Raw genomic sequence first — 57671 nt, 5'->3', positions numbered from 1 at the left:
CAAATGTTTTGGATAGTGGTTGTCAATCACTTTTCCAACTTTATACTCTTCGACTATTTTTTTTATTTCTGGTAAATTTGTTGCTAAAATTGGTACTCTAGCTTGAATAAAGTCAAATAATTTATTCGGTAGAGCGTAGCGATAGCTTAATCCTAAATCTTCTTCCATACTCATTCCTACATCAGCTAAAGGTGTTATAGTTTTTAAAGTTTTTGGGGGAATATTTCCTAAAAAATGAATGCGATTAGTTAAGTCTAAATCTTTTACCAATTGTTCGTATTCAGTTTTTTTAGGCCCTTCGCCAGCAATCCAAAATTGACAATTATCAATGTGTTTGAACGCTTCAATCATTCTGTCAATTCCTCGACTCATGTTAATTGCGCCTTGATACAATAATATTTTATCGTTTGTTGGATTTTCGGGTAAGCGAAAGAAAATTAAATCTTGTTTATCGTTAAGTTTTGTTCGGTTGGGAACATTTCTAATCACAGCCGGATTAGCACCATATTCCTTGCGAAACCAATTGGCATATCCATCACTTACGGTATAAAAATACTTGATTTTTGGAACAAGAGAACGTTCTAAAGTTTTCCAAACTTTTTTTGTTTTAGGACGATTGTGTAATGATGGCAATTCTGAATAAATTTCGTGACTATCAAAAACTAAAGGAATTTTTTTGATTTTACTTACCAAATAAAAAGGAAGTAAGCTATCTAAATCATTCGCTAGTAAAATAGTTTGTTTATCCGCTTTTTTAAGTAAAGTGAAAAATAATTTGTAATTGAATTCAGCATACTTTTTCATTGTTGATTGATTCTTTTGTTCCATCAAAAATGTCTTGTACGGTTTATTCAATTTCGGTCTACCGTTTATAGTCGCGCCAATCAATTCTACATCGTATCCAAATTTTAACAAAGAATGGCAAACTTTATCTAATCTTTGATCCGTTTCAATATTATTTAGTACAGCAGATAGGATTTTCAATTTTATGGTTTTTGAAGATTATTTTCCAGGTTTGAAGATGATATAATACGCCTGAACTAAAAATAAAATCGCATTTGGAATAAGGACTGGCCAAGCCTCGATCATAGCAGCATAAATTACAAAACATACACAACCAATTGCATTGATAATGCGGATAATTGTAATCTTCGAAAAAAAGAATGCTAGTACAATAAAGACTGAAGCAAGATAGCCAAAAATATCAGCTATACCAATGTTAGATAAAAAATCCATAAAACGATAAATAAGAATGATAAAGTATAGGCAAAATTATGAAAAATAAGTCGATAACTTTGTGTAAATTTGCACAATGATAGAAACTTTATCAAAGATAAAACACAAAGATTCGCCAAACTTCTTTTTACTTGCTGGTCCATGTGCCATCGAAAGTGAAGATATGGCTTTGAGAATTGCTGAAAAAGTAGTAACAATTACTGATAAATTAGAGATTCCTTATGTTTTTAAAGGATCTTTCAAAAAAGCAAATCGTTCTCGTATTGATAGTTTTACAGGGATTGGAGATGAAAAAGCATTGAAAATTATTCAAAAAGTTGGAGAAACTTTTGATGTTCCAACAACTACAGATATTCACGAACCTTTTCATGCAGAAATGGCGGCGGCTTATGTAGATGTGCTACAAATTCCTGCTTTCTTGGTTCGTCAAACCGATTTAGTGGTTGCAGCTGCACAAACTGGAAAACATGTTACGTTGAAAAAAGGTCAATTTCTTTCGCCAGAAGCAATGAAATTTCCTGTAGAAAAAGTAACAGATTCTGGTAATAATAATGTAGCAATTATCGAGCGTGGAACAATGTTAGGTTACGGAGATTTAGTGGTAGATTATCGTGGAATTCCTGTGATGCAAAATTATGCACCAGTTATTTTAGATATCACACATTCTTTACAACAACCAAATCAGGCTTCAGGTGTAACAGGAGGAAAGCCAGAATTAATCGAAACGATTGCTAAAGCTGGAATTGCTGTTGGTGCTGATGGTATTTTTATCGAAACGCATCCAGATCCTAAAAATGCAAAAAGTGACGGTGCAAACATGTTACAATTAGATTTGTTAGAAGACTTATTAACTAAATTAGTTAGAGTTCGTCAGGCAATTCTATAAAAATAATTTTTAAAGAAAATTTATTAAATAATACTTAGTCAAGTTGATTAAGTATTTTTAATTTTTTTAGATAATGGATAATTTAATTCAGAAATATAATATTCCAGGACCTCGTTACACAAGTTATCCAACTGTTCCGTTTTGGGACAATGATGATTTTACTAAACAAGGTTGGATTGAAACTTTTCAACGATCTTTCGATGAAAGTAATGTAGAAGAAGGAATATCAATTTATATTCATTTACCTTATTGCGAGTCGTTGTGTACGTTTTGTGCATGTAACAAACGTATTACGAAACAACATTCGGTAGAAGTTCCGTATATTGATACAGTTTTGAAAGAATGGAGATTATATGTGGATTTATTTTCATCTCGACCAAAAATTAAAGAAATTCATTTAGGAGGAGGAACACCAACGTTTTTTTCTCCAGAAAATTTGAAGAAATTAATTGATGGTATTTTTGAATATGCGGATGTAGCTGAAGGACACGAATTTAGTTTAGAAGGTCATCCAAATAACACAACAAGAGAACATTTACAGGCTTTATACGATTTAGGTTTTAGACGTATTTCGTATGGTGTACAAGATTATGATCTGAAAGTTCAGGAAGCGATTAATCGTGTTCAACCTTTCGAGAATGTGAAAAGAGCAACAGAAGAAGCGCGTGAAATTGGTTTTACATCGATTTCTCACGATTTGATTTTTGGTCTTCCACATCAAACAATGGAAGGAATGATGGAAACAATTAATTTGACAAAAGAATTAAATCCAGATCGTATTTCGTTTTACAGTTATGCACATGTGCCGTGGATAAAAGGTGTGGGACAACGTGGTTTTCAGGAGGATGATTTGCCTTCACCAGAATTGAAACGTGCATTATATGAAGAAGGAAAGAAAATGTTTGAGGAAATGAACTATTTCGAAGTTGGAATGGATCATTTTGCCTTAGAACAAGATTCGATGTATCAATCGATGAAAAACCATACATTACATCGTAATTTTATGGGATATTCTTCTTCGAAAACACAATTAATGGTTGGTTTAGGAGTTTCTTCTATCAGCGATTCTTGGTACAGTTTTGCACAAAACGAGAAGACGGTAGAAGAGTACGAAAAATCAATCAATAACGGAGAGTTATCCGTTTTCAAAGGTCATATTTTATCAGAAGAAGATTTGATTATGCGTCGTCATATTCTAAATTTAATGTGTAATTTAGAAACTTCTTGGGCTGATGATAACATGAAATTTGATGATGTAGATCGTATCAAAACTATGTTACAAGATATGGTTGACGATAATTTGATTGAATTTGTAGAAAATGGTTTGATCGTAAAAGAAGAAGGACGTCCATACGTTCGAAATGTGTGTATGACATTCGATAAGAGAATGATAGATAACGAGCCAGAAACACGCATTTTCTCAATGACAATCTAATAAAATAGATAAATGTTTTAAACTTTATCAAAAAAAAGTATATATTTGAATATCTCAAACAATGAAAGAAATAGAAATTCACGGCAAAAAATTTATTCCGTACATCGCTTTTGAAGAAATAGAACACGCCATCAAAAATATGGCAAACGAAGTTTACGAAGAATACAAAGACGAAAGACCGATTTTTGTTGGTGTATTAAACGGAGTTGTAATGTTCTTCAGCGATTTCTTAAAACAATATCAAGGAGAATGTGAGATTTCGTTCTTGAAATTAAAATCTTACGAAGGAACAGAATCAACAGGGAAAATTACTATTGAGATGGATATTCCGATGAATGTTGAAGGACGTCACGTAATTATTTTAGAAGATATTGTAGATACAGGTAATACGTTAGTAGAGTTGCACCGAATCTTGAAAGAGAAAAAGGTAAAATCATTAAAAGTAGCAACTTTATTATTTAAGCCAGATGCTTACAAAAAAGATTTAAAAGTAGATTTAGTAGGAATTTCTATTCCTGATAAATTTGTAGTAGGTTATGGATTAGATTTTGACGGATTAGGAAGAAATTTACCAGATATTTATCAAATAAAACATTAAAACAAAATGCTAAACATTGTATTGTTCGGACCTCCTGGCAGTGGTAAAGGAACACAAGCTAAATTTTTAGAAGAAAAGTACCAAACTCCTCAAATTTCTACTGGAGACTTATTTCGTTTCAACCTTAAAAATGAAACAGAATTAGGCGCTCTTGTGAAATCTTACATGGACAAGGGACAATTAGTTCCAGATGAGGTAACAACAAATATGTTGGTTGATCATTTAGATAACAATCCAAATGCGCAAGGATACATTTTTGATGGATATCCACGTACAACATCTCAAGCAGAAGCTTTAGATAAAATCTTAGCAGATAAATACGAAAGCGAAGTTTCGATTACATTAGCATTAGTTGTGGATGACGAAATTTTGGTTCAACGTTTATTAGAACGCGGAAAAACTTCTGGTCGTGCTGATGATGTGGACGAAAAAATTATCCGTGATCGTATTACAGAATATTACGAGAAAACTGCAATTGTAGCAGAACACTACAAAGCGCAAGGAAAATGGGTTGAGATTGATGGAGTAGGTTCTATTGAAGATATTACCGAAAAATTGAACGCAGCAATTAAAGAAGTTTTATAAGAACAACTTTTACATAATACTAAAAATGCTCCTTTTAATTAAAGGAGCATTTTTTTATTATTATCATTTCTGAATGTAGCTTTTTGTGAAATGAAGAACCGACATCAGAATGACTTTTCTATTTTTCTTCAACCAAGCCTTTACAAATGTTTTTTACAATAGCAGGACCTTCATAAATAAAACCTGTATAAACTTGTAACAAACTTGCACCAGCTTCCAGTTTTTCTTTAGCATCTTCGGCTGTATGAATTCCGCCAACTCCAATGATAGGAAATGCTTTGTTCGATTTCTCAGAAAGATAACGAATCACTTCTGTTGAACGATTTTTAAGTGGTTTTCCCGAAACTCCACCAGTTTCTTTTACAATTTCTGGATCAGATTTTAATCCTTCTCTTGAAATGGTTGTATTTGTAGCAATCACTCCAGTAATTTTAGATTCTAATACAATATCTATAATATCGTCCAATTGAGAATCTGTTAAATCTGGTGCGATTTTAAGTAAAATTGGTTTCGGTTTTTCGTTTTGATTATTGTATTGTTGCAAATAATTAAGAATGTACAATAAAGGTTCTTTTTCTTGTAAATCGCGTAATCCAGGTGTGTTTGGAGAACTTACATTGACTACAAAATAATCAACATAATCAAACAATGCATTGAAACATTTGATGTAATCGTCAACAGCATCTTCATTTGGTGTCAATTTGTTTTTACCAATATTTCCGCCAATAATATAGTTTTCACGATTTTTTAGTTCTCTAATTTTCGAAACAGCAAAATCAACACCTTTGTTATTAAATCCCATTCGGTTGATAATCGCTTCATCTTCTACCAAACGAAACATACGTGGCGCATCATTCCCTGGTTGAGGTTTTGGTGTAACGGTTCCAATTTCGATGAAGCCAAATCCGAAGTGGTCCAATTCTTCAATATATTCAGCATTTTTATCAAAACCAGCAGCTAAACCAATTGGATTTTTGAATTTAATTCCAAAAACTTCTCGTTCTAAACTTGGATGATTGTATTGATAAAATTTATCTAATAATTTTCCAACTCCAGGAAATGCAGCATAATTTTTTAGATTTCGCGTAACAAAATGATGCGCATCTTCGGGCTGTAATTGGAATAAAATGTTTTTGAATTGTTTGTACATGTTGCAAAATTAATCAATCCTATTCATTATAAAAATATGTTTTGATTACTTATTTTTTGCGATTGATTGTATTGTGCCAATTGGCGAAATTTCAACAGTTTTTTGACCTTTTACAACATAGAAATAATAGAGACTATTCGTATTGACTAAATAAATTTCTTTTTTCTCACCAGAATTGAAAGTTAAGGTTTGCCCATATTTTTCGAATTTTAAATCTCCATTTTTTATTCGTTTTGACAGAAAATTACCACCACCAATTCCAAATCCTAAAAAGAAACAAATTAATAATGCAAAGAAATAATTGATTAGAGTTTTATCAATTATCTTTTCGAATTCTGTATGTGTTAATACTTTACTTTCATCAATTTTGAAATATTTTTTTAAAAATTTCTTAATAAATTTTTTCTCTGAATGTTTCAATGAATATTGTTTGAAACCATAAAGTAGAAAAATGAGAAGAATAAAAAAGATTAGTAAGAAAGAATGTGCGGTGATTTCGGCTATTGGACTAATTAAAATATCCATAATGCTCGAAAATTTCAGAATATTAATATCCAATTGATAGTAAAAAATGGATTCTTTAATAATCCCCATGATGACTAAATAAATATAACCAAAAGGAAGTAAACGTTGTAAATGTTCGTTATTCATACTATTGAATCTATTTTTGGCGCGATTTTATTTCTTTGTTAATCATAGAAAGCCTTATGACCAAAGGCATCAAAGTAGTTGAAGTTCTGCAAGCAACGGCAATTAATGCATAATTTTTTGATTTTATTGCTGAATATACCAAGAAGATAGAAATCAAAAACATCAAACATCCAAAAGTAATTACCATTGTTTTGGTTTGTTTTTGCTTTTTCAGAAGTTAGTCATCAGTATATTCGGACAAATTTTTTTAGTATTCATGATAGTGTGTTAATTAATTGAATAAATATAAATAAAAATCTGAGTCATTATAAATTATTCATTCAAAATAGATAATACAAGATTTTAATAAACAAATTAGAAATTGTACTTTTGCAGACTAATTAAAAGAGAAAAATTATGCAATCAAATTTTGTTGACTACGTAAAAATAAATTGTAGAGCCGGACATGGAGGTGCGGGTTCAGCAAGTTTGCATCGCGAAAAATATATTGACAAAGGTGGACCAGATGGTGGAGATGGTGGACGTGGAGGAAATATCACGCTTCTTGGAAACTCAAATCTTTGGACCTTGTTAGAATTTCGATTCAAAAGACATTTCCGTGCGCAAAACGGTGGACGTGGAGGTAAATCTCGTTCTACTGGTGCTGACGGTGAAGATATTATTTTGGAAGTTCCGATCGGAACAATTGCCAAAGATGACGAAGGAAATATTATTGGCGAAGTAACAGAAAATGGGCAAGAATTAATTATTGCGCAAGGAGGAAAAGGGGGGCTAGGAAACTGGCATTTCCGTTCTGCAACGCGTCAAACGCCTCGTTATGCACAGCCAGGTTTGGATGGTGACGAGCGTCAAGTTACATTGGAGTTGAAAATTTTGGCAGATGTTGGTTTAGTTGGTTTTCCAAATGCAGGAAAATCTACTTTATTATCAGCTGTTTCGGCTGCTAAACCAAAAATTGCAGATTACGCATTTACAACGTTAACACCTAACTTGGGAATTGTAGAATACCGTAATCATCAGTCATTTATTATGGCAGATATTCCTGGAATTATCGAAGGTGCGGCAGAAGGAAAAGGTCTTGGACATCGTTTCTTGCGTCATATTGAGCGTAATTCTAACTTATTATTTTTAATTCCTGCCGATACAGAAGATTATAAAAAAGAATATGAAATTCTGTTGAATGAATTGAAAAAATTCAATCCTGAATTGTTAGATAAAGAACGAATTTTAGCTATTTCTAAGTCAGATATGTTAGATGATGAATTGGAAGCTGAGATTAAAGCACAATTACCAACTGATATTGATACGATATTTATTTCGTCTGTTTCTGGAAAAGGAATCACAGAATTGAAAGATTTATTGTGGAAAAAACTACACGAATAACTAATTATTAAAGATAAAGACAAATGTTTAGAAATTTTGGAGACATCATGGGAATGATGGGAAAAATCAATTCATTTAAAGATAAATTTTCTGATTTGAAAAATGAATTAGATGGAGAAATTTTTACAACGACTTCTAACGATGGAAAAGTAAAAATTACAATGTCTAAATTAGCAACAATAAAAGATATTGAACTTGCTGAAGGAATGGAAAAAGAAGAAATTGAAGATTTGTTAGTGATGACGTTAAACAAAGCGTTGGAACAAGTAAAAACAGAAGCAATTGACAGAGCGAAAAAAACAGCTCAAGAAAATTTACCAAACATTCCTGGAATGCCTTTCTAAGAAGAATTTGAAAAAATAAAACCCCCTGAAAATTAATTTTCAGGGGTTTTTGTTTGATAATTTGGTTCAATATTTTTATCATCTTTCTCATCCAAAGATTCAAGATATTCTGCTTTCAAACGTTCTTGTTCTTGGTAAATATCCCATAAACGCTCGGCTTGTGGATCATAATAATTTTCTTGATCCCATTTCGGAACTTCTTTTTGTGGACCAATATTTCTAAACAAATAAGCAAAAAATGCACCCGAAATAAATCCACTTAAATGTCCTTCCCAAGAAATAGAATTACTACTTGTATCTGTTTTTAATTGTGGTAAAATTTCTTGAGGAACCATTCCCCAAATCATTCCGCCGTATAATAAAATAATGATTAATGAAATCGCCATTAAACCGCGTTCTTTTCTAATAATTCCACTGAAAAATATGAACGAAGCCAATAAATAAACGATAGAACTTGCTCCGATATGGCAACTTACATTATCATCTAAAAAAGGAGGATTTCCAATCATCCAAAGAATAATTCCTGATAAAATCCAACCAAAAAAAATAACATAATAAGCTAATCTATCGTACATCAATAGTGCGATAAAGCTAAGAAATGCTAACGGAAAGGTATTACTGATAATGTGTTTCCAACCCGAATGAAATAAAGGTGAGAGCAGAATTCCTTTCAATCCTACGAAAGTTCTCGGAATAACGCCGTAACAACCGTTTAAATTGTATCCGTTTTGTTGGAACAAAAAGATAATCCACATTGGTATAAGCAGTAGCAGAGGAATTATAATAGTTTTCTTCGGAAAAGGATAACTCATAAAATTGGTTTTGAAAACATCATTCAATCTTTATTCCTTTCCAGAAAATCTGCCAATTTTGGTCAAATTAAGTTTAATAGCGTTTTATTAATTCTCTCGCAAGCAATTTCCAATCTGTCCATTTCACGCCTAATTGATGATTTTGAACAGCAATTTTATGTTGGTAATTCAAATGCTTAATCACTTCCTTATAAGCTTTTATCAAATTAAAATTCGGATCATAAATATGAGTTGCTTCAGAATTTGCACCATTAATTTCAAGTATGACAAAATTTCCGTTCTGAAAATCTTCTAAACTTTTTGCTTTCAAATCGATACGACCATAATAAAAACCATCAATTTTTTGTGCGATTTGATCTATAGTTTCTTCTAATTTAGACGTTTTTAGAGAAGATCCATCTAAAAAAGTTGTTCCTCGACTATGATTTCCTATTGGTTCAACCAATAATTTTTCATCTTTTTGAAGAACTGAATTTAGTTCGTTTTGTAAACGTTTAAACAAATAATCTTTTCGGTAAAAAGCTCTTAAATTTTGTTCGATTAATTCTTTCAAAGTTGATTTTCCATCACCCGTAAACGTCAAAAAATCTTTTGCTGTTATCGACAGTATTTTACCATTTTTTTCTTTTGGTAATCTAACATAGAAAACACCAAACTCAAAGTTTGATTGAATATATTCTTGTAAAATTAAATCTCGATTATTTTGCTCTAAATAATTTTTCCAATCAATTTCATTTCTGATTAATTCTACACCAATTCCACGTTCACCAAGATTTGGTTTTGCAATAAAGGGAAAATTAAACGGAATTTCTTGTGTTGTAAATTCATCAAAAAAAATGGTTTTTGGCTTATAATTTTTATCAATTTGATTGAGTAAATCAATTTTAGAATAATCAATAAATCCGCCCCATTTCATTGTAGGATTTGCCGAGCAAAAGTAAGCTGGAGCGCCTGTTTGAAAGATTTTATAAATGTACCAAGGTGTCAATGGCGCATAAAATAACCAGAATGGCCAAAATTCGTATCGTGTCCATTTTGTTATTTTCGGATTCATTTTTCTTGATTTTGAAAAGCAATTGTAGAAGATGCAATTCCAAAATTTTGTGGAATTTTAATCGTTGAAAAATGAGTTTCGATCGCAATTTTAATCAACGCAAAATGATGAATGCTATGATCAAAACAATACATTAATTCGCGATAATTTGTGGTATTAATTGTGAAATTCTCTCCGTAATAATTCTGTTTTAGCTGAATTGTTTTTTCTAAATCTAAACGTTCTATTTGTGATTTTAGATGATTCAGCGTATTCAAACTTTCAACAACCGAATTTTCTAAAGCACGATTTCGCTCTCTATCATCATAACAAATACAATTGTTTTTTTGCGCTTGTAAAAAGCACGAATAAAACTCGATAATATGACGAAAATGTTGACCAACAGAAGCACCAGAAATGATTTCTAATTCCTTTTGAAAAGACAGATCGTCAAATTGCAAAAGAATCGATTTCATTTCATCAAAGGAATGCGCTATAGTTTTCTGAATACTCATAATTCTTTGCAAAGATAAATTTTTACATTTGAACTAAATTGAAAAATGAGATGTGTATAATCAGTTTTTACAGAAATGAGGATGAATTTGTGTTGACGCACAACCGAGATGAGGAAATAAATCGTTCTTCTTCTAAAGAGATTGTGGAGCAAAAGCGTTTTGATAAAACTTATTTTTCGCCTGTAGATGAGCGCGCAAATGGAACTTGGATTTTTTATTCGGAACAATATGTTGCGTGTATTTTGAATGGAGGAATCGAAAAACCAATGCATTTCAAAGAAAAATACAGAGAAAGTAGAGGAATTATCTTATTAGATTTATTGAAATATAATTCTGTAAATGAGTTTATTAATTCGGAAAATTTGTCAGGAATCGCACCTTTTACAATTTTTGTTTTTGAAAGACTAACTAAAAATGCTTACCTTTTGTTTTGGAATGAAAATAAACTGAGCGTAAAAGATATTTCGCAAGAAAAAATTGTGACATGGTGTTCGTCGACATTGTACAGTCCTGAAAGAAGAAATGAAATTGATGAAATTTTTAATCAAAATAATGATTTAAAATCCGAAGAAATTTTAGAACTTCACGATGATTTGAAAATGAAAAAAGGTGATTTGTACGATTTTTTAGCAACGACATCTATCTCTCAAATTATTATGAATTCTTTAAGAATTGATATGAAATATTGTCAGCTATTTTGAAATTAATAGACAATAATTCGTTATTTTAAGGAATCATCAAATCATTTCGGACATAGGCATAATTTATGCTATAGTCTATCAGAATAATTATATTTGTTAAAGACAGCTTAAATAATAAAATGAACGATAATTTCTCACAACAAGTAAAAGACGTTATTTCTTATAGTAAGGAAGAAGCGTTGAGATTAGGCCACGACCAAATAGGAACGGAACACCTTCTGTTGGGGATTATTCGCGACGGTGAAGGGAAAGCCATTTCTGTCTTAGAAGCATTGAATGTCGATTTAGACGAAATGCGTCAAAAAATAGAAAACCTAAACCCAGCAAAAGAAACTCCAGGTAATAATATAAAAAATTTGAGTTTGACAAAACAAGCTGAAAGAGCGTTGAAAACAACATTCTTAGAAGCAAAATTGTTTAAAAGTCCGACTGTAAATACAATTCACTTATTATTGTGTATTCTTCGTAATGAAAACGATCCGATTACAAAATTGATGAATAAGTTGGATATTGATTACAATACAGTAAAGGAGGAATTCAAATTTCAATTTCAAGATGAGGAAATTCAATCTCCTCGTGCAGAAAATCCATCTTTTGATGGAGGTGATTCTGATAACGATTTTGAGCGTGCATCTACAAGTAAACCTACTTCGAAAAGTAAAACACCAGTTTTAGATAATTTCGGACGAGATTTGACAGCGATTGCGCAAGAAGGAAAATTAGATCCTGTAGTTGGACGCGAAAAAGAAATAGAACGTGTTTCGCAAATTCTTTCTCGTCGTAAAAAGAACAATCCATTGTTAATTGGAGAGCCAGGTGTTGGTAAATCTGCAATTGCAGAAGGTTTAGCGTTAAGAATTGTACAACGTAAAGTTTCGCGCGTATTGTTCAACAAACGTGTGGTAACATTAGATTTAGCATCATTAGTTGCTGGAACTAAATATCGTGGACAATTTGAAGAGCGTATGAAAGCAATCATGAATGAATTAGAGAAAAATGATGATATTATTCTTTTCATTGATGAGTTACATACAATTGTTGGAGCAGGAGGAGCTACGGGTTCTTTAGACGCTTCTAACATGTTCAAACCTGCTTTGGCGCGTGGTGAATTACAATGTATTGGAGCAACAACGTTGGACGAATATCGTCAATATATTGAAAAAGATGGTGCATTAGTTCGTCGTTTTCAAAATGTGATGGTTGAACCAACAACTCCAGAAGAAACATTACAGATTTTACATAATATCAAAGATAAGTATGAAGCGCATCATAATGTAAATTATACAGATGAAGCGTTGCAAGCTTGTGTAAATTTGACAACACGTTATATTACAGATCGTTTCTTGCCAGATAAAGCGATTGATGCTTTAGATGAAGCGGGTTCTCGCGTGCATATCAAGAATATAAAAGTTCCTCAAGAAATTTTAGATCTTGAAGCAAAATTAGAAGAAGTTCGCGAAGAGAAAACGAAAGTTGTAAAATCTCAAAAATACGAAGAAGCTGCTCGTTTACGTGATTCAGAGAAACAAATAGAAAGTGATTTGAAACGTGAGCAAGCAAAATGGGTACAAGAATCGAAAGAGAATCGTGAAACAGTTACAGAAGAAAATGTAGCGGAAGTTGTTTCGTTGATGTCTGGCGTTCCTGTACATCGTGTAGCTGAAAAAGAATTGAAAAAATTGGCTCAGATGAATGAGTTAATGAAAGGAAAAGTAATTGGTCAAGATGAAGCGGTAACGAAAGTTGTAAAAGCAATTCAACGTAATCGTGCAGGATTGAAAGATCCGAACAAACCAATTGGTTCATTCATTTTTTTAGGAACTACGGGTGTTGGTAAAACACAATTAGCGAAAGTTTTGGCGAAAGAAATCTTTGATTCGAATGATGCGTTAATTCGTATCGATATGTCAGAATACATGGAGAAATTTGCCGTTTCTCGCTTAGTTGGAGCACCTCCGGGCTACGTTGGTTACGAAGAAGGTGGACAATTGACAGAAGCAGTTCGTCGTAAACCATATGCGGTAATTTTGTTAGATGAGATTGAGAAAGCGCATCCAGATGTATTCAATATCTTGTTACAAATTTTGGATGATGGTCATGTAACAGATAGTTTAGGTCGTAAAGTTGATTTCCGTAATACGATTATCATTTTAACGTCTAACATTGGTACAAGACAATTGAAAGAGTTTGGAGATGGTGTTGGATTTGGAACTTCATCTAAGAAAGATTCTGCTGATGAACGCGCAAAATCAACAATTGAAACAGCTTTAAAACGTGCTTTCGCGCCAGAATTTTTGAATCGTATTGATGATATTATTTTCTTTAATTCATTGACAAAAGAAGACATCATGAAAATCATCGATATTGAATTAGCAAGTTTAATCGAGCGTTTAATAGCTTTGAATTATCATATTGAATTAACAGAGGAAGCGAAGAATTTTATCGCAGACAAAGGATTTGATAAAGATTATGGAGCTCGTCCGTTGAAACGTGCTATTCAGAAATACATCGAAGATCCAATGGCAGAAGAAATTATCAATGCTGTAATTAGTGAAGGAGATGAATTAACTCTTGATTTAAATGAAGCAAAAGATGGTGTTAAAATTTCTGTAAAAGGAAAAACGAAAGAAGAAAAATCAGAATAATTTCTAAGTTTCTATAATAGAAAGGCTTGAACATTTTTGTTCAAGCCTTTTTTATTTCGGTAACTTTTGCCGTACATTTGCGCTCAGCAAGCCACTTTGTCGCTTCATGTATGTGAAGAGGAAAGTCCGGGCTCCAAAGAGTAAGCATAGCGGGTAACGCCCGTCCGTCGAGAGGCGAGGACAAGTGCAACAGAAAGTATGTACAGTTCGGCTGTAGTGAAACCAGGTAAACTCTATGCGGAGCAATGCCATGTATACCAGCAGTTAAGAGCTACTCGTTCGTTGCTGGGGGGTAGGCAGATTGATATTTTAGGTAACTAAAATACTAGATAAATGACAAAGCATCTTGATTTATTAAGGTGACAGAACCCGGCTTATCGGCTTGCTTTTTTCTATTTTTTGAAGTAAAGACTAAATAATTCTGAAGTATTAGAACAGTTGTTCTTTTTCAAAATATTTCTTCGATGCGTGTCAATAGTATGTTTACTTAAATCTATAGCGTTTGCTATATCCTGACTTGTGTAGCCTTTAATCAGAAATTCGATAATCTCCGTTTCTTTTTTTGTAAGTTGTAAAGATGAATTTGTTTTTGAATTAAGAAGATTATTCAATCCATCTTTGATGTTGTAAATATGCATAATAGGCTTTCCTCCAACCTTTATTTGTGTGATGTCAGTCGCTAAACAAAAAACTCGATTTGGTAAAAAATTTTTACTTAATTCGTAAAAGAAATGTTGCAAATGAATTTGATGAATTTCTCCTTTTTTATCTATCACACGAAAATCATAAGTAAATTTATAATTCATTCTTTCTTCAGGGACAATTTCCATACTAAAATTTGCAATTCGTTGCTGAATATCAATCACATGTTGCAAATCATCGGGATGTACCATTTGAACACATAATTCAGCTGTATATTCGTCAGGAAGATAACCCAAAATATCTTCGCATTGAGGAGAAACATATTCGAATGTTGCAGAATTAGGATTGATGAAATACATAAAAGATTCACCAAGAGCAAGACTTCTTAAAGTTTGTAAATAATCATTAATCGATTGAAAACTCTCATTTTTTTCGTTTAAGGTTCTACGATCTGTATTTTCACTCCATAGTTTTTTTACAATACTTGCATATTCAGTAATAGATTTTTGATTTGCTTTTTTCATATGCTTACAAGTAAAAGTTAATAAAATACCATTAAATGAGTATTTTTTAAGTTAGTAATATAAACTAATTTTGCAAAATATATATAGGATTAAAGCAGTTTTGCTTTTTCAACCAACCTATTTTATATTTAACCTATAAAAAAAGGAGCTAAATTTTTTAGCTCCTTTTTAATATTATGATGGAATTAAAGTAAAGATTTTACTTTCTCGATTACAGCAGTAGAATCGATTCCATATTTTTTCATTAAATCTGAAGGTGTTCCAGATTCACCGAATTTATCATTAACCGCAACAAAAGCTTGTTTTGTTGGTAATTTTTGAGCTAAAACTCTTGCAACAGATTCACCTAAACCACCTAAAATATTATGTTCTTCAGCTGTTACAATTTTTCCTGTTTTCTTTACAGAGTTTAAGATAATTTCTTCATCCAATGGTTTGATTGTATGAATATTGATCACCTCACAAGAAATTCCTTCTTTTTCTAACTCAGCAGCAGCAACCAAAGATTCCCAAACTAAGTGACCTGTCGCAACAATTGTTACATCAGAACCTTCGTTCATTAAGATACCTTTACCAATTTCAAATTTTTGGTCAGCTGGTGTGAAAACTGGAACAGCAGGACGACCGAAACGTAAGTAAACAGGACCTTCATATTCAGCTGCAGCAATTGTAGCCGCTTTAGTTTGATTGTAATCACAAGGATTGATAACCACCATTCCTGGTAACATTTTCATCAAACCAATATCTTCTAATGTTTGATGAGTTGCACCATCTTCTCCTAACGTTAAACCAGCGTGCGATGCAGCGATTTTTACATTTTTGTTAGAGTAAGCGATAGATTGACGAATTTGATCGTACACACGAGCTGTAGAAAATTCAGCGAAAGTTCCTGTGAAAGGAATTTTACCTCCAATTGTCAAACCTGCAGCAATTCCCATCATGTTTGCTTCAGCAATACCAATTTGGAAAAAACGCTCTGGGTTTTCTTTGATAAATTGATCCATTTTCAATGAACCAATCAAGTCAGCACACAATGCAACAACGTTAGGATTTGTTCTTCCTAACTCTGTCAATCCATCTCCGAATCCACTACGTGTATCTTTTTTTTCTGTGTATGTTAAGTCTATCATTGTTTTTGTTTTTTGTATTCGTTTTTGTATTTTTCTACTTCTGTTTTTTCATCAAATTGATAAATAAAATCATTTGGCGAAACATTAATTTCTTCTTCCTCTTCGGCGCTCTTTTTTATCCAATTTTCTAAGATTTCAACATTTTCTAACACAATATTATGTCCAACTCGATAAATCAAGCCTTTCAAATTTAGTTCAGAATTGATAAACGGAACGGTGTTGATGTTAGAATTTGTATCGATGCAAATTTCTGTACCATTGTCGTTGTCATTATCTTTTCTGAAAATGTTATACACTTCACATTGTTTATTTAGAATCGTTTCTTTTTGACCAGTTCTATTCGCAACATAACTATTTCCGATTGCGGAATTTGTTAAACTTGGATTATTAGTCGCTAAAAAAGAATTTCCTAATAAATCTTTTGTGCCTTCGAAATCAATTTTAAAAACCTTCGGATTTTCTTCTTCGCTGTAAACAGAATACATATTGTCGTTTACTTTTAATGAAGCGAAGTTTCCCATCGGTGTTCGCGTAATCATCAAATGTGCTTTGTAATCTTTGGTTGATAAAATGTCCAAAAAATCTGAATAGAAATCACTTTTGATACGATATTGAATAACGTTTTCGAATTTATACGATTGCATTTGAGCGAAAGTTAAACATGTAAAAAGCGTTAATATAAAACTGATTGATTTTTTCATTATCGAATTGATTTGATAAGTATTAATCCAAAGAATTCAAGAAAGTAGTTAACTTATCTTTGTCTTCTTTTTTCAGTTTATCATATTTGTTATTGATTTCTAAAACACTTTTTCTTATTGCATCAATTGTTCCCGAAAGAGCAACACTTCCGCTTTGATAAATGTACATATCGCACACTTGTCCTGCGTAATTGTAAACCAAATTTCCTAAATCTTTATCTGTAAAAGTCGGAATTTTAGCTTTCAAATTTTTGCAATGTTCTGGTGCAACTTTCATGAAATCTTGAATGTCTGGATTGTCGATTGCCAAATCGATTTTGCTAATATCTGTCGTTTTGTAAGCAGATGTATAAGGATCATAATATTCGGCTAAACTAACTTCTGTTGCAGCAACAGCAGAATCTACTGCTACAGCCGCTTCATCATAATCTGTTGAAACTTCTGTTAATTTAAACTTTTTAGCATCATCGAAATACGTTTTGAAAAGGTTATTTAATTCTTTTACTTCGCTTTTGTTTGCTAATTTATTCTTTTTGAATTGTTTTACCAATTGATTTGTAGAACCTTGCGCAGTTGCCAAAGCTTTAGAACGCTCTATATCAGGATTTCCATCATAATCACTATCATTATAAATCAAGCTATAATTTAATGAAGCAACAGTTCCAAAAAGACTATTTACGTTATCACTTTCTGATGTTTGATAATTGTAATAATTAATAATAGGATCCTCGTAACGATTGTCTGGTGAATAAGCTACTGCTTCGGCTGCATAAGCCGTATCTACAGACGACATCATGTTATCGTATTCTTGTTTCTTTTTTGCCAATTCGTTAGTAAAACTTTCGATTTCTTTTTTCTCATCAAAAGTTACTTTTACGTTAGAATTTGCAATATTTTGAATCGTTAATCCATTAAAATCTCCTGCGTCATATCTAATTAAAAGCCCTTTCAATTTTGTTTGAGGAAACATAATCGCAACGTTATTAATTGCATTTTTTTCATCAACACATAATGTAGAAGATTTTGTTTCGAAATCTGTTTTAGATGTTAATTCGTATTCATTACACTTATATCCATTGATCGTTGTAGATGAATTTAGATTTTTAACTGAAATAAATTTCTCGAACAAGTTATCTGAATAAGTTTTTAAACTATCATCCGATATACCTTCGTAATAATAAGGGGCTTTTATCGATAATTGATTTTCTAATGAATTGGCATATACTTCGAAAAACTTGCTGTTGTTGATAAAGAAAGCATCTTTATTAAAGCTTCCTGAAGTATAAGGACCTCCTTCCGAAGTTCCTAAAACAGCGTCTTTAGAAATATAGGTTACAAAAAATAAATCTTTTTGACCATCTAAATAAGTCTGATATTCTTCTGGTAAATTGATTTTATACGATACTTTTTTGTCAAAAGAATATGTTTTTTCCTGCCCAAAGGCTGTTAAAGAACAAAGCGTAAGTATAGAATAAAATAACGTTTTCATAGTATTTTGATTGTGTTGAAATTATTAATAATCTGTCAATTCAGTTTCAGGATTTTGCTCTAATGCAGAAGCTAATTGCTCGTCGTTAGGCGCTTTTCCGTGCCAAGAGTGGCTTCCCATCATGTAATCAACTCCATTACCCATTTCTGTGTGTAATAAAATTGAAACTGGTTTTCCGTTTCCTGTTAATGTTTTAGCTTCTTCTAAAATAGCAATTACTTTTTCTAAGTTATTTCCATCTTTTTCTTCTAAAACAATCCATCCAAAAGCTTCTAATTTAGCTTTCAAATCTCCTAATGGTAAAACGTGGTCTGTATCACCATCAATTTGACGACCATTGTAGTCAATCGTTGCAATTACATTATCCACTTTTTTACCAGCAGCATACATAAAAGCTTCCCAGACTTGACCTTCTTGTAATTCACCGTCACCATGTAATGTGTAAACTAATTTATCGTCGTTGTTTAATTTTTTTGCTTGAGCAGCACCTAAAGCAACTGATAAACCTTGTCCTAAAGATCCAGAAGCGATACGAATTCCAGGTAAACCTTCGTGTGTTGTTGGGTGACCTTGTAAACGAGAATCTAATTTTCTGAATGTAGCTAATTCGCTAACAGGGAAGAATCCTGAACGAGCTAATGTGCTGTAGAAAACTGGTGAAATGTGACCGTTTGATAAGAAGAATAAATCTTCTCCTTTTCCGTCCATAGAGAAGTCTGTAGAGTAAGTCATGATTTTACCGTATAATGCAGCAAAATATTCTGCACAACCTAATGATCCACCTGGGTGTCCACTATTTACGGCATGTACCATTCTCAAAATATCTCTCCTTGTTTGTTGTACTTGTGTTTGAAGTTCTTGAAGTGTCATTGTTTGTTTATAAAAATTTGAACAAAAATAATTCTTTTTTGTAGGGCAAAAAAATCGTAGAACATAAATCACTACAATTGGGGAGAATAATCGGTAATAATAGCTAACCTACTTATGAGACTATAAAAACCAGCGCTGAAGTTTATAAAGAAGAAGCTTGAAGTTAGTTAATAAGAAGGCAAGAGTTTTACAACGTTTATTTATCTTTTTGTAATCTTCTAATTGTAAAGGGTACAGAGAGATGTTTTTTAATAAAAAAGACGAAGCAAAACTTCGTCTTTTTTATTTATTCTTCTTCCACATGCCATTCGCCACGATGAGGTATCAAAGCGTCACGGACTTGTATCATTTCAGATTCTACCACCACCAAATAAGCAACTGCATATTCTGGTTCAACCTCTACAAATTCAGAAAATGTACTTTGTAACTTTTCTTTTTCTGCATATTGTTTCAAGTGAATTGCATGATGTTTTGCAGTTGGTATAGCATCGGGACCATAAAAATCCCAGATTAATTTTAATTTCTTTTCCATTTTTAATTTAATTCTTTTTGACGATTAGAACTTACTAACCACAAACCGATAAAGGTTAATAAACCATTCAAAATGATTAATTCAACACCAATTTTGTAATCAGTAAAATTAATCACTAATTCGTTGATGATATACGTAAAAATAGGTGCTAAAATAGCAACTGTAATAATTGAATATTTTCTGTAAATGTTACGTTTCGTTAAAATTCCGAAAGCAAACAATCCTAATAAAGGTCCGTAAGTATAACCTGCAATTTCCATCACAAGATAAACAATTGATTTGTTGTTAATCATTTTGAAAACCATAATCAAGATAAAGAAAACTACCGTGAAAATTAAGTGAACACGAATACGAATCTTTTTCTTTTCTTTTTCTGATTTTTCTTTGTCTTCGTTGATGTTTAATAAATCGACGCAATATGAACTTGTAACCGCCGTTAAAGCTCCGTCGGCAGAAGGAAATAAAGCAGAAATTAATCCGATAATAAAAATTACAGAAATAATCATTGGGAAATGATGTCCTAACAGCGAAAGTGCTGGAAACATATCATCACCCATAATATTTTGTCCGCCTTGTTCCATAAAGAAACCATCAGCAGTATAAAAACCACCTTCACTCATTGCGTATAAATAAAGCAATCCACCCAAAAATAAGAACGCTAAATTCACAATCAATAATGTTCCAGCGAACGTCAACATATTCTTTTTTGAGTTTTGAAGATTATCAACAGAAATATTTTTTTGCATCATTTCTTGGTCAAGACCAGTCATCGCAATTGTGATAAACATTCCGCCCAAAATTGTTTTTAAGAAATAAGTTTTCGAATTTGGATCAAGATTAATGAAATGGGTATAGTTTTTGGCTTGCATCCTATCGTAAGCTTCACCAACAGATAAATTAAGATGCGAAAGGATAAACCAAATACAAGCAATCAAGCTAATGATCATAAATGATGTTTGCAAGGTGTCGGTTACGACAATTGTTTTTACTCCACCTTCGAACGTGTATAATAATATCATCAATAATAAGACAAATGTTGTTGCCCAAAATGGTACGCCTAAATTGTCTAATAAAAATATTTGTAACACATTTACAACTAAATATAAACGTGCTGTTGCGCCAATTCCACGAGAAATAATAAAGAAAACCGATCCCATTTTATGTGCTTCAACATTGAAACGTTTTCCTAAATAGGTGTAAATTGAGGTTAGATTCATTCGGTAATAGAGTGGAAGTAATACCCCCGCGACGATAAAATAACCAAGAAAAAATCCGATAACCATCATATAATATTCGAATCCTCCATAAATATATTCGGAACCAGTTAATTTTCCGACCGTACCCGGAACCGAAATAAAAGTAACGCCACTAAGGCTTGTCCCAATCATTCCGAAAGCCACCAACCACCATTTACTTTTTTTGTTTCCGTTAAAAAAAGATTGATTGTCAGAATTTCGACTGGTGAAGTAAGAGATCACTAAAAGTCCTACAAAGTATACGATAACACAAAGTAGTAAAATTGTTGAGTTCATAATTTATTTAGTAAATAAGCCCAAATTTAATATTTTTGAGTGAATGATGATAGATTAATTTTCCGAAGATAAAATTGTAAATTTGTTGTCTATAATTTTTTGAACGAATGAATTACCCAAGCAAGGTTTTAGAGCGAGCTGTAGAAGAGATGTCAAATTTGCCAGGAATAGGAAAGAGAACAGCTTTGCGACTTGTTTTACATATGTTAAATCGTCCCAAATCTCAAACGACGGCTTTATCCGAAGCGCTTTCTCATTTGGTAGATGATGTTAAATATTGTCAACATTGTCATACAATTTCTGATGATGAGGTTTGTGATATTTGCAACAACTCATTGAGAGAAGAAACTATAATTTGTGTCGTGGAAGATGTGCGTGATGTGATGGCGATTGAAAACACAGGACAATTTAAAGGACAATATCACGTTTTAGGAGGAAAGATTTCTCCAATGGAAGGCATTGGACCTGGTCAATTGAATATTCAAACTTTGGTAGATCGTGTTCAAAATGAAAATGTAAAGGAAATAATCTTTGCTTTAAGTTCTACAATGGAAGGAGATACAACTGTTTTTTACTTGTATCGACAATTAAAGAATGCCGAAATTATTTTTTCGACCATTGCACGAGGTCTTGGTGTAGGAGATGAGTTAGAATATGCAGACGAAGCGACGTTGGTTCGTTCTATACAACATCGAATCCCATATTCAGAAAATAAATTTTAAAATGAAATTATCGATAATTATTGTTAGTTATAATGCGCCAAAACATTTAGAGCTTTGTCTTGATTCGTGTCAGGAAGCTTTAAAAAATGTAGATGGCGAAATAATTGTAATTGATAATGATTCATCGGAAATTGATTTTATATTCCTAAAAAAAACTTTTCCTACTGTAAATTTTTTACTTCAGAATGAAAATCTTGGTTTTGCAAAAGCGAATAATATTGGGGTTGAGAATGCTTTGGGAGAATATATTCTGATTCTTAATCCAGATACAATTATTCCAGAGAATTTATTCGAATCTTTGATTGAATTTCATCAGTCAAAAGAAAAAATAGGTTTTGTGGGAGTACGAATGATAGATACAAACGGAAATTTTCATCCAGAATCAAAACGTAATATTCCGACAGCTAAAAATTCATTTTCTAAGTTGTATAGTCGATTTAATCATTCAAAGAAAAATAATTATTACAAATTAGAAGTTGATGAATTTGAAATTGCTCCTTGCGAAATTTTAGTTGGTGCTTTTATGTTCACCACGAAGAAAATCTATCAGGAAATTGGAGGATTTGATCCACGTTATTTTATGTATGGAGAAGATATAGATTTGTCTTTTAGTGCAGAATTGGCTGGTTATAAAAATTATTATAAAGGAGATATAACGGTTTTACATTACAAGGGAGAAAGTACGAAAAAAGATAAAAAATATTATAAACATTTTTTTGAAGCCATGATGATTTTCTTAGCAAAATATTATCAAAAAAATTGGTTGCATTATCAACTTTTACGTTCGGGAATTTTGATTAAATATTTAATTCAATTATTTAAATTTTCTTTACATTCACCTAATAATACGTCTAAAATAGAAGTAAATGCAGAAGAATTATTTTGGATAAATATAAATACGGATTTAAAATCTTTATCAAATAATGAAATTGTAATTGATACAGTTTTTTTTACTTATCAAGAGATATTATCAATCATTTCTGAAAACAACTCTTCTTCACGTTCATTTTATATTCGCCCTAAAAATAAAAATTATGTAATAGGCGATGATAAGCAGATTATAAATCTATAAAAACAAAAAAAGCTGAATCTTAATGACCAGCTTTTACAGTATCTTTTTTCTCAACTTTCGGAGTTTCTGCCGTTTTTGTAGAATCTTTCACTTCTTCGTGTTTTTCTTCAACAGCTTCCTCATGTTTTTCGTGACCTTCGTGAGCAGCTTCAGATTTGTGGTGCATTTCTTCTGCAGTAGCTGGTTCGTGAACAACTGGAAGAACTCCGTGATTTACACTTGCTTTAGAGTTACAAGAAGTAGCGAATGCTGCAACAGCTACTAAAAGAATTAATTTTTTCATGTCTTACAAATTTATTGTATGGGTATATTATTATAATTGTTTTGACAAAATTAGTTAAAAACATTGAGTTCAACTAACTGATTTATTTCAATTGTGCAATTTTCTGAATTCCACCTTTTGTTTTATCTCCAACCTTTACATTAATCTCAGTATCAAGTGGTAAAAAGATATCAACACGCGATCCGAACTTGATGAAGCCATATTCTTTACCAGCAACAGCGTCGTCATTCTCTTTACTGTAACAAACAATTCTTCGTGCAACTGCACCTGCAATTTGTCTGAAAAGAACTTTTGTATGATCTGCATTTTCTACAACAACAGTTGTTCTTTCATTCAATTCTGATGATTTTGGATGAAACGCAACCAAAAATTTTCCTGGATGATATTTCGAATAAATCACTTTTCCATTCACGGGATAACGCGTTACATGTACGTTAAGAGGCGTCATGAAAATTGATAATTGAATACATTTTTGATTCAAAAATTCACTTTCAAATACTTCTTCTAATACAACAACTTTTCCATCAACTGGTGCGATAACGCAGTTTTCTGACGAATCTGATTCACGAATTGGGTTTCTGAAAAACCAAACGATAAATCCGTAAAGTATCCATAATGGTAAGGCAAAGTAAAAACCATATACAGGAAAAAAGTAATGTAATACTCCTGTAGCGATTGCAAATAAAATTAAGCAACCTATCAAAATTGCTGTTCCTTCTCTGTGAAGTTTCATAAAGTATATACTAATAAATAATATAAATAAACAAATGGTATGACAAATATAAAACTATCTAATCGATCTAAAAAACCGCCATGTCCTGGAATAAGGTTAGAGCTGTCTTTTACATTAAAAAATCGTTTTAATTTAGATTCTGTCAAATCTCCCAATGGACCTAATGCTGCAACGATCAAACCAATAATCATCCAGTTTCCGTGCAAGTTCTCTCCAAAATATTTCTGAATTAAGAATCCAGCGATAATGGTGAAAATAATTCCTCCAAAAAAACCTTCCCACGTTTTTGCTCCCGAAATTTTAGGTGCTAATTTATGTTTTCCAATTAAGTTTCCTGTTAAATATGCAAATGTATCACTGCTCCAAAGTAATAAGAAAACGAAAAACACTTCGTAATGCATCACTTTTTCACCTAAATTATAATCAAAACTAGGTAAAGTTAATGCTAAGGCAAATGGTGCGATAACGTATGTTAAACCTAAAGTAGCTTTTCCAAAATCGTTCAATAATTCATTGGTTGATTTGAAAATAATATAAATACTAAAAACAAATAAAACTGGAATGATGAAGTACAAACTTTTTAAATGAAAATAGTAATGATTTGAAGTTTCGAAAGCTTCTAAAAATTCTTTTCCATAATATCCAAAAACAACTAAGGCAGCTAAAAGTGCTCCTAATTGATAAAGTTTATTGGTAAGATTAGTGATTTTAAAAAACTCGTACAAACAAAAAAGTCCAAAAACCATCATCAAAACAATCAAACCTTTTGGATTTATCGTTGTCCCGAAAAATATAATAAGTGCGTAAATAAGTCCAGAGAAAGCTCTAATTGCTAAATTTTTCATAGCTAATCTTCAACCAATAACAAATAAATATTCTTCGCGTTGTCTACGTTGGGAAATTTGTGCATATTTTTTCCTCGAATCGAAGTTATTTTAGATGGAAGGTTGTCTTTTTTTAATGTTCGTAATTTCTGTAATGCCACACTCACATTTTCCACTAATTGTGACGGGCGTGCATAGATAATAAAATTTGACGGAAAATCAGCAATATTTCTACCATAAGTTTGATGCGCCGATAACATAATACTTCCATCAAAAGCAATCAGAAATTCGCAACTAAGAAAACTAAGCGTATAACGAGAATCGCATGGATTTTCGACAAAAGGAATATTGACTGAATTAAGAACCTGTTGTAAATTTGGATCAGGACAAATTAATTCGGTTACATTTTCGTAATTGACAATCTCTTTAAGGTTTTTAGAAGCCTCCTCTATATTATCACAAAATAAAAAATGTCCACCACCTACATTAAAGTTTGTAGCAAATACTTCATCCATAGAAATCTTTTGGTCAGCATAATTCGGATGAAATAAATCAATGTGATTATCATCTGAATTCTCTGCTGATTTTTCAGTAGCTTTTTTAAGTAGGTTTTTAATTGCTTTCCACATGAAAACTCATGATTTTATATGAAATTAATCAATTACAGCCTAAAGGTAATAATTTTTAACAATATAATAAGAAGTAAAAAAAAAATCGTCCAAATAGGACGATTTTTTCTATTATTTTGAATGAATTTGATTAAATATCATTTCCAGATTCTGGTTGAACAACTTGCTCTGAACCAGCTTCTATAGCTTCTTCTTGTTTTTCTTCGATTTGATCTAATTCGTTTACAAATTTTCTTGGTCCGAAAATTTCTTCCAAATCTTCTCTAAAGATCACCTCTTTCTCAATTAATTTTTGAGCTAAAACATCTAATTGATCGCGATGTTCACGTAAAATATCTTTTGCTCTATCATATTGAGCTTCGATCATTGTTTTTACCTCTTTATCAATTACCTGAGCAGTTTGTTCTGAATAAGGCTTGCTGAAACCATACTCATTTTGTCCAGATGAATCGTAATAAGAAACATTACCAACTTCTTTGTTCAATCCGTAAATACTAACCATTGCAGAAGCTTGTTTTGTAACTTTTTCCAAATCACTTAATGCACCAGTAGAAATATTATTGAAAACAACTTCCTCAGCAGCACGACCACCCATTGTCATACACATTTCGTCTAACAATTGTTCTGTCGTTGTAATTTGTCTTTCTTCTGGCAAATACCAAGCGGCACCTAACGAACGTCCACGAGGAACTATAGTTACTTTAACCAATGGAGCAGCGTGTTCTGTTAACCAACCAATTGTAGCGTGACCAGCTTCATGATAAGCGATACGTTTTTTCTCAGAAGGTTTAATCACTTTACTTTTCTTCTCTAATCCACCAATAATACGGTCAACAGCGTCTAAAAAGTCTTGTTTTTCTACAACGTCTTTGTTTTTACGAGCAGCAACTAAAGCTGCTTCGTTACAAACATTGAATATATCTGCACCAGAGAAACCTGGAGTTTGTTTTGCTAAAAATTCGATTTCAACATCTTCACCTAATTTTAATGGACGTAAGTGAACTGCGAAGATTTCTTTACGTTCGTTTAATTCAGGTAAATCAACGTGAATAATACGGTCAAAACGACCTGGACGCATCAATGCTTTATCCAATACATCAGCACGGTTTGTTGCAGCAATCACAATTACGTTAGATTCTGTTCCGAAACCATCCATCTCTGTTAATAATTGATTTAATGTATTTTCGCGTTCATCATTAGAGCCTGTAAAGTTTGATTTTCCACGTGCGCGACCAATTGCATCAATCTCATCAATAAAGATAATTGAAGGAGATTTTTCTTTTGCATTTTTGAATAAGTCACGTACACGAGATGCACCAACCCCCACAAACATTTCTACGAAATCTGATCCTGATAATGAGAAGAAAGGAACTTTTGCTTCTCCAGCAACAGCTTTTGCTAATAAGGTTTTACCTGTACCTGGAGGTCCTACTAATAAGGCTCCTTTTGGGATACGTCCACCTAATTTTGTAAATTTTTCTGGATGTTTCAAGAATTCAACGATTTCTTCGATTTCTTCTTTTGCACCTTCTAAACCTGCAACATCTTTGAAAGTTGTTTTGATATGATCATCACCTTCAAATAATTTCGCTTTCGATTTTCCGACAGAGAAAATTCCTCCGCCACCTCCAGCAGATCCGCCTCCGCCCATTCGTCTAAATAGTAAGAAGTAGATTAATCCGAAGAAAATTAATGAAATAAAAAGATTCATAAACAAACTTCCAAAACCATTTGATATTTGTGTGTTAAGAACGGCAGTTTTATTTGGACTCTTTTCTACGTTAGCATAAAAATCTTTTTCAAAATTTCCTGCATCAGCAACATTGAAAATAAAGTTTGGAGTACCTGTAGCAAAAGGATTTAAAGTTTCGTTTGATTTTTTAAACTTTTTAAATTCTTCAGTATTCAGAGCTGCGTCCGTTAAATATACACTTACACGTCCTGATTCTTTTTCTAGATTGGCTTCTTTTACGTAACCTTTTTCTACATAAGAAAGGAAAGTCGTACGGTCTATATTTTTAGTAGTTCCGCCGGCACCTCCAATGTTATCAGAAAATAATAGAAAGGCAATCAGCAATAATCCAATAATGGCATATATCCATGTAGGATTAAACCCCGAAGGTTTAAAATTATTTTTTTTCAATTTTTTTTGGTTTCAGTTATGATTAATATTCCATTTCGATACGCGTCTCTACAGCATCACCCCAAAGACTTTCGATATCGTAATATTCTCTGTATTCTTTTTGGAAAATATGGACAATAACATTTGTGTAGTCCAACAAAACCCATTGATTGTTTTGTGTTCCTTCTACATGAAAAGGTCTTTCTGACATTTCTGTTTTTACAGTTCTTTCAATCGAACCTGCTAAAGCATTAACTTGTGTATTCGAGTTTCCGGTACAAATAACGAAGTATTGACAAAATGCATTTTCAATTTCGCGTAAATCTAGAATTGTAATTTCTTCTCCTTTAACATTTGTAATTCCGTCAACAATGCTATCTAGCAAGTCTTTTGTATATTGAGTATCTATCATCTTTTATTTTGTAATTCGCAAATTTAGTGAATCCTTATTAAAGTTTAAACTTTTTAAAATAACTTTAACCACTCTATAAAAATAGTAAAAAAAATGTATTTAATTAGTTTTGATTCTTTGCCTAATACGAATGAGTTCTTGGTGGATTTGTCCAAAAAAGATGCCAATAGTTGGACTGTCATACATGCTAAAAATCAAACAAAAGGAAAAGGTTACGCAGGAAATGAGTGGAAAGTTGTCGCTGGAGAAAATTTAACCTTTAGTTTTTTGCTGAAAACGGATTATAGTTTTCAAGAATTAATTTATTTTAATGAATGGATTTCGAATGTTATTTGTCTATTTTTAAAACAATTTCATCCAAAATCTAACGTAAAATGGCCAAATGATATCATTTTAAATGATAAAAAGGTTTGTGGAATATTAATCGAAAATCATCGTTCCAATGGAATTATGAATTCTGTAATCGGAATAGGAATTAATGTCAATCAAGCTGATTTTAATCACTTACCAAAAGCAACATCTATTCGAAAAGTAACTGACAAAGAATATGACATCGAGGAAATTTTGGCAGATTTAATACATTATTTCGAAAATGAATATTCAATTTTAGAAGAGAAAAATTTTGAACAAATTCATCAAACTTATTTAGATAATCTGTTTAGAAAAGATGAAATTTCGCATTTTAGATTGGATGGAGTAGAAGTGGACGGAATTATTAGAGATGTAAATGAAGCGGGAAATTTACTGATAGAAATCAATCAAGAATTGAGAGAATTTAAGCACAAAGAAATCGAACTTCTTTTTTAATCCTATAGAAAAGGCTATTTTTGTTTAATGGAAGAATTTGTAGTTTTAGTTGATCAGGACGATCAAAAATTAGGATTGATGGAGAAACAACAGGCTCATGTAGCTGGTTTGTTGCATCGTGCATTTTCTGTTTTTGTATTCAATTCCAAAGGAGAATTAATGATTCAGCAACGAGCTGCGAGCAAATACCATTCGCCAACGTTGTGGACGAATACATGTTGTAGTCATCCGCGCGATAACGAAACTTACGAACAAGCGGCGCACAGACGTTTGGAAGAAGAAATGGGATTTGATTGCGAATTAGAATATAAATTTAATTTCATTTACAAAGCGCATTTAGAAAATGATTTGATCGAGCATGAATTAGACCATGTTTTTATCGGAACATTTGATGATGAACCAAAGCTAAATCCTGATGAAGTGATGGCCTATCGTTGGGTAGAATTGGATGATTTGAAAAAAGATATGGAAAAAAATCCTCAGAATTATACAGCTTGGTTCAAAATAATTTTTGAACATTACGTTTCGTATATCGAAGAATAAAAATTTATACAGATGAAAGTTACTGTCAACAGAAAAGCACATTTTAATGCTGCGCACCGATTGTTTAACAAGAATTGGAGCGACGAACAAAATTTTGAAGTTTTCGGAAAATGTTCTTATCCAAACTATCACGGGCATAATTACGAAATTATTGTGGCGGTGAAAGGCGAAGTTGATCCAGAAACTGGTTTTGTGATGAATTTGGACGAATTACGAAAAATTATTGCGATTGAAGTTGAAGATTATTTGGATCATAAAAATCTGAATGTTGATATTGAAGAATTTAAAACTATCAATCCAACTGCCGAAAATATTGTGATTTTGATTTGGAATAAAATTAGAGCAAAATTAGCGACCGATTTAGAATTGAAAGTAACCTTATACGAAACTCCACGTAATTTTGTAGAATACGCAGGCGAATGAAATTAGGCGATCACATTCCAACCTTTTCGTTGGAGGATAACAAAGGAAATTGGTTTAATTCGGACGAATTTTTATACAAAAAATATTTTGTTTTATTCTTTTATCCGATGGATTTTACGCCAATGTGTACAAAAGAAGTATGTCAATTTCGTGATGTAAATGCAGATTTCAATGCTTTAGACGCTGTGATTGTCGGAATAAATGGACAATCAACTTCTTCTCACGAGAAGTTTTATACAAAACATCAATTAAACTTTCCGTTGCTTTCTGATAAAGGAGCAAAGTTGTCGAAGTTGTTGGGAATCAAAAAGAAATTTGGCTTAATCACACCGCGAGAAACTTTTGTATTCAATAAACAAGGAAAATTAATTAAACACATTGTTTCAAATGTAGCCGAAACGCACATTGAAGAAGCAATGCAAGCAATAAAAAAAGACCAAGGAAATTAGTTTTCTTGGTCTTTTTGTTTGTATAACATTTTTCTTATGACAACTCGATAAATAAAAAAGATAACCGTTCCAATTGCCGAATAAACCAACATTGTTTGCACATCGCTTTTATCGAACAAATATTTTAGTCCAAATAACACGAAAAAGAAAATGATACTATAAATGATATTTTGTTTCATGTGGTAAAAGTAGGAATTAATTTATTTGTTATAAAGATTCTATGAATCATTCTGAATTTGTTTCAGAGTTTCATTTTAAAACTTCACCTCACCAACCTTAATTAATTTCTTAGAAGTTGCCAATTGATTTGGATTTGTTCCTGGTTCGTCTTGCGGAACTTTTTTTCCTTTTTTACGATAGAAATCTATCCAAAAATCATCAATAATTCCAGTTTCTTTGTTTTTGAAATTCATGGGAATCAATTCAAAAATAGTATCATCACGAAAAGCTCTTTCCACAAAATCTGAACAATATAATTCGTCATCATTCAAAATGTATAACCAATTATAAGGTTTTCCGAGCATTGTTTTAGCTTTTTCAATTGCATGAGGAATTGTATATTGATATTCATTTTTGAGACGATAAATGACAATTTTATTATTCTTTTCGGTTTGAGAAATGTAAAAATGATGAATTTCCTCTCGTTGCGATCCGCCCATTGGAGCAGCATGTAGAACAAAAATAGAATCATCAGTTTTTTCGATTAAACCAACATGATCAAAATTGGTTTCGTCATTTATTTTTGTCACTCTATTTATCGCGCCCGAAAGTTCTTCTGTTTGCGCACCAACAAAAATCAAATCTCCATTTTGGATATTTTGTAATGAAATTGAATGTTTTTCTTTTAATATTTTTGCTTTTGTACAACTATTCATTGTCAATGTAAATAGAAGTAAAAAGATAGGAAATAAAACGAATATTTTTTTCATTCGGAATGAATTATTACTTTTAATCTACGAATTAACCAAAAAGATGGATTTTAAAAAAATTTTGACCATATCAATTGTCGTTTTATTGATTTTAGTTGGTGCTGCAATTATTATTGGAAGCAACAAAGATCGACGCGTTTTCTTTATTGAGAGCTTTAATAAACCAATTGAAAATGTTATTAATTCTCGTTTGGATACAGATTATTCGTACGAAATTGTAAAAGTAAAAGGTAAAACAAACGATACCATTTTGATTATTCCTTGCGAAGGTTGTCAACCATTGAAATTATCAGGAAAAATAAACGAAAAGTTTATGAACAAATTTGGTAAAGGAAAATCGGTTATGCGTTTCGAGCCGTATAAAGCGACGGAAGGGAATTTAAAAATTATTCATAAAATTAGATAATCTTCTATTAAAGAAATTTTCCTAACAATTAATTCCTTATTTTTGGGAGAATTATAAACTTATCAAAGCAAACAAACAATGAAAGTAACTGCATTAAACCAAAAGCACAAAGATTTAGGTGCGAAAATGGTTCCTTTTGCTGGATATGAAATGCCAGTGCAATACGCAGGTGTTAACCAAGAACATTTTGCTGTTCGAGAAAAAGTTGGCGTTTTTGATGTTTCTCACATGGGACAATTTTTTGTAAAAGGAGAAAAAGCAACAGACTTATTACAACACTTATTGACGAATGATGTAACGAAAGTTACTATTGGTCAAGCTCAATATAATGCAATGCCAAACGAAAAAGGAGGAATTGTAGATGATTTAATCATTTATAAAATCTCTGATGATGAGTGGATGGCAGTTGTAAATGCATCTAACATCGATAAAGATTGGGAATGGATGAACAAACACAATACGTTTGGTGCAGAATTAACAAACAAATCTGATGAGATGTCTTTGTTAGCAATCCAAGGACCAAAAGCAATTGAAGCGATGCAAGCATTGACAGATGTTAATTTAGCTGAAATTCCGTTCTATCATTTCGCAATTGGTACGTTTGCAGGTATGGAAAATGTGATTATTTCTGCAACTGGTTATACTGGTTCAGGAGGTTTCGAGATTTATTTCGCGAATGAGCAAGCAAACGAAATGTGGGACAAAGTAATGGAAGCTGGAAAATCTTTCGATATTGAGCCTTGCGGTTTAGCTTCTCGTGATACGTTGCGTTTAGAGAAAGGTTACTGTTTATACGGAAATGATATCAACGATGACACAACTCCATTAGAAGCTGGTCTTGCTTGGGTAACGAAATTGGATACAAACTTTATTTCTTCTGATATTTTGAAAGCTCAAAAAGAAGCTGGAGTTGAGAAGAAATTAGTTGGTTTCAAAATGATCGAAAGAGGAATTCCTCGCCACGATTATAAAGTTGTAGATGACAACGAGAATACAATCGGTATTGTGACTTCAGGAACGCAGTCTCCAATGTTGAAACAAGGAATTGGTTTAGCATATGTTCATACAGATTTTGCTAAAGTTGGAACAACAATTAGAATTCAAATTCGTGATAAAAATGTATTAGCAGAAGTTGTAAAAACTCCTTTTGTTTAAAACAATATAAAGTCAAAATACAAAAAAGCTTTCGAGGATTTCGAAAGCTTTTTTTATGAATTCATATTAATTGATACATTTATTGATGTCTTTTTTAGATAAAATTAATAAAATAGATTATTAACTACGAATATTATAAAATTGTTAATATTTCTTAAAAAAAACATAACTTAGATTTGCTTAAATATGATATATGTTATATTTTTGAGATAATAATATTACTGATCAGTAATACAATTAACACTAATTATGATTTTAAGACCTCTATTAGAGGTCTTTTTTATTTTTTAAAACTTTTGAGAATCAGCACTTGGTCCATAACTCGAAGGTAAATCTATTCCAAGTAAGCGATAAAAAACTCCCAATTGAGCGCGGTGATGTGTAATTTGATTTAAAGCATGACGAATTGCTTCATATTTTGTAAAATCTGCAAAAACAGTTTCTCCTTCTGTAACTTGCCATCTTTTTGATAAATGATCTTCGTTCACATTCTCTAACGCCGCTTTTCCTAATTCATAATCATCATCCAATTTTTGTTGTAAATCTTCAATAGAGGTAAATTTTGTCGGTTTGTAATCCCCTGCTGCAAAATCTAATTTATCAGTTGTTAAGATCAAAGCTGGCCAAGCAAATATTTCAACCACATGATTTGTTAAAGTTGTAATATCCATACTTTTTTCATGAGGTTTGTATGTCGTTTTATCCTCAGGAAATCTTGCAATAAATTCTTTGGTAATTTGATACTCGTTTTGCAATTCTTTTGCTAATAATTCTACTATTTTCATGTTGTTTTGATTTGTAGTTAAAAGGTACAAATTTTTGAAATAATTCATAAAAAAACTGCTTTACAATTTAGTAAAACAGTTTATATTTTTAGATATCGTCTGTGTATAAATCAATAATTGGACGAGGCTTTTTTCGCTTGATTTGAGTTAGCCAATAGACAAAAATTCCTATTCCATTTCCAAAAATAATAATCGTAATCCAGACCAAACGATCATCACTTTTTATCAAATTTGGATTCTTTAAAGCATGCACAATAAAGTAAACAAAAGAAATCACACCAGTGAAAAAACTCATCAATACCAAAAAGATAAAAATGATAAGATTTCCTAATAAGGCACTCAATAGTGATTTAGAACTTCCTAAATGTCCTAGCTGCGCATCGAGCGTGCTAAACATCGAATAAAAAATTCCAAAATAACTTAACAAGCCAAGTATAAATAAAGTGATAGGAACAATTGCCAAAGTAGCTTGTAACTTTGGATTGTTCAAAAGAGACGTTAAATCTCTGTCAATTAGTAGATTTTTCATCATTCGAAAAATAATCTTTTATTTTTTTTGCTTTAGATTTTCCTATACAATCGGTTAATTCTAACAAAGATGCATTTTTTATTCGTTCGACCGATTTAAATTTTGTTAATAATTCTTTAATTGTTTGCGGACCGACACCTTCTATTTCTTCCAAAACCGAATTATAAGCGTTTTTACTTCGACGATTTCGGTGACGCGTAATTCCAAATCGATGCGATTCATCTCGCACATGTTGAAGCACTTTTAAGGTTTCAGAATTTTTGTCCAAATATAACGGATAAGGATCGTCTGGATAATAAATTTCTTCCAAACGTTTCGCAATTCCAATCACGGAAACTTTTCCACGTAACCCTAAACGATCAATCGATTTTAGAGCAGAACTTAATTGTCCTTTTCCACCATCAATCAAAATTAATTGAGGCAAAGATTCTCCTTCAGCCAAAACTCTTGAATATCGTCTTTCAATCACTTCTTCCATAGTTGCAAAATCATTTGGCCCTTCTACAGTTTTAACATTGAAAATACGATAATCTTTTTTGCTTGGTTTTCCATTTTTGAACACCACACAAGCCGAAACAGGATTCGTTCCTTGAATGTTAGAGTTATCAAAACCTTCTATATGTCGAGGTTCTGCAGGTAAACGTAAATCAATTTTCATCTGATTCATGATACGATTTGTATGACGATCAGGATCGACGATTTTAGTTTGTTTAAGCTGTTCTAAACGATAAATTCGAGTATTTTTTAATGATAAATCGACAATATGTTTTTTATCGCCAATTTTTGGAACTGTAATTTTTCTGAACGGAATTTCTAAACTCAATTCAAACGGAACATAAATTTCTTTCGAAGTTAAATTAAATCGATCTGAAAAATCAATAATTGCGCGCTCCAATAAATCTTCGTCCGTTTCATCCAATTTCTTTTTCCATTCCTCTGTATGCGACTGTATAATAGCACCGTGATAAATTTTCATGAAATTGACATACGCATATTCTTCGTCTGACGTAATCGAAAAAACATCAACATTGGTAATCGTTGGCGAAACAATTGTAGATCGAGATTGATAATTCTGCAACGCTTCAATTTTTTCTTTAATCATTTGCGCTTTTTCAAACTTCAAATCCGATGCATATTTCGTCATTTGATTGACCAAATATTGTTTTGCTTCGTTAAATTCTCCTTTGATAATATTACGAATTGCCGAAATTTGTTCGTTGTATTCTTCTTCGGTTTGATAAGCTTCACAAGGACCAAGACAATTGCCAATATGATATTCTAAACAAACTTTGAATTTATGATTTTCAATATTTTTCTCGCTCAAATCGTACGAACATGTTCTTAGTTGATACAATTCTTTGATCAAACCTAACAAAACTTTCATCGCTTTTCCGTTAGAATATGGTCCAAAATATTCCGAACCATCTTTGATTACATTGCGAGTCGAAAAAATTCGCGGAAATCGTTCATTTTTGATACAAATCCAAGGATAGGTTTTGTCATCTCTTAACAGGATATTATATCGCGGTTGATGTTCTTTAATCAAATTATTTTCCAACAACAACGCGTCATATTCAGAATTTACGTTGATGGTTTCGATGTTATCAATATTACTCACCAAAACACGCAAACGTTTTGAATCGTGTTGTTTATTGAAATACGAATTCACGCGACGCTTCAAGTTTTTCGCTTTGCCAATGTATAACAAATCTCCTTTTTTGTTATAATACTGATAAACACCAGGCGTTTCGGGTAAACTCGCTAATTTTAATTTTACATTTTCATTCATCAAAATACCTCTACAACATTTATTTTTTGCTGTTCATCATCAATATAAATCAAGATTTTGGTCTGAATATTATAACCTAAATTTCTAAAAAAATCTGTATATCTATTCACTTGAAAATGATGATCTAAATCGGGTTGACCAGTTTTATAATCGATAATCGAACAATTATTTTCTGCATCAATTACTACACGATCTGCTCTGAAAATTTGTCCATTTTCATCAATAAAATCGCGTTCATTCAAAACCGTTAAACCTTCAGCAAAATATGGAACTAATTTAGCATCTTGTAATAAATTTTGCAAGGTTTTTTGCAGATGTTCTACATTTTCGACTGAAATTGTACCACGCTGTTTTTCACTTTCGATGATTTTTGGTAAATCATTTTGTGTAACAATTTGCGATAAAATGTTATGAACTGTATTTCCAAATTCGGTGAATTTTAACTTTTCTTGCGCTTTTTCTGAATTGGTGTTAATCACTAAACGCGTATTCCAATCCGAAGAATAAATTTTTAACTCAGCTGAAGAGTTTTCTATGATTTTAGGGGTTGAAATTCGTTCTGGAGAACCTTTCAAAATAACTTCATCCTCAGAAAAACCTTTACTGAAAACAAATTCGTGCAAGTAGTTTGCAATATTTTTTGATTTCGAAGATTCTTTTGGTTTTAGCGCTATCATATACAATTGCTCTTTTGCGCGCGTTGTTGCAACATAAAGCGTATTAATTTCATCCAATTGAACCAAATTCTCTTCTTCGTCAATCTTCGATTTTATCGCTTCATTTTTGATTGATTTTAATTCATTATTAATTCCAACATAAAATGTTTCGAACGGATTTTCCTCATCTTTTTGTAATGGAATCCAAATTTTAGAATTCTTACTTTGCCAATCCAAAAATGGCAAAATTACAACTGGAAATTCTAATCCTTTTGACTTGTGGATCGTCATAATCTGAATTGCATCGACACCTTTTGGTGTTTTGATACTCGCTTTATCTTTGATTGTTGACCAAAACTCAAGAAATGAATTAAGATCAGATTCATTTTTTGATGAATATTCTAAAATAACATCCAAAAAGCTCAAAATATAAGCTGGTGAACGCTCTTGTAAATGTAAAGTTCGAATCGCTTTTTCGGTGAAATCGTATAATGAAAGGTTTTGATCTTGAATAAAATCTAAATCAATTCCAAGTGATTTGGTTAATTTTAAAAACTTTGGCAAATCACCTTTTAAGGCTTTTTCAACTGCGATTGTTAAATCATCTGTTTTGAATAATTCTAATTCATAAGCCACCATCAAAAAACGAATTTTTGATTGTTCGTCTTGTGGATTTGATGTGATTTTGAACAAATATTCAATCAATTGAATTTCGAAAGAATTTTTTAACAATAAAGCTTCATTTGAAATCACAACCAAGTTATTTTCGGTCAAATATTTCGCTAACAAAATCCCTTGCGCATTACTACGAACCAAAATCGCAATATCTTTTAATGAAAAACCATTTGCTCGACAATCTTCAATTGTTTTAAGAACTAATTCTAAATTTTGTTCTTTAAATAAATCTTTCGAACGACCTTCTTGCTCAATGAAATTTATTTTGACAAAACCATCTTTTTGATGATTAGTTAATTGTTTATTTCCAATCTCGTACAAATATTGAAAACTCGGCAAATTGAGTTGTGGCGCGATAAACGAATACAATTCATTGTTAAATTGAATAATATTTTCGTGACTTCGCCAGTTTTTTTCTAATTCTTCAACTTTAATATTTTCTTCCTCTTTTCGATCGATTAAATCAATCATTTGTGCAGGATTTCCACCTCGCCAACGATAAATAGACTGTTTTGCATCGCCAACCAACATAATCGTGTCAGATTGCGCACGCGCATTTTCGACCAACGGATTCAGATTATTCCATTGTAACGTCGATGTATCCTGAAATTCATCAATAAAATAATGATTGTAGCGCGAACCAATTCGTTCGTAAATAAAATTGGCTGGCTGTTGTTGCAGATTTTTACTGATAATGGTATTAAATTCGTTAATCAATAAAACATTTGAATCTTTTTTGATCGAATCCAATGATTTTTCAACTTCATTAATCAACGAAATTGAGGATATATTTTTTTGAATTGAGGTTAACAAAAGTAAGTGATCATTGATGTTCGCAGCTTTTTCGAACAAATCTTTCACTTGAGGAAAAATAGATTCTGCTATTACATCTTTCACTTTCGAAAGATAACCTTCTTCCAAAATATCTTTTGTATTCGCATCGGTTGGTAAAATCAAACCAAAACCATCAAAGTTTTTTAATTTCTGGAAAAAAGCAGCAATTCCTCGACTTTTTCCTGGTAATTCATTTACCGAAATTCCATTGTTTGCAAGCAATTCGAAAAACTCATTTCCGATTGTAATCAAACCATCTTTCAAAGTTTTTATATCATCAAAAATAACTTTTCGGTAACGAATAAATTCGTCTAACGAAATGTTTTTTAATTTTTCTAAATCTTGTAAATGTCTATCATTAGAAATGTCCGAAGTGTCTGAAGAAAGCGTTTTTCGAATATCCCACGATTTATTTGCGTCCATATTATCCAATGCAATTTTGATCATTGTTTGCGTTAGTTTTTCGTCTTCCCCAATTTTTGAATACAACAAATCAACAGATTCATTAATGATTTCATTCGTATTCATTTCGACATCAAAATTCATTGATAAACCCAAATCTTGTGCAAAAGATTTCATCAATCGAAGATTAAATTTATCAATCGTAGAAATCGAAAATTTGGAATAATTATGAAGAATCGCAATCAGAATATTGTATGCTTTTGTCTTAATGATTTCAGGCTTCAAATTCAGTTCTGAAGCTAATTCTAGAATATAGCCATCTTCTTTTGGATTAGGGTTTTTGGCAATTTCTTCTAAAGTTTCGATGATACGTTCCTTCATTTCGCCGGCCGCTTTATTGGTAAATGTAATGGCTAAAATATGCTCGAAATGATAATCGCTTTCATTCGTCAATAACAACGAAAGAAATTCCTTTACCAATGTGTAAGTTTTACCTGCTCCAGCGGAAGCATTGTAAATTTTGAAATCGCCTGCTTGTAACAAATTCTGAATTTTTAGGAAAGTTAAACAATCTTCTCAAAAATAGAAAATCAGAATGCCAAAACATGACGTACTAAAAAAGGAAACCTGAACGAGTTTCCCTTTTTTTTGAATATGTTATAAATACTATGAAATTTTTATTATTTCTTAATTTCTTTTTTTAATTCTTTTTGCCTTTTTTCAATCTCTTTTAGCATTTGTTTAGTATTTTTTTCTTGTAATTCTAGTTCTTTCTTTTTCTCCTCAAGATGTTTACTCATTTCTTTTGGATCTTCAGAATAAAATGTTTTTACAGTAAAAGTACCTAATTTTTGTATTTCGGGATTTTTGGGATCAACTTTAAATTTCGTTACTTCTCTTGCAGAATGCGGTTCTACTGTAATTGCCCACGGATTTTTAGTATCCGTTTTTACAGCTGCAATATCATAATCTCTTGCTTGCGCATTTTTTACTTGTTTTTCTATTTCTGTATTATCAACTACTTTATTTTTTGAAAAACTTAAACTATAACTATTATCAATTCCTTTTGATTTTAATTGATTCTCTAAATAAACTCTATCAATTTCAGAACTAATAATTTTGTGCTCAACACCATTTTTATCTGTATAAATAGAGTAACCATTTTTCAACGTAATATTATTTTTTACTGTTGGCATTTTAGCTGTTTTTACTTTTTTATCGATATTCGGAATGTCTTTTTCAGAATTGAAAATTTTGATGATGCTTGAATCTTTTTTGATAACTTCAATAAAATCTTCACCTCCGCTTTTTCTTACAAAAACTTTTTCGATATCTTTTGGATCAATTTTTTGCAAAACTTTTCCGTCCGTTCCATATAAAATTGTAGGAACCATATTTTTCTTCAAAACAATATCTTTTATTTTGATAGAATCATTCAGAATGATATCTCCTGCGTCATTCAAGATAATTTTGTTTTGCGGATTACTTTTCAAAATCATTTTTAACTCATCTTTCGTAATCACTTTTTCTATTGGAGTTGTTGTTTTAGCTTGATCTGTTTTGAGAAGCGAATCTCTCAAAGTAGTTGCTTGTCCAAGAAGAATTTCGGCTTGCGATTGAACAGGTTTTTCCAACGCTTGTTCCACTTTTTGAGCTTTTATCTCAACTTCTTGCGCAAACGATTTTTGACTAAAAAGTACAAAAGCACTCAATATAAAAGGCAACGAAGCAAAAGATAGAATTTTCACTTTTCGTTTTGATGTATTTTTTGTCATCATAAGCAGGCGTTTTTTAGTTAGAATAAAATTGAAATTACTTGCCATCATCGATGGATTTTGCGTTGCAATACAATCCAAAATTTGATGTTGGTAAGTTTTTAAATCTGAGTTTCTTTTCAATACATATTCATCTGCCAAAAACTCGTGATTTAGTTTGATTGATTTTTTATAGAAATAAATAAACGGATTGAACCAAAAAAGAATTTGAAAAATTTCAATTAACAAAATGTCCAAACTATGTTTCTGAATGCAATGCGCTTTTTCGTGATCAATTAAATTTTGATGTAAACTTTTTAGTTGCTTTTTCGGAATAAAAATATATTTCCAAAAACTATACGGCTGATTCGAATCTAAATCAAGAATATATGTAATTTCTTGATCTTTGATTTTTTCCTCAGTCTTAATTTTGAACATCAATTCGTACAAATTGTAGATAAATCTTACAAGAAATATTACGCCAACCAAAATGTAAATAACAGTCAAAATATCACCAAAATTAATTCCTTTTTCTTGTTGCAACAATTCAGGGTTTTGCATTAGAAAAGCCAATAATTCGGGCGAAATATTTGTTTCTGTCGCTGTGATAGGCAAATCAATTTTGTACAAAGGCGCGATTAACGAAAATATCAACGAAAACAACAGATAAAAACGATTGATTTTATACATGCTTTCGCGTTCCAAAAAAAGTTTATAAAACGAATATAAAAATCCGGAACAAAGAATAAATTTTATAAAAAAAGCAACCATAGTTTATTTCTTTTTGCGATCTATTTCGTTGTCAATTATATCACGTAATTTTTCTAATTCTTCGACCGACATATTGTTCGATTTTGCAAAAAATGAAGCAAATTGTGTTGCCGAATTATTAAAGAAGTTCGAAATCATTCCTTTTACTTCTTTCGAAAAATAATCATCTTTTTTCACCAAAGCATAATATCGACGCGAGTTTCCCATTTGTTCGTAATCAATATAGCCTTTGTCATGCATCCTTTTTAATAAGGTTGAAATTGTAGTATTTGCAGGTTTTGGATTGTCATACGAATCGATAATATCTTTCGCAAAAACTTGTTTTCCGCTCCAGATAACTTCCATTACTTCCTCTTCTCTTCTTGATAATTTAACTTTCATATCTACAACTGTATTTTTATTACTACAAATATAGAATTTAATTTGACAAGGCAAAATTGTTTTACAAGTAATCACAAAAAAAAGGAGCTAAAAGCTCCTTTGTATATTTTGATTTGAAATAAATTACATTTCAGCTAATTTATACGCTATACCAACACTAAAGTATGTGTTAGTAATTTTGTAATTGTCATTTATTGTTTGTGAATAATAATCATTAATATTTGATAATCCTTTTGTAAAACGAGCATTGATTTCTAATTCATCTGTAATTTTATATGCTGCACCAAAATTTAATCCGAAATCAAATGTTTTGAAATTATCTACAAATTTTTCTTTTTCATTAATTTTTCCTTCTTCAGTTTTCTTTTTAGCAGAAACTAAGAAACCTAATTGTGGACCAAATTCAACATTTAATCCATCCATAATTTCATAACGTCCCATCAATGGAATATTAATATTATGTGTAATTAATTTAGCTTTTGAGTTATCATTTGTTTTCAATCCAGCTCCTTGTTTAGAATATAATAACTCTGGTTGAAAACTAATTTGATCTGTTATTTTGTAGTTTGCATAACCACCAATATAAAAGTCAGTTCTAAATTTAGTTCCTAAACCATTTCCCTGACTATCAGAGTAAATTTTTCTAGAATCACCAGATAAAGTCGGGAAGTTAAGACCTCCTTTTACTCCTAAATCAATTTGCGCATTTGCTGCACTTAATCCACCGAAAAGTGCTATTCCTAAAATAAGTTTCTTCATTTTTTTATTACTTAAGTCTGAGTTATAATAATTAATTCAAAAGTAAAGTTTTATTCATACAGAAGATTGATTTACACTTTAAAAAAATCAATAATACTTTTCTGATTCACAATTTCTGTGCCTTATTTGTTAAAAATTGATAAAATTTTAAGATTTACAAATATCATCTAAATATTCTAAAATAATTTTAGTTGCATTTGGTGAATCTTGAACAAAATCTCCAGCTTTTTTTCCACTTTCTTTTCGGAAATTTTCATCGTTCATCAAACGATTCATAATTGTATCAAATTCATGTCGATTAGCAATAGAAAATCCTCCGCCAACTTCTATCAAATCCACAGCTTCCTGAAATTTCTTGTATTTAGGACCAAAAACGACAGGATTTCCAAATGTTACAGCTTCTAACGTGTTATGAATTCCTGCACCAAAACCTCCGCCAATATAGGTAATATCTGCATAAGAATAGACTTTTGATAAAATACCAATTGTATTTAGAATAAATATTTTCGAATCGATTAACTCTTGATTGGATGTTTTTTCTAAATCAGAAAATTTAACAGCTTTTTGATTGATTTTATTCAGAAAAGAATTGATTTCAGCATCATTCAAATTATGTGGTGCAAAAACAATTTTCCAATCATTATTTAATTTTTGGTTGATTAAATTCACAAATAATTCTTCATCTTTTGGCCAAGAACTTCCAACAACAATTAATTTCGAATTTTGTTTAAAATCATTCATAAAATCCAATTCATTATCTTGATGAATGATCTGTTTGACACGATCAAATCGCGTATCGCCTGCAATTGTATTTTGTGTGATATTGATTGAATCCAGTAAATCTTTTGATTTTTGATTTTGAACAAAGAAATGATTTATCAAACTTAATTTTTTCGCAAACCAATTATTTCCGTCTTTTTTGAAAAAATTTTGACTCTCTCTAAAGATTGACGAAACCACTATTGTAGGAATGTTTTGCTGATGTAATTCGATAATCAAATTAAACCAATATTCGTATTTCACCAAAATCAAAATTTCTGGATGAAGCACTTTTATTAACTTTTCTGCATTTGATTTTGTGTCCAAAGGCAAATAAAAAATAACGTCTGCGCCTTGATAATTCTTTCTAATTTCATAACCAGAAGGAGAGAAAAATGAAACAGCAATTTTATGTGTTGGATAGTTTTCTTTCAATGCTTCGATCACTGGTCTACCTTGTTCAAATTCGCCTAAAGATGAACAATGTACCCACAAAACTTTATCGGTTTCTGAAATTTTAGAAGCTATTTTTTCTTCCCAATTTTTTCTTCCATCTACCCAAAGTTTTGCTTTTTCGTTAAAATTCGAAGCCAATTTTAGCGCCATTCCGTACGCTTTAATTGATGTGTTATAAAATCCTTGCACAATGTTGCAAAGTTAAAAATTTAGAATGAGCTTTTTTTGTACATTTGTTGTAATAATAACGACTTTTTAAAGTTGTAGATTTTGAAAGATTCATTAAGTTATGAAAAAAATACAAATGGTTGACTTACAAAGTCAATATCAAAAAATAAAAGGAGACGTTGATGCAGCAATTTTGAATGTTTTGGATTCGGCTGCTTTTATTAATGGACCAGAAGTAAAACAATTCGAAACTGAATTGCAAAATTACTTAAATGTAAAACACGTAATTCCTTGTGGAAACGGAACTGATGCGTTGCAAATTGCTTTGATGGCCTTAGGTTTAGAGCCAGGTGATGAAGTAATTACGGCAGATTTTACATTTGCTGCAACAGTAGAGGTTGTTGATTTATTGAAATTAAATTCGATTTTAGTTGACGTTGATTATGATACTTTTACAATTGAAACAGAAAAATTAAAAGCGGCAATCACGCCAAAAACAAAAGCAATTATTCCAGTTCATTTATTTGGTCAATGTGCGAATATGGACGAGATTATGGCAATTGCAAAAGAACATAACTTATATGTTGTAGAAGATACTGCACAAGCTATTGGAGCGGATTACAAAGGTCGAAAAGCTGGAACAATTGGTCACATTGGTTGTACATCTTTCTTTCCTTCAAAAAACTTAGGTTGTTATGGTGATGGTGGAGCAATTTTTACAAATGATGATGATATTGCACATCGTTTACGTGGAATTGTAAATCACGGAATGTACAAACGTTACTACCACGATGAAGTTGGTGTTAACTCTCGTTTGGATTCTGTTCAAGCAGCAGTTTTACGTCGTAAATTACCTTTCTTAAATGATTATAACGCTGCTCGTAACAAAGCTGCGGCTTATTATACAGATGCTTTTAAAGATATTGATGCATTATTAACGCCTGTAAAAGGAGAAGACACAACTCACGTATTCCATCAATATACGTTACGTGTAACAAATGGTAAACGTAATGAATTACAAGCTTTCTTGACTGAAAAAGAAATTCCTGCGATGATTTATTATCCTGTTCCATTACGCAAACAAAAAGCGTATGATAACGGGCATTATAATGATGCAGATTTTCCAAATACAAACAAATTGGTAGAAGAAGTAATGTCTTTACCAATGCACACAGAGTTAGATGAGGAGCAATTGGCTTACATCACTTCTGCTGTTCGCGAATTTTTTGGAAAATAATTTATCCTAAAAATAATACGAAAAAGCTTCTGATTAGTTTCAGAAGCTTTTTTATTTTCCTAAATTTGATTTCACTATAAAAACTAAATATTAAAAATGAGTAAAATATTAGTAACTGGAGGTTTGGGTTATATTGGCTCGCACACAGTTGTAGCTTTACAAAATGCAGGTTATGAAGTTGTGATTATAGACGATTTATCGAACACAGAAATTGGTGTGTTGGATAAAATTACTTCTATTACAGGAACAAAACCAACTTATTTCGAGATTGATTTAAAAGATCAAGAAAAAGTAAACGAATTTTTCAAAACAAATAAAATAGATGGAATTATCAACTTCGCAGCGCATAAAGCAGTTGGAGAATCTGTTGAAAAACCGTTGATGTATTATCGAAATAATCTTTTAGGTTTAATTAATCTTTTGGATGCAATGAAAGATTTTGATGCTAATAATATTATTTTCAGTTCGTCTTGTACAGTTTACGGACAAGCGGATAAAATGCCTATTGATGAGCAAACTCCACTAAAAAAACCTGAATCTCCTTATGGAAAAACGAAACAAATGGGGGAAGAAATTTTAGAAGATTTCTCAGCAGCATTTGATAAAAATGTGATTTGTTTACGTTATTTCAATCCCGTAGGTGCACACCCAACAGCTAAAATTGGAGAATTACCAAAAGGAATTCCAAATAATCTAATTCCTTATGTTACACAAACTGCGGCTGGAATCAGAGAAGCATTATCAGTTTGGGGAGATGATTATCCAACGCGTGATGGAACGGCAATTCGTGATTATATCGATGTAAATGATTTGGCTGATGCACACGTAAAAGCCGTAACTCGTTTGATCGAAAATAAAAATAAAGCAAAGCTAGAATTCTTTAATCTTGGAACTGGAACAGGATCTACGGTTTTAGAAGTTGTTCACGCATTTGAGGATGCCAATGATTTGAAATTGAAATACGAAATCAAAGAGCGTCGCGCAGGAGATATTATCGAAGCTTATGCAAATAACTCTTTAGCAGAAAAAGAATTGGGTTGGAAACCTGAAACAAAATTATCAGAAAGTATGCGTACTGCCTGGGAATGGCAAAAAAGTTTAGAAAAATAAAAGATGATTCAATTACCAACAGCGGGTTTATTAGTTATTAAAAATAATAAACTGCTTTTGACATTTAGCAAAAATAAAAAAGCGTGGTATTTACCAGGTGGAAAAATTGATAAAGGTGAAAATTCTGAAACAGCTTTGGTAAGAGAAATAAAAGAAGAATTGAGTTTGGATTTAGTAAGAGAAGAGCTCAATTTTTATTGTCATATTACAGCTGAAGCATATGGAGAACAGAATCTTTTGATGGAACAAGATTGTTTTCTGTACGATTTGAACGAAGAAATAAAACCAACAAATGAAATTGAAGCTTACAACTATTTTACTTTTGAAGAATATTTACAAGAAGAAATTCAAGTAATTGGTGTAATTAAAGTTTTTGAAAAATTGACAGAAGATCATTTATTGAACTAAAATAATTTCAAAAATAGAAGGCAATCCGTAATCGAGATTGCCTTTTATTTTTTATTATTTAGTCTTTTTCAAGATGTATTTATCTGTCAAATTTCCTGTAATTTCTTTTCCTTGTTGATCCAAAACTTTCAATCTGTTTTCTTCAACTTTCAACACTAATGGACTTATATTCGAATTTAAATGTAAAACATTTCCAGAAGCATCCCATTTATAAAATCCTTCGTCTTGATAAACTGTTTCTTTTCCTAAATATTCTTGCTCAATAAAAAAGTTACCATCTTTTTTCAATTCAACAATATATTTTATTCCTTCGCAATCGGCACAAGGTAAAATTCCTTCATATTTCCCAGCCCAATCCAACGAATTCATAGAATTGTGTTCTTTTTTTACAGCTTCTGTAATTTCTTTGAAAGAATCTGTATTTTTTTGTTCTTGTTGAACACCTTTTGATTGACAAGAGAATATAATGAAAGATGCGAAAATACTCGCGAAAATAGATTTTTTCATAAATTAATTTTATGATATTTTTAACAACAAATTTGATACCAAATTACGACTATATTTTTCTAACTTTCAACTAAAATTTTATAAAATGTTTCGCTCAAAAAAAATACAAACACCTCTTGGAGAAATGCTTGCAATAAAGTCGGAAAAAGGACTTTGTATGTTAGAGTTTTTTGATGGAAAATCGACCGAAAAACAACTCAAAGAAATAGAAAACTTGGGTGATATTTTAGAAAAAGAAGATGAGGTTTTGAACCGTTTAGAAAATGAATTGAACGATTATTTTGAAGGGAATTTAAAAGTGTTTACCATTCCGCTTGATTTGATTGGAACAGATTTCCAGAAAAAAGTTTGGAACGAATTAATCAAAATTCCGTTTGGAGAAACAAGATCATACAAAGATCAATCGATAGCTGTTGGAGATTTATTAGCGATACGAGCAGTTGCAAATGCGAACGGGAAAAACAAAATTGCAATCATAGTACCTTGTCATCGTGTAATTGGTTCGGATGGTTCGTTAACTGGATATGCAGGCGGAAAGAAACGCAAACAATTTTTGTTAGAATTAGAATCGCAACAATTGAATTTATTTTAGAAAAATAAATTGTAAATTAGCCAATCAGAAAAGTAATGTATGAGTGTTGAGCTATTACCAGATGGAAGAGTAAAAAAACCTGAATGGTTGCGTGTAAAATTGCCTACAGGGAAAAAACATCGTGAATTAAGAGGTTTAGTTGATAAATATAAATTGAACACAATTTGCCAAAGTGGAAGTTGTCCTAATATGGGCGAATGTTGGGGTGAAGGAACAGCAACATTTATGATTTTGGGAAATGTGTGTACACGTTCTTGTGGTTTTTGTGGCGTAAAAACTGGTCGTCCAGATCAAGTGGATTGGGCAGAACCTGAAAAAGTAGCGCGTTCTATCAAATTAATGCAAATAAAACATGCGGTTTTAACGTCTGTTGACCGTGACGATTTAAAAGATATGGGATCTATTATTTGGGCAGAAACGATACATGCTGTTCGTAGAATTAGCCCAGGAACAACGATGGAAACTTTGATTCCAGATTTTCAAGGAATTGAAAAACACATCGATCGTATTGTAGAAGCTGCACCAGAAGTGCTTTCTCATAATATGGAAACGGTTCGTCGTTTAACACGAGAAGTTCGTATTCAGGCAAAATATGATCGTTCGTTAGAAGTTCTACGTTATGCAAAAGAAGCAGGTCAACGTCGTACAAAGACTGGAATCATGCTTGGTTTAGGTGAGTTTGAAGACGAAGTTTTTGAAACAATTCAGGAAGTTGCTGATGCAAATGTAGATGTCATTACAATTGGTCAATATTTACAACCAACGAAAAAACATTTGCCTTTGAAAGAATTTATTACGCCAGAACAATTCAAAAAATATGAAGACTTCGCTCGTGGATTAGGATTCCGTCATGTAGAATCAGGACCTTTGGTTCGTTCTTCTTATCATGCAGAGAAACATATTTTATAATCAAAATTATTTCATCATATTTTAAAGAGACACAAGTTATTGTGTCTCTTTTTTATTATATTTAAATCTTAATTAAACTACTATGAAAAAACTATTAACACTAATTATCATCATTATTATTTCAAGTTTTGCGCAAGCGCAGTTTTATGAAATTACTTACGAAACACAAGTTCAAACGCATTACAATGAAGAAGGATTAAAATGGTTTGAAGAAGCAGTTGGCGGTGATAAGCTGCAAATCAAGAAAATGATTGAGATGAATCAAAATCCACCAAAGGAAACATTTAAGTTTATTTACAATGAATCGTTAAGTAAATCGGAATATATTCGTCGTATAAATAATAATCAAGATAATGAATCTATGATTTCTAAAGTACCAATGAATATGGGAGGGATTGTTGTAAATGATTATAAATTGAATCAATTCTCATACGAAATAGACGTTTATGGTAAAAATTATTTAGTTAAAGATAATTTAATACCGATTAATATTACTGATACAGGAAAAACAAAGGATATTATTGGTTTTAAAGCTTATGAAGCTACAGGGAAATTAAACGATATAGATATAATTGTTTGGTACACAAAAGATATTCCATATTTATATACACCTGATATTTATACGACTTCAAAAGGTTTTATTTTAGAGTTACACTATAAATTAAATTTTGATAATTCGGAAATGATCAATTCTTGGTTAGCAATTGCTAAAAAAGAATCTAAAAAATCGCCTAAAATAAGTGTGCCTAAAAAAGGAATTGAGGTAAAAGCAAATCAAACTGATGCAATTTATGATGAAGCTAATAAAAAAATGAATGAATTGAGAAACAATAGCGAAGGAGTTGATAAAAAATAATTAACATGAAAAAACTATTAATACTAATCATTCTCATTTCAAGTTTTGTACAAGCACAATTTTATGAAATAGATTTTGAAGTAAAACCTCAAATTCATTTTACGGATAAAGCTTTAGAAGAGATGAAGCAATATTATCCAGATCAAAAACAAAGAGACGAAGTTTTAGAAATGTCTAAAAATATTCCTTCGATTAATTATCAATTTTCCTATAATAAAACTCAAAGTCAATCAGTGAATATTCAAAAAATAGATAATTCTCAACAAGCACAAGGAGGTTCAATGGGAATTAGTCCAGATATAGGAGAAAAACCAATTTTTGATTACAAAGAGAAAGTTTTTTACAATGAAACAGATTTGTTTGTAAAGAAAATGATCATTTATGATTCGCTGAATTATGTAAATTTTAATGACACCGGAAAAAGTAAAACTATTCTTGGAATCGAAACCAAAGAAGCAATCGGGAAATACAAAGATGTTGAAGTTATTGCTTGGTATGCGCCTTCAATTCCTTATTCGTATTCGCCAGATAAATATTATGGTACAAAAGGTTTGATTTTAGAATTGCATTATAAATACACGAAAGATGATGTAGAAGTGATGATTTCGTGGAATGCGACAAAGAAAAAAGAATTAAAAAAAGCACCAATTTTTACAATAAATAATAAGTTACAAAAGGTATCCTATTCAGAATTTATGAGAATGATTGAAGAGGATAATCAAAAACAGCGCGAATTACATAATCAAGGTGTAGATAGAAAATAAAATCATATAAATAATGAAATCAAACTTGCTTAACTTTAAGCAAGTTTTTTTATGTATGAAAATTAAAGCGACATTACTCACAATTGGTGACGAGATATTAATTGGTCAAATTGTAGATACTAATTCTGCATTTATCGCCAAACAATTGAATACGATTGGGATTGAAGTGGAAGAAATTATTTCTGTAAAAGATGAATTGCAACATATAATTGAAGGATTTCAACGTGGCATATCAAAATCAGATATTGTAATTGTAACAGGAGGTTTAGGACCGACAAAAGATGATAAAACCAAAGCAGCTTTGTGTCAATTTTTAAATTGTGAATTGGTTCAAGAACCTAAAATTTTAGAAAATATTGTTCAATTATTTGTTGCCAGAGGTTACGTAAAAGAGTTAAATAGTTTGAATCAAGATCAAGCGTTAATTCCAGAAAAGTCTATATTTATTCAGAACAAATATGGAACAGCACCATGTCTTTGGACTACAATTAATGATAAAATTATCATCAATTTACCAGGCGTTCCTTTTGAAATGAAAGGTTTGATGCGTGACGAAATTATTCCAAAATTACAAGACCAATTTCAATCAGAAATTATTGTTCATCGTGATATTTTGGTGAGTGGAATTCCTGAAAGTGATTTAGCAATTTTGTTAGAAGATTGGGAAAATAATTTGCCCGAATTTATTCATTTGGCGTATTTACCGAATCGAACTTCTATTGATTTACGATTTTCAGCGTTTGGAACAGATAAAGAATTTTTACAAAATGAAATTCAGCATCAAATCAATCAATTCAAATTAATTGCAGGAGAATTTCTAGTTTCTGAAAATTCAGGAAATGCGCAGCAAATTTTGGGTGATATTTTAAAAGAAAAAGGATTGACAATTTCGACTGCCGAAAGTTGTACTGGAGGAAATATAGCAAGTTTGATCACGTCTGTTTCGGGAAGTTCTACTTATTATTTTGGAACAATTGTTTCGTACAACACTTCTGTAAAAGTAAATTTGCTAAATGTGAATCAATCTGATATTGATGAATTTACAGTAGTTTCGGAACAGATTGCTGAACAAATGGCAAAAGGTGTTCGAAATCAATTAAAAACGGATATTAGTATTTCTACAACTGGTGTCGCTGGTCCAAACAAAGGCGAAGATGGAAAAGAAGTTGGAACGGTTTGGATTTCTGTTACAAATGGTCATTCAACATTGAATAAAAAATATTTTTATCCCTATTTAGATCGAGAAGAATTCATTAAAATTGTTTCCAATAATGCGCTGAATTTAGCAATTCAGTTTGTGAGAGAGGAGTGTTAAAATAATGACTCTTGGGCAAACCAGAGTGATATGAAAAGATTATAAATAGAAATCAGAGTGATAGTGTATTTTTTAATGTCATATAATTTAGTGAAAAAATTTAAATATTTCCAAAAATATATTTAGTCTATTAAATTAATAGAGTTTATATTTGTCGCAAATTTTGTGTCAAATGTTAAAAAAGATTGCGAGCAATACATTATTTCGATTGCTTTTGGGTGTGATTGCCGGTTTGGTTTTAGGAAATTATCTGAACGAAAATACAATTCAAGTTGTTTTATCCTTAAAATATTTTACAGGGCAATTAATTTTCTTTTTGGTTCCGTTAATTGTGATTGGTTTTATCGTTTCTTCAATTACGAAATTAAGCGAAGGCTCTGCTAAAATAGTAGGTTTTTCATTATTAATTGCATATTTATCTTCAATAGGAGCGGGGTTATTTTCGATGATTGCAGGTTATCAAATCATTCCAAATTTATCTATTCCAACTTCAGTGGATTCGTTGCGAGAAGTTCCAAAAATTTTATTTCAATTAGATATTCCGCCAATTTTTTCGGTGATGACAGCGTTGGTTATTTCGTTGATGCTAGGAATGGGAATTTTGATTACAAAAGCGAAGGAATTAGAAAAGATTTTTGATCAATTCAAAGATATTGTAATTCTTTTGGTAAATAAAGTTTTGATTCCGATTTTACCTTTTTTCATTGCTGCAAATTTTGCAATTTTGAGTTATGAAGGTTCTATTGAAAAACAATTACCAGTTTTCTTGAAAGTAATTTTAATCGTTATTATTGGTCATTTTATTTGGATGACATTAATGTATACAATCGCAGGATTTTATCATAAAACAAATCCATTCAAACTACTAAAACATTATCCTCCTGTCTATTTAACGGCTGTTGGAACAATGTCATCTGCTGCATCTTTGGGTATTGCTGTGAAAGCAGTTGACGATAGTAAAGTAATTAAACCAACGATTGCTAATTTTACGATTCCATTTTTCTCGAATACACATTTATGTGGTTCGGTTTTGACAGAAGTTTTCTTTGTGATGACGGTTTCGCAAGTATTGTATGGTCATATTCCTGATTTAGGAACAATGGTAACTTTTGTTTTGCTTTTAGGCGTTTTTGCAGTTGGTGCACCAGGAGTTCCAGGTGGAACAGTTGTCGCTTCGTTAGGATTAATTTCAAATGTTTTAGGATTTGATGAAGCTGGAGTAGCTCTAATCTTGACTATTTTCGCATTGCAGGATAGTTTTGGAACGGCGTGTAATATTACAACTGATGGCGCATTGAGCATGATTGTAGATAAATATGCTGATGAGAAATAATTTTAACTCAACTATGAAAAATATAAAAAAAATCACTTCATTTCGAAGTGATTTTTTTTTGCTTTATTTTCTTCTTCCTCGATGAGGATTCTTTGGTTTCGTATCTTTTTTGGGTTTAAAACCTGTATTATTTTTCTTGAAATTATTATTGTTACTATTTGCGTCAGGTAATTTATAAAACTCTTTTGGTGTTTTAATCACCGTCACATAATTACCAATCAATTTCTCAATATTTGCCAAATCACCTCTTTCGTCAGCAGCACATAAAGAAATTGCTTTTCCTTCGCGTCCCGCACGACCAGTACGTCCGATTCGGTGTACATATGTTTCAGGAACATTCGGTAATTCGTAATTGATCACATAAGGTAATTGATCAATATCGATTCCACGAGCAGCAATATCAGTGGCAATTAATACTTTTAATTTTTCTTCTTTGAAATCATTTAAAGCACGTTGTCTTGCATTTTGAGATTTATCACCATGAATTGCCGCAGCAGGGATTCCTGCTTTTTCCAAGTGTCTTACCAAACGATTTGCGCCGTGTTTTGTACGTGTAAAAATCAAGGTACGATCTTCTGGATGCTCGTTTAAAATGCTAACCAAAAGTTTTACTTTCATGTCTTTGTCTACATGATAAACAAATTGCTCAACTGTTTCGGCAGTCGAAGAAACAGGTGCCACGCTGACTTCTTTTGGACGACGAAGAACTGAATGAGAAAATTTTCGAATGTTTTTTGGCATCGTTGCCGAGAAGAAAAGTGATTGTCTTTCTTTTGGAATGATTTCTAAAATCTTTTTGATTTCATGAACAAATCCCATATCCAACATACGATCGGCTTCATCTAAAACAAAAATCTCTATTTGATTAATTTTTAAATGTCCTTGTCCAATCAAATCCAACAAACGACCAGGCGTTGCAATTAAAATATCAACACCATTTTTGATGGCTCCAATTTGTGGATTTTGATTAACACCTCCAAAAATCGCTAAATGTTTTAATGGTAAATTTTTACCATATAATTTAAAACTTTCGTTGATTTGAATGGCTAATTCACGTGTTGGCGTTAAAATTAATGTTCTAATTTTTCTTCCTTTACTCGGAGAATTTGTTAAGTTTTGTAGAATAGGAATTGCGAAAGATGCTGTTTTTCCTGTTCCTGTTTGTGCACAACCAATAATATCATTTCCTTCTAAAACTAAAGGAATAGATTGCTCTTGAATTTCGGTTGGTTCTGTATATCCAGCCTCATCAATTGCTTTTAAAATTGGTTCAATTATATTTAATTCTGAAAAATTCATTGATTAAAATCGTGTAAGTTTTTATATAGAAATAGATAAGCACTTCCGTAGAAGTGCTTTATAATTAAAAATAAATCTATTCCATTTCTTTTGCGTTGCGATCAATTTTTTCCTCAGGTTCTGTTGCATGAACAGAGTTTGCCGAATAATTTCTCCAACGTTCTAAAATATCTATCATATCAGCAGGCATCGGGGATTCGAAATACATACGTTCTCCTGTTGTAGGATGATCAAATCCTAATGTGCGTGCGTGTAAAGCTTGGCGAGGACAAGCAGCGAAACAATTGTCAACAAACTGTTTGTATTTGTTGAATGTTGTTCCTTTCAAAATGCGATCTCCACCATAACGAGCATCATTGAATAATGGATGACCCAAATGTTTGAAATGCGCACGAATTTGATGTGTACGACCAGTTTCTAATTTACATTCGACCAATGTAACATAAGAAAAATTCTCCATTACTTTATAATGTGTCACAGCATGTTTACCTTGATCTCCATCAGGAAAAACTGCCATTTGCATACGATCTTTTAAGTGTCGACCAATATGTCCTGTAATTGTTCCTTCTTGTTCTGCCAAAACTCCCCAAACCAAAGCATTGTATAAACGGTCTGTTGTGTGAGCTGCAAATTGTTCTGCTAAACTTGTCATCGCAACTTCTGTCTTCGCAATAACCAAAAGTCCGCTTGTGTCTTTATCGATACGGTGTACCAAACCAGGACGTTCCATCTGATCTGACATTGATGGTAAATTATCAAAATGAAACTTTAAGGCATTTACCAAAGTTCCTGTATAATTTCCATGTCCAGGGTGTACAACCATTCCAGGTTCTTTATCAATTACGACAACTTGATCATCTTCGTAAATAATTTTGATTGGAATATCTTCTGCTATAACTTCATTCTCGCGTGGAGGAGTTTCTAACATAATCTGAATAAAATCTCCAGGCTTTACTTTGTAATTCGATTTTACAGATTCATTGTTCACTAAAATGTTTCCGTTATCGGCTGCTTGTTGAATTTTATTTCTTGTTGCGTTCTCAATTCTAATCATTAAGAACTTATCTATACGCAATAACGATTGACCTTTGTCAACCGTTATTGAAAAATGCTCGTATAATTTATTGTCGTTTTCCTCTTGTAAGAAATCTTCTAAATCTTCTGTCATTTATTCTCTTTCTATTCTATAATAATCTCTTCTGGAGCTTTAGGCGCTTCTGTAGGCTTTTGTTGCTCTGTAGGCTGATTATTTTGTTGTTGCTGTTGTTGCATATCTTTGATCTGCTGTTCAGCTTTTTGTGTTATAATATCTCTATATTGAGAACCGCTAATTGTATCTTCGCCAAAGTTTTTGTACTGAACATCCAATTCTTTTAACTGCGTTCTAATTTTATCGCGAGGTTCTGTTGATAACCAAATATCAATTGGTTGACCTTGATCGTAAGTATCCGTAGCAAATGGGAATTGATAAACAACTCTTGCGTTGATTGTATCATGAGAAGCTCCAATAAATTTGATTTGACCAATCTCGAAGAAATTATCTTTGATTGATTTTTTAGCTTCTGTCAATGTTAAATTAACCAAATTAGGCATTCTAACACCAGATAACATTCCGCGTCCTAATACCAAATCAACTGTCGCAAAACGAGGTAATTGTTCTCCTGCTTTTACAATTTTTCCGTTGTATAATATTTTAAGAACTGCATCTTTTGCTAAATCTGGTTCGTAAATTATTTTTCCAATTTTAAGACCAGAAATTTCTAATTGTGTAAAGGCTAAACGTTTTGATTTTCCAACTAAATCTGGTAATTCAACTGGACGATATGTTTTCGGATTTGACTTAATAAAGATACGACGACCTTCTTTTACACGCGATTCTGCTGCAGGATAAAAATCCATAATAGCAAAAGGTTTCGTATTTGGATCAAAACGAGAACTATCTACTTCGTATGTCAAACCAAGTTCTTCTAACTTAGCTGTAGCATCAGTAATATTCATTTTAGATAAATCCGGAACTTCAACAAATTCATTGTGATTTGTATACGAATCTAACCAAATGTTAAAAATAAAATGGTAAAGCCCAAATGATAGCGCTATTACAATAGCTACATTCAGCAAAACTTGAATGATTGATTTTACTCCTTTCATTGAAATGATAAATTGTCGCACAAATATAGTTTAAAAATAATATTTATGATTGATGTCAAAGTTCTATATTTGAATAAATTTTAAATTAAACATGTTAAGAGTAGCAGTTGTAGCAGGTGGATATACGGATGAAAGCGTGATTTCGTTGAAAAGTTGCGAGTTAATTTACTCAAGTCTAAATCCAGAAAAGTACGACAGAACAAGGGTTCGAATCTTAAAAGAAGGTTGGTTTGCCGAAATTGAAGGCGAAAAATATCCAATCAATAAAGGTGATTTTTCATTTGAAAAAAATGGAGAAAAAATTACGTTTGATGTCGTTTTTAATACAATTCATGGTACGCCAGGCGAAGATGGTTATTTGCAAGCGTATTTTGAAATGATTGGTTTACCATACAATGGATGCCCTTTTTATCAATCTGCCTTAACATTTAATAAAAAAGATTGTATCGCAGTATTGAGTAAATATGGAATTCCACACGCGAAATCAATTTATCTTAATCAAGGAGATCAATATTCTGCAAAAGAAATTATCGATCAAGTTGGTTTACCTTGTTTCGTGAAACCAAATCGTTCAGGATCTAGTTTAGGAATTTCGAAAGTTCATAAAGAAGATGAATTTGAAGCTGCAATGCAAAAAGCTTTTCTTGAAGATAAAGAAGTTTTGATCGAATCTTTCTTAGATGGAACTGAGATATCGGTCGGAGTTTTAAATTACAAAGGAGAAACAATGGTGTTGGGAATTACAGAAATTGTTTCGCACACAGAATTTTTTGATTATGATGCAAAATATAATGGTTTGTCTGACGAAATTACACCAGCTCGTTTAACACCAGAAGTTGAAGCAAGAGTAAGAGAAATTGCGGCTAAAGCATATAAATGTATTAATATGTCTGGTTTTTCGCGTTCAGAATATATTATTGTAAACGGAGAGCCGCATTTTATTGAAATGAATACGTTGCCAGGTTTTTCTCCTGCAAGTATTTTTCCTCAGCAAGCTGCTCATGCAGGAATTGCTTTGGAAGATTTGATGGATAGTGAAATAGAATTTGCTTTAAATAGACCTTCAGCATGGATAGAATAGCCGTTTTTCCTGGATCTTTTGATCCAATTACTTTAGGGCATTTAGATATTATAGAGCGTGCAGTTCCTTTATTTGACAAGATTATTGTTGCTATCGGTACAAATTCATCAAAGAATTATATGTTCTCTTTGGAGCAAAGAATTAAGTTTATTGAAGATTCGGTTGCGAAATTCGAAAATGTAGAAGTAATGGCTTACAAAGGTCTGACTGTCGATTTTTGTGATGAAGTAAATGCACAATTTATTTTACGAGGACTTCGTAATCCAGCCGATTTCGAATTTGAGAAAGCGATTGCGCACACAAACCGAGCAATTACCAATCATAATATCGAAACAATCTTTTTATTAACATCTTCTGGTAAAGCTTACATCAGTTCAAGTATTGTTCGCGATGTTATGCGAAACGGAGGGAAGTATGAGATATTAGTTCCAGATGTTGTGAGGATTTAGAATAACGTTATATAATATTATACCCGTAGTGCATTTAGGTAA

61 protein-coding genes and 1 other RNA gene (1 of these 62 running past the window's edge) are annotated in these 57671 nt (G+C 31.6%); 28 read left to right on the top strand and 34 right to left on the bottom strand.

Features of this window, described 5'->3' with window-relative positions; genetic code table 11:
- Together B3I31_RS08315 and B3I31_RS08310 are read right to left on the bottom strand one after the other, a co-directional pair.
- Positions 1-984, bottom strand: the 5' portion of a protein-coding gene (locus B3I31_RS08315) for a glycosyltransferase (RefSeq protein ID WP_115001639.1). It extends 135 nt beyond the left edge of the window; 984 of the gene's 1119 nt are visible here — the first part of the coding sequence; its start codon is at positions 982-984; its stop codon lies off the left edge, out of view.
- An 18-nt stretch (positions 985-1002) separates the two neighbouring features.
- Complete coding sequence (locus tag B3I31_RS08310; RefSeq protein ID WP_115001637.1) at positions 1003-1236, bottom strand: uroporphyrinogen decarboxylase; 234 nt, start codon at positions 1234-1236, stop codon at positions 1003-1005.
- Between the two features lie 76 nt (positions 1237-1312).
- Between B3I31_RS08310 and kdsA the strand changes: the two genes are divergently transcribed.
- The 4 genes from kdsA (at position 1313) to B3I31_RS08290 (ending at position 4740) form a co-directional block, all read left to right on the top strand.
- Entirely contained in the window at positions 1313-2122 is an 810-nt protein-coding gene (gene kdsA / locus B3I31_RS08305; RefSeq protein WP_115001635.1) for a 3-deoxy-8-phosphooctulonate synthase, read from the top strand.
- 73 nt (positions 2123-2195) lie between these two features.
- Positions 2196-3557 carry an oxygen-independent coproporphyrinogen III oxidase gene (gene hemN / locus B3I31_RS08300; protein WP_291060576.1) on the top strand — a complete coding sequence of 454 codons (1362 nt, stop codon included), beginning with the start codon at positions 2196-2198 and terminating at the stop codon, positions 3555-3557.
- Between the two features lie 61 nt (positions 3558-3618).
- Positions 3619-4155 carry a hypoxanthine phosphoribosyltransferase gene (gene hpt, locus B3I31_RS08295; protein WP_038333090.1) on the top strand — a complete coding sequence of 179 codons (537 nt, stop codon included), beginning with the start codon at positions 3619-3621 and terminating at the stop codon, positions 4153-4155.
- Positions 4156-4161: 6 nt separating this feature from the next.
- Positions 4162-4740 (top strand): adenylate kinase, encoded by a 579-nt coding sequence (locus tag B3I31_RS08290; RefSeq protein ID WP_125350758.1) that lies wholly within the window; start codon positions 4162-4164, stop codon positions 4738-4740.
- Between the two features lie 118 nt (positions 4741-4858).
- Here the strand turns inward: B3I31_RS08290 and B3I31_RS08285 are convergent, their stop codons facing one another.
- Both B3I31_RS08285 and B3I31_RS08280 read right to left on the bottom strand, forming a co-directional pair.
- Positions 4859-5890 carry a quinone-dependent dihydroorotate dehydrogenase gene (locus B3I31_RS08285; RefSeq protein WP_291060574.1) on the bottom strand — a complete coding sequence of 344 codons (1032 nt, stop codon included), beginning with the start codon at positions 5888-5890 and terminating at the stop codon, positions 4859-4861.
- Between the two features lie 45 nt (positions 5891-5935).
- Positions 5936-6541 (bottom strand): hypothetical protein, encoded by a 606-nt coding sequence (locus B3I31_RS08280; RefSeq protein WP_291060572.1) that lies wholly within the window; start codon positions 6539-6541, stop codon positions 5936-5938.
- A gap of 396 nt (positions 6542-6937) precedes the next feature.
- Here B3I31_RS08280 and obgE point away from each other — a divergent pair, with 396 nt between their 5' ends.
- Positions 6938-7924 (top strand): GTPase ObgE, encoded by a 987-nt coding sequence (gene obgE / locus B3I31_RS08275; RefSeq protein WP_115001628.1) that lies wholly within the window; start codon positions 6938-6940, stop codon positions 7922-7924.
- Positions 7925-7947: 23 nt separating this feature from the next.
- Positions 7948-8268 (top strand): YbaB/EbfC family nucleoid-associated protein, encoded by a 321-nt coding sequence (locus tag B3I31_RS08270; RefSeq protein WP_291060570.1) that lies wholly within the window; start codon positions 7948-7950, stop codon positions 8266-8268.
- Positions 8269-8300: 32 nt separating this feature from the next.
- Here the strand turns inward: B3I31_RS08270 and B3I31_RS08265 are convergent, their stop codons facing one another.
- From B3I31_RS08265 to B3I31_RS08255, 3 genes are all read right to left on the bottom strand, one after another.
- Positions 8301-9080, bottom strand: a complete 780-nt coding sequence (locus tag B3I31_RS08265) for a rhomboid family intramembrane serine protease (protein WP_260392035.1) — start codon at positions 9078-9080, stop codon at positions 8301-8303.
- Positions 9081-9153: 73 nt separating this feature from the next.
- Positions 9154-10134, bottom strand: coding sequence for a hypothetical protein (locus tag B3I31_RS08260; RefSeq protein WP_125350526.1), 981 nt, complete (start codon positions 10132-10134; stop codon positions 9154-9156).
- Entirely contained in the window at positions 10131-10628 is a 498-nt protein-coding gene (locus tag B3I31_RS08255) for a hypothetical protein (RefSeq protein ID WP_125350525.1), read from the bottom strand. Before B3I31_RS08255 ends, B3I31_RS08260 begins: the two co-directional genes overlap by 4 nt.
- Positions 10629-10678: 50 nt before the next feature.
- Here B3I31_RS08255 and B3I31_RS08250 point away from each other — a divergent pair, with 50 nt between their 5' ends.
- The 3 genes from B3I31_RS08250 (at position 10679) to rnpB (ending at position 14367) form a co-directional block, all read left to right on the top strand.
- The gene (locus B3I31_RS08250) at positions 10679-11329 is read left to right on the top strand and encodes an NRDE family protein (RefSeq protein WP_115001619.1); all 651 of its coding nucleotides are present in this window, start codon (positions 10679-10681) and stop codon (positions 11327-11329) included.
- 119 nt (positions 11330-11448) lie between these two features.
- Complete coding sequence (locus B3I31_RS08245; RefSeq protein ID WP_286494732.1) at positions 11449-13974, top strand: ATP-dependent Clp protease ATP-binding subunit; 2526 nt, start codon at positions 11449-11451, stop codon at positions 13972-13974.
- Between the two features lie 83 nt (positions 13975-14057).
- Positions 14058-14367: RNase P RNA component class A (rnpB, locus tag B3I31_RS08240), an RNA gene on the top strand.
- Here rnpB and B3I31_RS08235 read toward each other — a convergent pair.
- From B3I31_RS08235 to B3I31_RS08205, 7 genes are all read right to left on the bottom strand, one after another.
- Positions 14367-15140: a LuxR C-terminal-related transcriptional regulator gene (locus B3I31_RS08235; RefSeq protein ID WP_219033690.1), complete on the bottom strand. Its 774-nt coding sequence runs from the start codon at positions 15138-15140 to the stop codon at positions 14367-14369. The two genes, rnpB and B3I31_RS08235, sit on opposite strands and share 1 nt — an antisense overlap.
- Before the next feature lie 185 nt (positions 15141-15325).
- A complete protein-coding gene (locus tag B3I31_RS08230) occupies positions 15326-16267 on the bottom strand; it encodes a transketolase family protein (protein WP_180906861.1) in 942 nt (313 codons plus the stop codon).
- Positions 16267-16971 (bottom strand): hypothetical protein, encoded by a 705-nt coding sequence (locus B3I31_RS08225; protein WP_180905074.1) that lies wholly within the window; start codon positions 16969-16971, stop codon positions 16267-16269. The genes B3I31_RS08230 and B3I31_RS08225 overlap by 1 nt, the downstream gene beginning before the upstream one ends.
- 22 nt (positions 16972-16993) lie before the next feature.
- The gene (locus B3I31_RS08220) at positions 16994-18460 is read right to left on the bottom strand and encodes a hypothetical protein (RefSeq protein ID WP_291060567.1); all 1467 of its coding nucleotides are present in this window, start codon (positions 18458-18460) and stop codon (positions 16994-16996) included.
- Between the two features lie 24 nt (positions 18461-18484).
- Positions 18485-19330: a transketolase gene (locus tag B3I31_RS08215; RefSeq protein WP_125350518.1), complete on the bottom strand. Its 846-nt coding sequence runs from the start codon at positions 19328-19330 to the stop codon at positions 18485-18487.
- Between the two features lie 286 nt (positions 19331-19616).
- Complete coding sequence (locus tag B3I31_RS08210) at positions 19617-19862, bottom strand: hypothetical protein (protein ID WP_125350517.1); 246 nt, start codon at positions 19860-19862, stop codon at positions 19617-19619.
- Between the two features lie 2 nt (positions 19863-19864).
- Entirely contained in the window at positions 19865-21394 is a 1530-nt protein-coding gene (locus tag B3I31_RS08205) for a sodium:solute symporter (RefSeq protein ID WP_286494731.1), read from the bottom strand.
- A gap of 107 nt (positions 21395-21501) precedes the next feature.
- Here B3I31_RS08205 and recR point away from each other — a divergent pair, with 107 nt between their 5' ends.
- Entirely contained in the window at positions 21502-22116 is a 615-nt protein-coding gene (recR, locus tag B3I31_RS08200; RefSeq protein WP_286494730.1) for a recombination mediator RecR, read from the top strand.
- Position 22117: 1 nt separating this feature from the next.
- Positions 22118-23188 carry a glycosyltransferase family 2 protein gene (locus B3I31_RS08195; RefSeq protein WP_291060564.1) on the top strand — a complete coding sequence of 357 codons (1071 nt, stop codon included), beginning with the start codon at positions 22118-22120 and terminating at the stop codon, positions 23186-23188.
- A 19-nt stretch (positions 23189-23207) separates the two neighbouring features.
- On the opposite strand, the gene B3I31_RS08190 is transcribed toward B3I31_RS08195, so the two are convergent.
- The 6 genes from B3I31_RS08190 to rsfS form a co-directional block, all read right to left on the bottom strand.
- Positions 23208-23471, bottom strand: coding sequence for a hypothetical protein (locus B3I31_RS08190; RefSeq protein WP_221854180.1), 264 nt, complete (start codon positions 23469-23471; stop codon positions 23208-23210).
- An 82-nt stretch (positions 23472-23553) separates the two neighbouring features.
- Complete coding sequence (locus B3I31_RS08185; protein WP_038331813.1) at positions 23554-24204, bottom strand: phosphatidylserine decarboxylase family protein; 651 nt, start codon at positions 24202-24204, stop codon at positions 23554-23556.
- A complete protein-coding gene (locus B3I31_RS08180) occupies positions 24201-25049 on the bottom strand; it encodes a phosphatidate cytidylyltransferase (RefSeq protein WP_291060562.1) in 849 nt (282 codons plus the stop codon). Before B3I31_RS08180 ends, B3I31_RS08185 begins: the two co-directional genes overlap by 4 nt.
- Positions 25050-25051: 2 nt before the next feature.
- The gene (locus B3I31_RS08175) at positions 25052-25657 is read right to left on the bottom strand and encodes a hypothetical protein (protein WP_221854182.1); all 606 of its coding nucleotides are present in this window, start codon (positions 25655-25657) and stop codon (positions 25052-25054) included.
- Positions 25658-25787: 130 nt separating this feature from the next.
- A complete protein-coding gene (ftsH, locus tag B3I31_RS08170) occupies positions 25788-27800 on the bottom strand; it encodes an ATP-dependent zinc metalloprotease FtsH (protein ID WP_280036918.1) in 2013 nt (670 codons plus the stop codon).
- A 22-nt stretch (positions 27801-27822) separates the two neighbouring features.
- Positions 27823-28191, bottom strand: a complete 369-nt coding sequence (rsfS, locus tag B3I31_RS08165; protein WP_291060558.1) for a ribosome silencing factor — start codon at positions 28189-28191, stop codon at positions 27823-27825.
- 93 nt (positions 28192-28284) lie between these two features.
- Here rsfS and B3I31_RS08160 point away from each other — a divergent pair, with 93 nt between their 5' ends.
- Genes B3I31_RS08160 through B3I31_RS08145 form a run of 4 tightly spaced genes read left to right on the top strand, consistent with a single transcriptional unit; the run spans position 28285 to position 30413 of the window.
- Positions 28285-28998, top strand: coding sequence for a biotin--[acetyl-CoA-carboxylase] ligase (locus B3I31_RS08160; protein WP_219033682.1), 714 nt, complete (start codon positions 28285-28287; stop codon positions 28996-28998).
- Between the two features lie 27 nt (positions 28999-29025).
- Positions 29026-29541 carry an isopentenyl-diphosphate Delta-isomerase gene (idi, locus tag B3I31_RS08155; protein WP_115001587.1) on the top strand — a complete coding sequence of 172 codons (516 nt, stop codon included), beginning with the start codon at positions 29026-29028 and terminating at the stop codon, positions 29539-29541.
- 12 nt (positions 29542-29553) lie between these two features.
- On the top strand, positions 29554-29964 hold the full coding sequence (locus B3I31_RS08150) for a 6-pyruvoyl trahydropterin synthase family protein (protein WP_125350508.1): 411 nt from the start codon (positions 29554-29556) through the stop codon (positions 29962-29964).
- Positions 29961-30413, top strand: coding sequence for a peroxiredoxin (locus B3I31_RS08145; RefSeq protein WP_219033681.1), 453 nt, complete (start codon positions 29961-29963; stop codon positions 30411-30413). Before B3I31_RS08150 ends, B3I31_RS08145 begins: the two co-directional genes overlap by 4 nt.
- On the opposite strand, the gene B3I31_RS08140 is transcribed toward B3I31_RS08145, so the two are convergent.
- Together B3I31_RS08140 and B3I31_RS08135 are read right to left on the bottom strand one after the other, a co-directional pair.
- Positions 30410-30592: a hypothetical protein gene (locus B3I31_RS08140; RefSeq protein ID WP_219033680.1), complete on the bottom strand. Its 183-nt coding sequence runs from the start codon at positions 30590-30592 to the stop codon at positions 30410-30412. The two genes, B3I31_RS08145 and B3I31_RS08140, sit on opposite strands and share 4 nt — an antisense overlap.
- Before the next feature lie 75 nt (positions 30593-30667).
- Positions 30668-31342 (bottom strand): YiiX/YebB-like N1pC/P60 family cysteine hydrolase, encoded by a 675-nt coding sequence (locus tag B3I31_RS08135; protein WP_257467987.1) that lies wholly within the window; start codon positions 31340-31342, stop codon positions 30668-30670.
- Positions 31343-31385: 43 nt separating this feature from the next.
- Between B3I31_RS08135 and B3I31_RS08130 the strand changes: the two genes are divergently transcribed.
- Both B3I31_RS08130 and gcvT read left to right on the top strand, forming a co-directional pair.
- A complete protein-coding gene (locus B3I31_RS08130; protein ID WP_219033679.1) occupies positions 31386-31748 on the top strand; it encodes a hypothetical protein in 363 nt (120 codons plus the stop codon).
- Between the two features lie 78 nt (positions 31749-31826).
- Positions 31827-32903 (top strand): glycine cleavage system aminomethyltransferase GcvT, encoded by a 1077-nt coding sequence (gene gcvT / locus B3I31_RS08125; RefSeq protein WP_291047111.1) that lies wholly within the window; start codon positions 31827-31829, stop codon positions 32901-32903.
- Positions 32904-33190: 287 nt separating this feature from the next.
- On the opposite strand, the gene B3I31_RS08120 is transcribed toward gcvT, so the two are convergent.
- The 8 genes from B3I31_RS08120 to B3I31_RS08085 all read right to left on the bottom strand — a co-directional run bounded on the left by B3I31_RS08120 (position 33191) and on the right by B3I31_RS08085 (position 43642).
- Positions 33191-33688 carry a DinB family protein gene (locus tag B3I31_RS08120; RefSeq protein WP_125348619.1) on the bottom strand — a complete coding sequence of 166 codons (498 nt, stop codon included), beginning with the start codon at positions 33686-33688 and terminating at the stop codon, positions 33191-33193.
- Positions 33689-33776: 88 nt separating this feature from the next.
- Positions 33777-34217, bottom strand: coding sequence for a hypothetical protein (locus tag B3I31_RS08115; RefSeq protein ID WP_257467985.1), 441 nt, complete (start codon positions 34215-34217; stop codon positions 33777-33779).
- Positions 34198-36006, bottom strand: coding sequence for an excinuclease ABC subunit UvrC (uvrC, locus tag B3I31_RS08110; protein ID WP_291060556.1), 1809 nt, complete (start codon positions 36004-36006; stop codon positions 34198-34200). The genes B3I31_RS08115 and uvrC overlap by 20 nt, the downstream gene beginning before the upstream one ends.
- Positions 36006-39116 (bottom strand): UvrD-helicase domain-containing protein, encoded by a 3111-nt coding sequence (locus B3I31_RS08105; RefSeq protein WP_291060554.1) that lies wholly within the window; start codon positions 39114-39116, stop codon positions 36006-36008. Before B3I31_RS08105 ends, uvrC begins: the two co-directional genes overlap by 1 nt.
- A gap of 137 nt (positions 39117-39253) precedes the next feature.
- A complete protein-coding gene (locus tag B3I31_RS08100) occupies positions 39254-41017 on the bottom strand; it encodes a M56 family metallopeptidase (RefSeq protein WP_291060552.1) in 1764 nt (587 codons plus the stop codon).
- 84 nt (positions 41018-41101) lie between these two features.
- The gene (locus B3I31_RS08095; RefSeq protein ID WP_291087909.1) at positions 41102-41479 is read right to left on the bottom strand and encodes a BlaI/MecI/CopY family transcriptional regulator; all 378 of its coding nucleotides are present in this window, start codon (positions 41477-41479) and stop codon (positions 41102-41104) included.
- A 123-nt stretch (positions 41480-41602) separates the two neighbouring features.
- On the bottom strand, positions 41603-42238 hold the full coding sequence (locus tag B3I31_RS08090) for a porin family protein (RefSeq protein ID WP_291062575.1): 636 nt from the start codon (positions 42236-42238) through the stop codon (positions 41603-41605).
- A 147-nt stretch (positions 42239-42385) separates the two neighbouring features.
- Positions 42386-43642: a 3-deoxy-D-manno-octulosonic acid transferase gene (locus B3I31_RS08085; RefSeq protein ID WP_291060547.1), complete on the bottom strand. Its 1257-nt coding sequence runs from the start codon at positions 43640-43642 to the stop codon at positions 42386-42388.
- A gap of 100 nt (positions 43643-43742) precedes the next feature.
- Between B3I31_RS08085 and B3I31_RS08080 the strand changes: the two genes are divergently transcribed.
- From B3I31_RS08080 to B3I31_RS08070, 3 genes are all read left to right on the top strand, one after another.
- Positions 43743-44858: a DegT/DnrJ/EryC1/StrS family aminotransferase gene (locus tag B3I31_RS08080; protein WP_291087906.1), complete on the top strand. Its 1116-nt coding sequence runs from the start codon at positions 43743-43745 to the stop codon at positions 44856-44858.
- Between the two features lie 96 nt (positions 44859-44954).
- The gene (gene galE / locus B3I31_RS08075; protein WP_291060545.1) at positions 44955-45968 is read left to right on the top strand and encodes a UDP-glucose 4-epimerase GalE; all 1014 of its coding nucleotides are present in this window, start codon (positions 44955-44957) and stop codon (positions 45966-45968) included.
- Between the two features lie 3 nt (positions 45969-45971).
- Positions 45972-46376 (top strand): NUDIX hydrolase, encoded by a 405-nt coding sequence (locus B3I31_RS08070; RefSeq protein WP_291060543.1) that lies wholly within the window; start codon positions 45972-45974, stop codon positions 46374-46376.
- Between the two features lie 54 nt (positions 46377-46430).
- Here B3I31_RS08070 and B3I31_RS08065 read toward each other — a convergent pair whose 3' ends face one another.
- Positions 46431-46883 carry a copper resistance protein NlpE gene (locus B3I31_RS08065; protein WP_291060541.1) on the bottom strand — a complete coding sequence of 151 codons (453 nt, stop codon included), beginning with the start codon at positions 46881-46883 and terminating at the stop codon, positions 46431-46433.
- A gap of 85 nt (positions 46884-46968) precedes the next feature.
- On the opposite strand from B3I31_RS08065, the gene B3I31_RS08060 reads away from it, so the two are divergent.
- The 6 genes from B3I31_RS08060 to B3I31_RS08035 all read left to right on the top strand — a co-directional run bounded on the left by B3I31_RS08060 (position 46969) and on the right by B3I31_RS08035 (position 52652).
- Complete coding sequence (locus B3I31_RS08060; RefSeq protein WP_291060539.1) at positions 46969-47475, top strand: methylated-DNA--[protein]-cysteine S-methyltransferase; 507 nt, start codon at positions 46969-46971, stop codon at positions 47473-47475.
- A gap of 39 nt (positions 47476-47514) precedes the next feature.
- Positions 47515-48384 carry a lipoyl synthase gene (gene lipA, locus B3I31_RS08055; protein WP_180905058.1) on the top strand — a complete coding sequence of 290 codons (870 nt, stop codon included), beginning with the start codon at positions 47515-47517 and terminating at the stop codon, positions 48382-48384.
- An 82-nt stretch (positions 48385-48466) separates the two neighbouring features.
- Positions 48467-49240 carry a GLPGLI family protein gene (locus B3I31_RS08050; RefSeq protein WP_291060537.1) on the top strand — a complete coding sequence of 258 codons (774 nt, stop codon included), beginning with the start codon at positions 48467-48469 and terminating at the stop codon, positions 49238-49240.
- A gap of 5 nt (positions 49241-49245) precedes the next feature.
- Positions 49246-50004, top strand: coding sequence for a GLPGLI family protein (locus B3I31_RS08045; protein ID WP_280049095.1), 759 nt, complete (start codon positions 49246-49248; stop codon positions 50002-50004).
- Between the two features lie 55 nt (positions 50005-50059).
- A complete protein-coding gene (locus B3I31_RS08040; RefSeq protein WP_291060533.1) occupies positions 50060-51319 on the top strand; it encodes a CinA family nicotinamide mononucleotide deamidase-related protein in 1260 nt (419 codons plus the stop codon).
- Positions 51320-51491: 172 nt separating this feature from the next.
- Entirely contained in the window at positions 51492-52652 is a 1161-nt protein-coding gene (locus B3I31_RS08035) for a dicarboxylate/amino acid:cation symporter (protein WP_286494715.1), read from the top strand.
- Positions 52653-52715: 63 nt separating this feature from the next.
- Here the strand turns inward: B3I31_RS08035 and B3I31_RS08030 are convergent, their stop codons facing one another.
- The 3 genes from B3I31_RS08030 to B3I31_RS08020 form a co-directional block, all read right to left on the bottom strand.
- On the bottom strand, positions 52716-53951 hold the full coding sequence (locus B3I31_RS08030; protein WP_286494714.1) for a DEAD/DEAH box helicase: 1236 nt from the start codon (positions 53949-53951) through the stop codon (positions 52716-52718).
- A 76-nt stretch (positions 53952-54027) separates the two neighbouring features.
- Positions 54028-55119 (bottom strand): RluA family pseudouridine synthase, encoded by a 1092-nt coding sequence (locus B3I31_RS08025; RefSeq protein WP_115001543.1) that lies wholly within the window; start codon positions 55117-55119, stop codon positions 54028-54030.
- An 11-nt stretch (positions 55120-55130) separates the two neighbouring features.
- Positions 55131-56099: a PASTA domain-containing protein gene (locus tag B3I31_RS08020; protein ID WP_286494713.1), complete on the bottom strand. Its 969-nt coding sequence runs from the start codon at positions 56097-56099 to the stop codon at positions 55131-55133.
- Between the two features lie 91 nt (positions 56100-56190).
- Here B3I31_RS08020 and B3I31_RS08015 point away from each other — a divergent pair, with 91 nt between their 5' ends.
- The gene (locus B3I31_RS08015) at positions 56191-57180 is read left to right on the top strand and encodes a D-alanine--D-alanine ligase (RefSeq protein ID WP_115001541.1); all 990 of its coding nucleotides are present in this window, start codon (positions 56191-56193) and stop codon (positions 57178-57180) included.
- Complete coding sequence (coaD, locus tag B3I31_RS08010) at positions 57168-57629, top strand: pantetheine-phosphate adenylyltransferase (RefSeq protein ID WP_115001540.1); 462 nt, start codon at positions 57168-57170, stop codon at positions 57627-57629. Before B3I31_RS08015 ends, coaD begins: the two co-directional genes overlap by 13 nt.
- Positions 57630-57671 lie beyond the last annotated feature (42 nt).

The organism is Empedobacter sp. UBA3475 (assembly GCF_002378465.1).
GTDB classification, from domain to species: Bacteria; Bacteroidota; Bacteroidia; order Flavobacteriales; family Weeksellaceae; genus Empedobacter; species Empedobacter falsenii_B.
This window is presented reverse-complemented; position numbering and strand designations above follow the sequence as displayed.

Excerpts from the sequence above, each read along its gene's own strand:
- B3I31_RS08310 (WP_115001637.1), bottom strand. The coding sequence starts at position 1,236 with ATGGATTTTTTATCTAACATTGGTATAGCTGATATTTTTGGCTATCTT.
- kdsA (WP_115001635.1), top strand. The coding sequence starts at position 1,313 with ATGATAGAAACTTTATCAAAGATAAAACACAAAGATTCGCCAAACTTC.
- hemN (WP_291060576.1), top strand. The coding sequence starts at position 2,196 with ATGGATAATTTAATTCAGAAATATAATATTCCAGGACCTCGTTACACA.
- hpt (WP_038333090.1), top strand. The coding sequence starts at position 3,619 with ATGAAAGAAATAGAAATTCACGGCAAAAAATTTATTCCGTACATCGCT.
- B3I31_RS08290 (WP_125350758.1), top strand. The coding sequence starts at position 4,162 with ATGCTAAACATTGTATTGTTCGGACCTCCTGGCAGTGGTAAAGGAACA.
- B3I31_RS08285 (WP_291060574.1), bottom strand. The coding sequence starts at position 5,890 with ATGTACAAACAATTCAAAAACATTTTATTCCAATTACAGCCCGAAGAT.
- B3I31_RS08280 (WP_291060572.1), bottom strand. The coding sequence starts at position 6,541 with ATGAATAACGAACATTTACAACGTTTACTTCCTTTTGGTTATATTTAT.
- obgE (WP_115001628.1), top strand. The coding sequence starts at position 6,938 with ATGCAATCAAATTTTGTTGACTACGTAAAAATAAATTGTAGAGCCGGA.
- B3I31_RS08270 (WP_291060570.1), top strand. The coding sequence starts at position 7,948 with ATGTTTAGAAATTTTGGAGACATCATGGGAATGATGGGAAAAATCAAT.
- B3I31_RS08265 (WP_260392035.1), bottom strand. The coding sequence starts at position 9,080 with ATGAGTTATCCTTTTCCGAAGAAAACTATTATAATTCCTCTGCTACTG.
- B3I31_RS08260 (WP_125350526.1), bottom strand. The coding sequence starts at position 10,134 with ATGAATCCGAAAATAACAAAATGGACACGATACGAATTTTGGCCATTC.
- B3I31_RS08255 (WP_125350525.1), bottom strand. The coding sequence starts at position 10,628 with ATGAGTATTCAGAAAACTATAGCGCATTCCTTTGATGAAATGAAATCG.
- B3I31_RS08250 (WP_115001619.1), top strand. The coding sequence starts at position 10,679 with ATGTGTATAATCAGTTTTTACAGAAATGAGGATGAATTTGTGTTGACG.
- B3I31_RS08245 (WP_286494732.1), top strand. The coding sequence starts at position 11,449 with ATGAACGATAATTTCTCACAACAAGTAAAAGACGTTATTTCTTATAGT.
- B3I31_RS08235 (WP_219033690.1), bottom strand. The coding sequence starts at position 15,140 with ATGAAAAAAGCAAATCAAAAATCTATTACTGAATATGCAAGTATTGTA.
- B3I31_RS08225 (WP_180905074.1), bottom strand. The coding sequence starts at position 16,971 with ATGAAAAAATCAATCAGTTTTATATTAACGCTTTTTACATGTTTAACT.
- B3I31_RS08220 (WP_291060567.1), bottom strand. The coding sequence starts at position 18,460 with ATGAAAACGTTATTTTATTCTATACTTACGCTTTGTTCTTTAACAGCC.
- B3I31_RS08215 (WP_125350518.1), bottom strand. The coding sequence starts at position 19,330 with ATGACACTTCAAGAACTTCAAACACAAGTACAACAAACAAGGAGAGAT.
- B3I31_RS08210 (WP_125350517.1), bottom strand. The coding sequence starts at position 19,862 with ATGGAAAAGAAATTAAAATTAATCTGGGATTTTTATGGTCCCGATGCT.
- B3I31_RS08205 (WP_286494731.1), bottom strand. The coding sequence starts at position 21,394 with ATGAACTCAACAATTTTACTACTTTGTGTTATCGTATACTTTGTAGGA.
- recR (WP_286494730.1), top strand. The coding sequence starts at position 21,502 with ATGAATTACCCAAGCAAGGTTTTAGAGCGAGCTGTAGAAGAGATGTCA.
- B3I31_RS08195 (WP_291060564.1), top strand. The coding sequence starts at position 22,118 with ATGAAATTATCGATAATTATTGTTAGTTATAATGCGCCAAAACATTTA.
- B3I31_RS08190 (WP_221854180.1), bottom strand. The coding sequence starts at position 23,471 with ATGAAAAAATTAATTCTTTTAGTAGCTGTTGCAGCATTCGCTACTTCT.
- B3I31_RS08185 (WP_038331813.1), bottom strand. The coding sequence starts at position 24,204 with ATGAAACTTCACAGAGAAGGAACAGCAATTTTGATAGGTTGCTTAATT.
- B3I31_RS08180 (WP_291060562.1), bottom strand. The coding sequence starts at position 25,049 with ATGAAAAATTTAGCAATTAGAGCTTTCTCTGGACTTATTTACGCACTT.
- B3I31_RS08175 (WP_221854182.1), bottom strand. The coding sequence starts at position 25,657 with ATGTGGAAAGCAATTAAAAACCTACTTAAAAAAGCTACTGAAAAATCA.
- rsfS (WP_291060558.1), bottom strand. The coding sequence starts at position 28,191 with ATGATAGATACTCAATATACAAAAGACTTGCTAGATAGCATTGTTGAC.
- B3I31_RS08160 (WP_219033682.1), top strand. The coding sequence starts at position 28,285 with ATGTATTTAATTAGTTTTGATTCTTTGCCTAATACGAATGAGTTCTTG.
- idi (WP_115001587.1), top strand. The coding sequence starts at position 29,026 with ATGGAAGAATTTGTAGTTTTAGTTGATCAGGACGATCAAAAATTAGGA.
- B3I31_RS08150 (WP_125350508.1), top strand. The coding sequence starts at position 29,554 with ATGAAAGTTACTGTCAACAGAAAAGCACATTTTAATGCTGCGCACCGA.
- B3I31_RS08145 (WP_219033681.1), top strand. The coding sequence starts at position 29,961 with ATGAAATTAGGCGATCACATTCCAACCTTTTCGTTGGAGGATAACAAA.
- B3I31_RS08140 (WP_219033680.1), bottom strand. The coding sequence starts at position 30,592 with ATGAAACAAAATATCATTTATAGTATCATTTTCTTTTTCGTGTTATTT.
- B3I31_RS08135 (WP_257467987.1), bottom strand. The coding sequence starts at position 31,342 with ATGAAAAAAATATTCGTTTTATTTCCTATCTTTTTACTTCTATTTACA.
- B3I31_RS08130 (WP_219033679.1), top strand. The coding sequence starts at position 31,386 with ATGGATTTTAAAAAAATTTTGACCATATCAATTGTCGTTTTATTGATT.
- gcvT (WP_291047111.1), top strand. The coding sequence starts at position 31,827 with ATGAAAGTAACTGCATTAAACCAAAAGCACAAAGATTTAGGTGCGAAA.
- B3I31_RS08120 (WP_125348619.1), bottom strand. The coding sequence starts at position 33,688 with ATGAAAATAGTAGAATTATTAGCAAAAGAATTGCAAAACGAGTATCAA.
- B3I31_RS08115 (WP_257467985.1), bottom strand. The coding sequence starts at position 34,217 with ATGAAAAATCTACTAATTGACAGAGATTTAACGTCTCTTTTGAACAAT.
- uvrC (WP_291060556.1), bottom strand. The coding sequence starts at position 36,006 with ATGAATGAAAATGTAAAATTAAAATTAGCGAGTTTACCCGAAACGCCT.
- B3I31_RS08100 (WP_291060552.1), bottom strand. The coding sequence starts at position 41,017 with ATGTATAAAATCAATCGTTTTTATCTGTTGTTTTCGTTGATATTTTCG.
- B3I31_RS08095 (WP_291087909.1), bottom strand. The coding sequence starts at position 41,479 with ATGAAAGTTAAATTATCAAGAAGAGAAGAGGAAGTAATGGAAGTTATC.
- B3I31_RS08090 (WP_291062575.1), bottom strand. The coding sequence starts at position 42,238 with ATGAAGAAACTTATTTTAGGAATAGCACTTTTCGGTGGATTAAGTGCA.
- B3I31_RS08080 (WP_291087906.1), top strand. The coding sequence starts at position 43,743 with ATGAAAAAAATACAAATGGTTGACTTACAAAGTCAATATCAAAAAATA.
- galE (WP_291060545.1), top strand. The coding sequence starts at position 44,955 with ATGAGTAAAATATTAGTAACTGGAGGTTTGGGTTATATTGGCTCGCAC.
- B3I31_RS08070 (WP_291060543.1), top strand. The coding sequence starts at position 45,972 with ATGATTCAATTACCAACAGCGGGTTTATTAGTTATTAAAAATAATAAA.
- B3I31_RS08065 (WP_291060541.1), bottom strand. The coding sequence starts at position 46,883 with ATGAAAAAATCTATTTTCGCGAGTATTTTCGCATCTTTCATTATATTC.
- B3I31_RS08060 (WP_291060539.1), top strand. The coding sequence starts at position 46,969 with ATGTTTCGCTCAAAAAAAATACAAACACCTCTTGGAGAAATGCTTGCA.
- lipA (WP_180905058.1), top strand. The coding sequence starts at position 47,515 with ATGAGTGTTGAGCTATTACCAGATGGAAGAGTAAAAAAACCTGAATGG.
- B3I31_RS08050 (WP_291060537.1), top strand. The coding sequence starts at position 48,467 with ATGAAAAAACTATTAACACTAATTATCATCATTATTATTTCAAGTTTT.
- B3I31_RS08045 (WP_280049095.1), top strand. The coding sequence starts at position 49,246 with ATGAAAAAACTATTAATACTAATCATTCTCATTTCAAGTTTTGTACAA.
- B3I31_RS08040 (WP_291060533.1), top strand. The coding sequence starts at position 50,060 with ATGAAAATTAAAGCGACATTACTCACAATTGGTGACGAGATATTAATT.
- B3I31_RS08035 (WP_286494715.1), top strand. The coding sequence starts at position 51,492 with ATGTTAAAAAAGATTGCGAGCAATACATTATTTCGATTGCTTTTGGGT.
- B3I31_RS08030 (WP_286494714.1), bottom strand. The coding sequence starts at position 53,951 with ATGAATTTTTCAGAATTAAATATAATTGAACCAATTTTAAAAGCAATT.
- B3I31_RS08025 (WP_115001543.1), bottom strand. The coding sequence starts at position 55,119 with ATGACAGAAGATTTAGAAGATTTCTTACAAGAGGAAAACGACAATAAA.
- B3I31_RS08020 (WP_286494713.1), bottom strand. The coding sequence starts at position 56,099 with ATGAAAGGAGTAAAATCAATCATTCAAGTTTTGCTGAATGTAGCTATT.
- B3I31_RS08015 (WP_115001541.1), top strand. The coding sequence starts at position 56,191 with ATGTTAAGAGTAGCAGTTGTAGCAGGTGGATATACGGATGAAAGCGTG.
- coaD (WP_115001540.1), top strand. The coding sequence starts at position 57,168 with ATGGATAGAATAGCCGTTTTTCCTGGATCTTTTGATCCAATTACTTTA.